This is a genomic window from Faunimonas pinastri, assembly GCF_900110915.1.
Taxonomy (GTDB): Bacteria; Pseudomonadota; Alphaproteobacteria; order Rhizobiales; family Afifellaceae; genus Faunimonas; species Faunimonas pinastri.
Map to the genome: position 1 here is coordinate 1 of NZ_FOFG01000017.1, position 57195 is coordinate 57195.

Annotated in this window: 46 protein-coding genes, 1 pseudogene and 1 riboswitch (1 of these 48 only partly in view); of the genes and pseudogenes, 20 read left to right on the forward strand and 27 right to left on the reverse strand. The window is 66.3% G+C overall.

Features of this window, described 5'->3' with window-relative positions; translation table 11 throughout:
• Positions 1-268 precede the first annotated feature (268 nt).
• A pseudogene (locus BMY25_RS17585) lies at positions 269-1183 on the forward strand (DUF72 domain-containing protein).
• Here the strand turns inward: BMY25_RS17585 and thiE are convergent.
• The 4 genes from thiE to BMY25_RS17605 form a co-directional block, all read right to left on the reverse strand.
• Positions 1141-1806 carry a thiamine phosphate synthase gene (thiE, locus tag BMY25_RS17590; protein ID WP_092499028.1) on the reverse strand — a complete coding sequence of 222 codons (666 nt, stop codon included), beginning with the start codon at positions 1804-1806 and terminating at the stop codon, positions 1141-1143. The pseudogene BMY25_RS17585 and the gene thiE overlap by 43 nt on opposite strands.
• Before the next feature lie 4 nt (positions 1807-1810).
• Positions 1811-2602, reverse strand: a complete 792-nt coding sequence (thiM, locus tag BMY25_RS17595; RefSeq protein WP_092499030.1) for a hydroxyethylthiazole kinase — start codon at positions 2600-2602, stop codon at positions 1811-1813.
• A riboswitch (TPP riboswitch) is annotated at positions 2590-2689 on the reverse strand. (Overlaps the previous gene by 13 nt.)
• Positions 2690-2758: 69 nt before the next feature.
• The gene (locus BMY25_RS17600; RefSeq protein WP_092499032.1) at positions 2759-3745 is read right to left on the reverse strand and encodes an aldo/keto reductase; all 987 of its coding nucleotides are present in this window, start codon (positions 3743-3745) and stop codon (positions 2759-2761) included.
• 176 nt (positions 3746-3921) lie between these two features.
• Positions 3922-6279, reverse strand: coding sequence for an FUSC family protein (locus tag BMY25_RS17605; protein WP_092499035.1), 2358 nt, complete (start codon positions 6277-6279; stop codon positions 3922-3924).
• Positions 6280-6488: 209 nt separating this feature from the next.
• Here BMY25_RS17605 and uvsE point away from each other — a divergent pair, with 209 nt between their 5' ends.
• The 6 genes from uvsE to BMY25_RS17635 all read left to right on the forward strand — a co-directional run bounded on the left by uvsE (position 6489) and on the right by BMY25_RS17635 (position 13367).
• Complete coding sequence (gene uvsE / locus BMY25_RS17610; protein WP_092499038.1) at positions 6489-7535, forward strand: UV DNA damage repair endonuclease UvsE; 1047 nt, start codon at positions 6489-6491, stop codon at positions 7533-7535.
• A gap of 73 nt (positions 7536-7608) precedes the next feature.
• A complete protein-coding gene (locus tag BMY25_RS17615) occupies positions 7609-9273 on the forward strand; it encodes an alpha-amylase family protein (protein WP_092499040.1) in 1665 nt (554 codons plus the stop codon).
• A 167-nt stretch (positions 9274-9440) separates the two neighbouring features.
• Positions 9441-11249, forward strand: coding sequence for an IlvD/Edd family dehydratase (locus tag BMY25_RS17620; RefSeq protein ID WP_238858402.1), 1809 nt, complete (start codon positions 9441-9443; stop codon positions 11247-11249).
• Between the two features lie 114 nt (positions 11250-11363).
• Complete coding sequence (locus tag BMY25_RS17625; protein WP_238858403.1) at positions 11364-12047, forward strand: GNAT family N-acetyltransferase; 684 nt, start codon at positions 11364-11366, stop codon at positions 12045-12047.
• On the forward strand, positions 12047-13060 hold the full coding sequence (locus BMY25_RS17630) for a cation diffusion facilitator family transporter (protein ID WP_238858404.1): 1014 nt from the start codon (positions 12047-12049) through the stop codon (positions 13058-13060). The genes BMY25_RS17625 and BMY25_RS17630 overlap by 1 nt, the downstream gene beginning before the upstream one ends.
• Complete coding sequence (locus BMY25_RS17635) at positions 13038-13367, forward strand: hypothetical protein (protein ID WP_092499055.1); 330 nt, start codon at positions 13038-13040, stop codon at positions 13365-13367. Before BMY25_RS17630 ends, BMY25_RS17635 begins: the two co-directional genes overlap by 23 nt.
• Here BMY25_RS17635 and proA read toward each other — a convergent pair.
• The 4 genes from proA to BMY25_RS17655 all read right to left on the reverse strand — a co-directional run bounded on the left by proA (position 13297) and on the right by BMY25_RS17655 (position 21762).
• On the reverse strand, positions 13297-18144 hold the full coding sequence (gene proA, locus BMY25_RS17640; protein WP_092499210.1) for an anti-phage protein ProA: 4848 nt from the start codon (positions 18142-18144) through the stop codon (positions 13297-13299). The genes BMY25_RS17635 and proA overlap by 71 nt on opposite strands.
• A gap of 107 nt (positions 18145-18251) precedes the next feature.
• A complete protein-coding gene (gene araH, locus BMY25_RS17645) occupies positions 18252-19202 on the reverse strand; it encodes an L-arabinose ABC transporter permease AraH (RefSeq protein ID WP_092499057.1) in 951 nt (316 codons plus the stop codon).
• A gap of 9 nt (positions 19203-19211) precedes the next feature.
• Positions 19212-20711, reverse strand: coding sequence for an L-arabinose ABC transporter ATP-binding protein AraG (araG, locus tag BMY25_RS17650; protein WP_092499211.1), 1500 nt, complete (start codon positions 20709-20711; stop codon positions 19212-19214).
• A gap of 67 nt (positions 20712-20778) precedes the next feature.
• Positions 20779-21762 (reverse strand): arabinose ABC transporter substrate-binding protein, encoded by a 984-nt coding sequence (locus BMY25_RS17655; RefSeq protein WP_092499058.1) that lies wholly within the window; start codon positions 21760-21762, stop codon positions 20779-20781.
• Positions 21763-21987: 225 nt separating this feature from the next.
• Between BMY25_RS17655 and BMY25_RS17660 the strand changes: the two genes are divergently transcribed.
• The 3 genes from BMY25_RS17660 to BMY25_RS17670 are packed head-to-tail and all read left to right on the forward strand — an operon-like array spanning position 21988 to position 24307.
• On the forward strand, positions 21988-22917 hold the full coding sequence (locus BMY25_RS17660; protein WP_177176926.1) for a 2-dehydro-3-deoxygalactonokinase: 930 nt from the start codon (positions 21988-21990) through the stop codon (positions 22915-22917).
• Positions 22914-23552 carry a 2-dehydro-3-deoxy-6-phosphogalactonate aldolase gene (locus BMY25_RS17665; RefSeq protein WP_092499060.1) on the forward strand — a complete coding sequence of 213 codons (639 nt, stop codon included), beginning with the start codon at positions 22914-22916 and terminating at the stop codon, positions 23550-23552. The genes BMY25_RS17660 and BMY25_RS17665 overlap by 4 nt, the downstream gene beginning before the upstream one ends.
• Positions 23552-24307, forward strand: a complete 756-nt coding sequence (locus BMY25_RS17670; RefSeq protein WP_092499062.1) for a FadR/GntR family transcriptional regulator — start codon at positions 23552-23554, stop codon at positions 24305-24307. The genes BMY25_RS17665 and BMY25_RS17670 overlap by 1 nt, the downstream gene beginning before the upstream one ends.
• A 4-nt stretch (positions 24308-24311) precedes the next feature.
• Here BMY25_RS17670 and modC read toward each other — a convergent pair whose 3' ends face one another.
• The 9 genes from modC to ku form a co-directional block, all read right to left on the reverse strand.
• Positions 24312-25394: a molybdenum ABC transporter ATP-binding protein gene (gene modC / locus BMY25_RS17675; RefSeq protein WP_092499069.1), complete on the reverse strand. Its 1083-nt coding sequence runs from the start codon at positions 25392-25394 to the stop codon at positions 24312-24314.
• 10 nt (positions 25395-25404) lie between these two features.
• Positions 25405-26100 (reverse strand): molybdate ABC transporter permease subunit, encoded by a 696-nt coding sequence (gene modB / locus BMY25_RS17680; protein WP_092499071.1) that lies wholly within the window; start codon positions 26098-26100, stop codon positions 25405-25407.
• Positions 26101-26129: 29 nt separating this feature from the next.
• Complete coding sequence (gene modA, locus BMY25_RS17685; RefSeq protein ID WP_346432155.1) at positions 26130-26918, reverse strand: molybdate ABC transporter substrate-binding protein; 789 nt, start codon at positions 26916-26918, stop codon at positions 26130-26132.
• Between the two features lie 50 nt (positions 26919-26968).
• Complete coding sequence (locus BMY25_RS17690; protein WP_092499075.1) at positions 26969-27361, reverse strand: winged helix-turn-helix domain-containing protein; 393 nt, start codon at positions 27359-27361, stop codon at positions 26969-26971.
• Between the two features lie 27 nt (positions 27362-27388).
• Positions 27389-28801: an alpha,alpha-trehalose-phosphate synthase (UDP-forming) gene (locus BMY25_RS17695; RefSeq protein WP_092499083.1), complete on the reverse strand. Its 1413-nt coding sequence runs from the start codon at positions 28799-28801 to the stop codon at positions 27389-27391.
• A gap of 81 nt (positions 28802-28882) precedes the next feature.
• Entirely contained in the window at positions 28883-29623 is a 741-nt protein-coding gene (otsB, locus tag BMY25_RS17700) for a trehalose-phosphatase (protein ID WP_092499084.1), read from the reverse strand.
• A gap of 70 nt (positions 29624-29693) precedes the next feature.
• Positions 29694-30581, reverse strand: coding sequence for a glucosamine kinase nucleotide-binding domain-containing protein (locus BMY25_RS17705; protein WP_092499085.1), 888 nt, complete (start codon positions 30579-30581; stop codon positions 29694-29696).
• Positions 30582-30633: 52 nt separating this feature from the next.
• A complete protein-coding gene (gene ligD, locus BMY25_RS17710) occupies positions 30634-33402 on the reverse strand; it encodes a DNA ligase D (RefSeq protein WP_092499086.1) in 2769 nt (922 codons plus the stop codon).
• Positions 33403-33405: 3 nt separating this feature from the next.
• Positions 33406-34350 (reverse strand): non-homologous end joining protein Ku, encoded by a 945-nt coding sequence (gene ku, locus BMY25_RS17715; protein ID WP_092499087.1) that lies wholly within the window; start codon positions 34348-34350, stop codon positions 33406-33408.
• A 278-nt stretch (positions 34351-34628) separates the two neighbouring features.
• On the opposite strand from ku, the gene BMY25_RS17720 reads away from it, so the two are divergent.
• Positions 34629-35963, forward strand: a complete 1335-nt coding sequence (locus BMY25_RS17720; RefSeq protein ID WP_092499089.1) for a DEAD/DEAH box helicase — start codon at positions 34629-34631, stop codon at positions 35961-35963.
• A 70-nt stretch (positions 35964-36033) separates the two neighbouring features.
• Here the strand turns inward: BMY25_RS17720 and BMY25_RS20545 are convergent, their stop codons facing one another.
• On the reverse strand, positions 36034-36231 hold the full coding sequence (locus BMY25_RS20545) for a DUF1127 domain-containing protein (RefSeq protein WP_143062039.1): 198 nt from the start codon (positions 36229-36231) through the stop codon (positions 36034-36036).
• A gap of 135 nt (positions 36232-36366) precedes the next feature.
• On the opposite strand from BMY25_RS20545, the gene BMY25_RS17725 reads away from it, so the two are divergent.
• Both BMY25_RS17725 and BMY25_RS17730 read left to right on the forward strand, forming a co-directional pair.
• A complete protein-coding gene (locus BMY25_RS17725) occupies positions 36367-37110 on the forward strand; it encodes an ArsR/SmtB family transcription factor (protein WP_092499091.1) in 744 nt (247 codons plus the stop codon).
• 115 nt (positions 37111-37225) lie between these two features.
• Complete coding sequence (locus tag BMY25_RS17730; RefSeq protein WP_092499093.1) at positions 37226-37759, forward strand: hypothetical protein; 534 nt, start codon at positions 37226-37228, stop codon at positions 37757-37759.
• A 69-nt stretch (positions 37760-37828) separates the two neighbouring features.
• Here BMY25_RS17730 and BMY25_RS17735 read toward each other — a convergent pair whose 3' ends face one another.
• From BMY25_RS17735 to BMY25_RS17765, 7 genes are all read right to left on the reverse strand, one after another.
• Complete coding sequence (locus BMY25_RS17735) at positions 37829-38764, reverse strand: NADP-dependent oxidoreductase (RefSeq protein ID WP_238858405.1); 936 nt, start codon at positions 38762-38764, stop codon at positions 37829-37831.
• A 102-nt stretch (positions 38765-38866) separates the two neighbouring features.
• Complete coding sequence (locus BMY25_RS17740) at positions 38867-41404, reverse strand: mechanosensitive ion channel domain-containing protein (protein ID WP_092499095.1); 2538 nt, start codon at positions 41402-41404, stop codon at positions 38867-38869.
• A gap of 102 nt (positions 41405-41506) precedes the next feature.
• Positions 41507-42154 (reverse strand): LutC/YkgG family protein, encoded by a 648-nt coding sequence (locus BMY25_RS17745; RefSeq protein ID WP_092499096.1) that lies wholly within the window; start codon positions 42152-42154, stop codon positions 41507-41509.
• Positions 42151-43620: a LutB/LldF family L-lactate oxidation iron-sulfur protein gene (locus BMY25_RS17750; RefSeq protein WP_092499106.1), complete on the reverse strand. Its 1470-nt coding sequence runs from the start codon at positions 43618-43620 to the stop codon at positions 42151-42153. The genes BMY25_RS17745 and BMY25_RS17750 overlap by 4 nt, the downstream gene beginning before the upstream one ends.
• Positions 43617-44360 (reverse strand): (Fe-S)-binding protein, encoded by a 744-nt coding sequence (locus BMY25_RS17755; protein WP_092499112.1) that lies wholly within the window; start codon positions 44358-44360, stop codon positions 43617-43619. Before BMY25_RS17755 ends, BMY25_RS17750 begins: the two co-directional genes overlap by 4 nt.
• 53 nt (positions 44361-44413) lie before the next feature.
• Positions 44414-45709: an L-rhamnose catabolism isomerase gene (gene rhaI / locus BMY25_RS17760; protein WP_092499114.1), complete on the reverse strand. Its 1296-nt coding sequence runs from the start codon at positions 45707-45709 to the stop codon at positions 44414-44416.
• A gap of 82 nt (positions 45710-45791) precedes the next feature.
• Complete coding sequence (locus BMY25_RS17765; protein ID WP_092499116.1) at positions 45792-47918, reverse strand: bifunctional rhamnulose-1-phosphate aldolase/short-chain dehydrogenase; 2127 nt, start codon at positions 47916-47918, stop codon at positions 45792-45794.
• 225 nt (positions 47919-48143) lie between these two features.
• Between BMY25_RS17765 and BMY25_RS17770 the strand changes: the two genes are divergently transcribed.
• The 7 genes from BMY25_RS17770 (at position 48144) to BMY25_RS17800 (ending at position 55495) form a co-directional block, all read left to right on the forward strand.
• Entirely contained in the window at positions 48144-48956 is an 813-nt protein-coding gene (locus BMY25_RS17770; RefSeq protein WP_092499218.1) for a DeoR/GlpR family DNA-binding transcription regulator, read from the forward strand.
• A gap of 44 nt (positions 48957-49000) precedes the next feature.
• Complete coding sequence (gene rhaS / locus BMY25_RS17775; protein ID WP_092499121.1) at positions 49001-50011, forward strand: rhamnose ABC transporter substrate-binding protein; 1011 nt, start codon at positions 49001-49003, stop codon at positions 50009-50011.
• A 208-nt stretch (positions 50012-50219) separates the two neighbouring features.
• Positions 50220-51704 carry a sugar ABC transporter ATP-binding protein gene (locus BMY25_RS17780; protein ID WP_238858408.1) on the forward strand — a complete coding sequence of 495 codons (1485 nt, stop codon included), beginning with the start codon at positions 50220-50222 and terminating at the stop codon, positions 51702-51704.
• Positions 51701-52684, forward strand: a complete 984-nt coding sequence (locus BMY25_RS17785) for an ABC transporter permease (protein ID WP_092499125.1) — start codon at positions 51701-51703, stop codon at positions 52682-52684. Before BMY25_RS17780 ends, BMY25_RS17785 begins: the two co-directional genes overlap by 4 nt.
• Positions 52681-53745, forward strand: coding sequence for an ABC transporter permease (locus tag BMY25_RS17790; RefSeq protein ID WP_092499127.1), 1065 nt, complete (start codon positions 52681-52683; stop codon positions 53743-53745). The genes BMY25_RS17785 and BMY25_RS17790 overlap by 4 nt, the downstream gene beginning before the upstream one ends.
• The gene (locus BMY25_RS17795; RefSeq protein WP_092499129.1) at positions 53742-54065 is read left to right on the forward strand and encodes an L-rhamnose mutarotase; all 324 of its coding nucleotides are present in this window, start codon (positions 53742-53744) and stop codon (positions 54063-54065) included. The genes BMY25_RS17790 and BMY25_RS17795 overlap by 4 nt, the downstream gene beginning before the upstream one ends.
• A gap of 14 nt (positions 54066-54079) precedes the next feature.
• Positions 54080-55495, forward strand: coding sequence for an FGGY-family carbohydrate kinase (locus tag BMY25_RS17800; RefSeq protein WP_092499135.1), 1416 nt, complete (start codon positions 54080-54082; stop codon positions 55493-55495).
• Positions 55496-55498: 3 nt separating this feature from the next.
• On the opposite strand, the gene BMY25_RS17805 is transcribed toward BMY25_RS17800, so the two are convergent.
• Entirely contained in the window at positions 55499-56308 is an 810-nt protein-coding gene (locus BMY25_RS17805) for a transglutaminase-like domain-containing protein (protein ID WP_092499145.1), read from the reverse strand.
• Positions 56309-56412: 104 nt separating this feature from the next.
• Positions 56413-57195, reverse strand: the 3' portion of a protein-coding gene (locus BMY25_RS17810) for a transglutaminase family protein (protein ID WP_092499147.1). 144 nt of this gene lie beyond the right edge of the window; the window shows 783 of its 927 coding nt (coding positions 145-927); its start codon lies beyond the right edge, outside the window; the stop codon is at positions 56413-56415.

Below are 57195 nucleotides of genomic sequence, written 5' to 3' on the forward strand. Positions count from 1 at the left end.
CATCTCAATCGAGAACAACCAGACCTCAGTGCCGCTAACCGCGCCCCGTCGTCCGGTGTGACGCTGATATAGACAGGGCAGCCGAGGGTGTCAACCGAGCCCCGAAACAGGTTTTTCGTCCTTGTGGATGATTTTCCGAAATCCCCAATTCTTCAATGTCTTAGCCTTGGGAAAACTTTCATAGACCGGAGACCGGCCGCTGGGCGTGTTTTCGGGAAGGAACCGACCTGGTTCTTCGGGGCTCATCCGGAGAGCGGATGGATTGCCTATGGGCGCGGCGGGATCAATTCGGATCGGGATATCGGGGTGGACTTACAAGCCCTGGCGCGGGGTCTTCTATCCCCCTGCCCTGCCGCAAAAGCGCGAGCTCGCTTTCGCGGCAGGGTCCTTCCCGAGCGTTGAAATCAACGGAGCCTTCTATTCCCTGCCGCGGCTGGAAAGCTTCAGGCGCTGACATGACGACACCCCGGACGGCTTCGTCTTCGCGGTGAAGGGTCCGCGCTTCATCACGCACGCCAAGAAGCTGCGGGACGTTGAAGTGCTCCTCGCCAACTTCCTGGCCTCTGGCCTTCTGCGCCTCGGGCCCAAGCTCGGTCCGATCCTGTGGCAGTTCCCGCCGAAACTCGGCTTCTCCAGAGAGCGTTTCGAAAGCTTCTTCCGGCTGCTGCCGCGAACGATGGCTGATGCCGCGAACGATGGCTGATGCCGCAGCACTTGCAACGCACCACGATCGTCGGCTGGAAGGACGAAGCTGGATCTCGACCGGGCAGGACGGCGTCTTGCGCCGCGCCGTCGAGGTACGCCATCCGAGCCTCGTCGCGCCGGAGTTCGTGGAGTTACTGCGCGCCGAGGGCATCGGGCTCGTGTGCGCGGCCACGGTTGCCTGGCCGCGGATGATGGATGTGACGGCGGGCTTCGTCTATTGCCGGCTGCACGGCGCCACCGAGCTCTACGCCAGCGGCTATGACGCGCCGGAAATCGACTTCTGGGCGGAGAAGATCGTGGGCTGAGCGCGCGGCGAGGATCCCGGCGGCGACGAGCGGGTGCACCCCCCCCTCCTCCGCGTGCTTCGGCGCGCGACGTCTACGTGTATTTCGACAACGACATGAAGGTTCGCGCGCCCTTCGACGCGCTCAGCCTTCAGAAGCGCGTAGCGGAACTGCTCGGCTCGGCCTCGACCTGAGCTTTGAAGGCACGCCGGATTTCGGCGGCGGCTTCAGCCGGGTCGTCGGCGCCGGCGATAGCGGAGACGATCGCAAGCCCGTTCGCGCCGGCCTGCCACAGCAGGGTGGCATTGCTGACGCCCACTCCGCCGATCGCCATGACCGGAACCCGGATCCGGGGCCGGATGGCGGCGAAGCCTTCCAGGCCCATCGGCAAGGCATGATCTTTCTTGCTTGCCGTCTCGAGCACCGGGCCGAGGCCGACGTAATCCACGAGGGCGGGATCGACCGTCCCGACTTGGGCGGCATTCTCCACCGATAATCCGAGGATGACGTCCGGCCCCAGCAGCCGGCGCACATTCTCCGGCTTCATGTCGCCCTGCCCGACATGAACGCCATCCGCGCCAAGCACCATCGCGACCTCGACGCGGTCGTTGATGAGCATGGGCACTCCGGCTTCCCGGGTGAGCGCGATCAGTCGCCGCGCCAGATCCTTCAGCGGTTCGGCCGGGGCGAGCTTCCAGCGGAGCTGCACACAGGTGACGCCGCCCGCGATCGCGGCCGAGACCACGTCGAGCACGTCGCGTCCCCGCGTATCGTCGGGCCCAAGGACGAGGCAGAGAGTTGGATCGAATGGCCGCATCCGCTCAATCCAGCCGGAGGCGGCTTTGCAGCGCCTGCCGGTCAAGCGCGTACAGCGTATCGTAAAGACGAAGCTGCAGCGTGCCGGGCCCGGGAGCGTTTTCTGCCGCGATTTCACCCGCCACGCCGAAGACCGCCAGCGCCGCCGTCGTCGCCAGCAGCGGATCGGGTTCGACCGCGAGGAACGCGCCGACCAGCGCGCTGGCGGAGCAGCCGAGACCCGTGACGCGGCCCATCATGGCGTCACCGTTGCGAAGTGCGTGAACATCACGACCGTCCGTGACGTAATCCGTCGCGCCCGTCACCGCGACGACGCCGCCAGTCACCGCGGCGATCCGGCGGGCAGCTTCGAGGCTCAGATCGGAGGAAACGGTGGAGTCGACGCCCCTGGTCGCCTCCGTCGCGGCATCGGCGAGCGCCAGGATCTCGGATGCGTTGCCGCGCACGACCGTGGGGCCGATCTCCACGAGTACGGCGGCGGTGGCGCTGCGGAAGGCCGTCGCGCCGACGCCGACGGGATCCAGCACCCAGGGCTTGCCAGCCGCTCCCGCTTTCAGCGCGGCCAGCCGCATGGCGGCGATCCAGTCGGAGGAGAGCGTGCCGATATTCACGACCAGCGCGCCGGAGATAGCGACGAAGTCCTCGACCTCTTCCGGTGCATGGGCCATCACCGGCGAGGCGCCGGCGGCCAGCAGCGCGTTCGCCGTGTTGTTCATCACCACGAAATTCGTGATGTTGTGCACCAGCGGCGCGGCCTCGCGGACGCGACGCAGGCAATTCCAGATATCGTCGATCACGGCAGTCCTTTCGCTGGCATTACCCAGATCAAGTCGCGGGTCTGATCTCAGCCCGCCGCGAACCGGCGAGCACCCCGTGCCATTCGAGCCACTAAGAACACGGCCATCCGCTGTCAATCAGGATTGAAAAGTGACAGCGGATGGCTTCGTCCCGGCTCAGATATCGACCGTCTTCATGCCGGCTTCGGGATAGCGTTCGCCGGCCGTGGCCCCCTTGGGGAAGGCCGCATCGATCGCCCGGAGGTCGGCCTCGGTCAGCTTCACCGCCGCCGCGCCGACATTCTCCTCCAGGTACTTCACATGCTTCGTGCCGGGGATAGGAACGATATCCTCGCCCTGCGCCAGCACCCAGGCGAGCGCCACCTGGCCGGGGGTCGCGCCCTTGTCGCGTGCGATCTCTTCCACCTTGGCGACCAGATCCAGATTGCGCCCGAAGTTTTCGCCGGAGAAACGGGGCGAGCCCCGGCGGAAATCGCCTTCCGGCAGATCCGCCTCGCTCTTGAAGCGGCCAGTCAGGAAACCGCGACCGAGCGGGCTGTAGGGCACGAAGCCGATGCCGAGCTCGCGAACCGTCGGCAGGATCTCGCCTTCGGGATCCCGGCTCCAGAGGGAATATTCAGTCTGCAGCGCCGCGATCGGATGCACGGCATGGGCCTTGCGGATCGTCGCGGGTGCGGCTTCGGAAAGGCCGAGAAAGCGGACCTTCCCCTCCTTCACGAGTTCCGCCATGGCGCCGATCGTGTCCTCGATCGGCGTCTGCGGGTCGACGCGGTGCTGATAATAGAGGTCGATGTGATCGATGCCGAGGCGCTTGAGGCTCGCCTCGCAGGCGCTCCTTACGTAGTCCGGCTTGCCGGAAATTCCGAGGCGCTCGCCGTTCGGACCACGGACATTGCCGAACTTGGTGGCGAGCACCACCTGGTCGCGCCGGTCCTTGAGGGCGCGGCCCACGAGTTCCTCGTTGCGGCCGACGCCATACATGTCGGCGGTATCGAGGAAGCTGACGCCGAGTTCCAGCGCCCGATGGATCGTGCGGACGGATTCCGCCTCATCGCCTTGCCCGTAGAATTCCGACATGCCCATGCAGCCGAGACCGAGGGCCGAAACGGCCAGCCCATTCTTGCCCAGAGTACGCTTGTCCATCTGGTTCTCCTGTGATGTGGGGGAGGGGTCGGGGACCCGAATTAGCAGAGAAAGCGACCGGTCGCGCACCAGGGGCATGGGCAGGAGGGAGGGGAAACCAGCTCATGCCCGGGCAGCGACCGGTCTGAGGTCAACATAACGTCGGGAGACTCCGCATCAAGTCCATGCGGAAAGGATCAGGCGGCTTTCCCCGCTTCTTGCGCCTCGGGCGTCGAGGCGACCGCAGGAATGCCCCCGACTTCGCCCAATCCGAGCGGCACGCGATGCCGCCGCAGCGCGACGGAAATGGCGCGCAGGCTGGCCGCCGCCCGCAGGCGTGCGATGCCTTGCTGGGCATCTCCCCCGGTCGCGCGCTCAAGTCGTCGCTCCGCGGCCCGGATGGAGCGGATCGCGCGTTCCGGCTCGCTCCCGAGGTGGCCCAATCGTTCCAGCGCCGTTTCCACCGCCAGCCGCTCGCGCGCGCCGAGCAGGTCTCTCGCCGCCAGCGTCCGGAGGCGGGCGATCTCCACGCCGACAGACAAGGCCGCAAGCAAGGCGGCAAGGTCCGCCTCCCCCTCCCCGGACGAAACGAGGCGGGCGGTGGACATCAGCCGCACGACCCGGTCCCCCATGCGGCTATGCCAGCGCGTGAGCCCGCCGTGCCACGCCCCTTTCGCGAGGAACTGCAGATCCTGAATGCTCGCCGTCTTCAGCCGGAGGCGGGCGGCGCGGGGATTGGGCGGCAGCACCACGGCGAAAACGACGGCCGCTGCCGCGATGCCGAGAAGCAGGGTCAGCGCGCCGTTGAAGAAGGTGGACGCATCGGCCCGGCCATCGTTGGTCGGGCTGACGAGATCGAGAATGAAGATCGTGAAAGACGACGCCGGAGCCGCCGTCGCGGGATTGCGCATCGCCAGCCCGCCGAGAACGAGGAAAGGCACGAAGACGACGACCAGCATGGGAAAGTCGGTGACCCTCGGCAGGACGGCGAAATTCAGGAAGATCGCGGCGAGCGCGGCAAAGGCGGTTCCCTTGAAGAAGTTCATGCTGCCGGACGACGGGTTGTCGCGCGTGGAAAAAAGCGCGCAGACCACCCCCACGATAGTGACGAGTCCCGAACCGGTGGACCACGCGGTCGCGATCCAGAACGCGCTTGCCAGACCGACGGCGGCCGTGGCGCGGACGGCGTTTCTCAGCACCACCGCGGGATCGGCATGAAAGGAGAATTGCACCCGATCAGGTGCCGGCCGCCCTTTCGCGAAGCCTTCGTAGCGGCTGACCGTTTCCAGTCCCGATGAGAGGATCGCTTCCAGCCGCTCCAGCAGGAAGCTTTCGTCCACGGCGATACCAATGTCATCCGACGCCTTGGCAGCGCCGCTGCCGTCCGACGCCTTGGCAGCGCCGCTGCCGTCCGACGCCTTGGCATTGGGTCTGCTATTGTCGCGCGCCATGCGCACCCGATGGAGAAGCCCGGCCATCTGGTCCCGCAGCGTTTCCGCCTCGCCTGACATCAGCCGGGCCGAAGCGTCGCGGAGAAAGAGAGCGACATCCGTGAAAAGCGGATCGAGGCGAGGCGGCACGGATCGGTCGGGGCGGGAACCGAGATACTCGCTGAGCGCCTGCGCCTCGGCCGCCTGCGCCAGTACGGCGCCCAGCGCCCCGCGCACATGGGCGAGGTGGCGGCGCACGGCGGTGGACTGGGCGGCGGCATATTCTGCGGCGGTCTCGATCGCCAGCGCGTCGGTAAAGAGCTTGCGCAGGGCGGCGGGAAAGCCGGCTTCGCCCGCCAGCGCCGCACGGCTCGCCGCCGCGGAGTCCGCCACAGTCCGCCGCAGCCGGGCCATGAGGGCGGTGGCGGGATCGCCGGTTGCGAAGATCGTGCCGAGTACCGCCTCGCACAGGATGCCGAGCAGGATATAGGTTGTTCTCGACACCGCGATATCGAAGACCTGATCGGGCGCCGATATGGAGTCGAGCGCGATGATCGCCGCCGTATAGCCCGCCAGCACGGCGCCGTAGGAGCGGAAGTTCCGAAGCCGGGTGGAGATTGCAGTGCAGAGGCCGATCCACAGCGCGAGAATGCCAAGGAAAAGCTCGCCGGACTGGCTGAACCGGGCCGTCAACGCCACGGCGACGACGCAGCCGATCAACGTGCCGAGCGCCCGGTAGAGGCCCTTCGAAAGCGACATGCCACGCTGGGGCTGGGCTACGACCCACACCGTCATCGCCGCCCATTTCGGGTCATCCATCCCGATCAGGAAGGCGATGTAGAGGGCGATCAGCGAGGCCGCCGTGTTGCGGAGCGCGAAGGCCAGAGCGGACCTGGACGGGGTCAGGAAGGGGGCAAGCGCCTTGGGCACAAGCGAGAAAGGCTCGTTTGCCCGGGCCGCCGTCGCGGGTTTGGAAGCGGGCGGGCTCTCCGGGCCGGCTGGCCGTGCCTCTGCTTCGACAGGCTTCGGCGGAATGCCGGCGTCACCCTTTTCCGTCGCGGGCGCGACGGTAAGACCGCCGGCCCCCTGCTCCTGTAATCGCTCCGCTGCGGCGGCTACCGGCATGATAGTTCTCGGAATTCGTGACGTTCAACGCGCGGCCGCGGGAATGGCTGCGGCGAGCGGGCGACCGCCCGCCCATCGGCCCGGAGACAGCCATATAATTATTATAAGGCGACCGAACAATCGCCGATGGATCGCTGCGAGGGAACTGCGACGATGCGCGGCGGTTCGAAGCTCCATGCTTGGTTTCCTGTCGAAAGATCGCGTCGGACATGTCTGAAAAACCGTTGAGGCTGGGCTTTCCCGTCAAGGTGATGGGAAACCCGGACCTGAAGAGCAACGACACCCGTCGCTCCGACAAGAATCCGCATCTCAAGGTCTCGCTGGAATATCTCGACGCGATTTTCGATCACCTCGCGAAGCACCGGATCAGCATGTACCGGATGGCCTCCGACCTCGCGCCCTACGCGACGCATCCGGACATGCCGCAGTTTCACGACATGGTGCGGGAAGCCGACAGCGAACTTCGCGCCGCCGGGCGCAAGGCGCGCGAGCTGGATCTCCGCCTTTCCTTCCACCCCTCCCAATATATCGTGATGAACAGTCCCGATCCGAAGCTCGTGGCCAAGAGCGTCTGGGATCTCGCCTCGCAAGCCGAGATGCTGGACCGGATGGAACTCGGCCCCGAGGCCGTGCTCGTCATCCATGTCGGCGGCACCTATGGCGACCGGCCGGCGAGCCTCGCCCGCTGGGTGGAAACGTGGAAAACCCTGCCCGAGCACGTGCAGCGGCGGCTGGTGCTGGAGCACGACGATATCAGGTTTTCCGCCGCCGACGTGCTCTGGGTCCACGAGCATACCGGCGTGCGGCTGATCTTCGATCACCAGCATTTCTGGTGCCTGAACCCCGAGCGTCTCGACATGCACGATGCGCTGCGGCGCATCCTGGCCACATGGCCGGACGGCGTGCGGCCGAAGATCCACTTTTCCTCGCCGCGCACGGAACTGCGCGAGCTCAAGCGTAAGAACCGCAAGACCGGCAAGGCGGAAACCGCCTATGTCGCGCCGGTCTGGACCGGCCACGCGGATTTCGTCCACCCGTTCGAATTCGTCGGCTTCATGCGCTCCGTGCCGGACCTCGAGTTCGACGTGATGCTGGAAAGCAAGGCCAAGGACCTGGCGCTGATCCGCCTGCGCCCCGACCTTCTCCGCTTCGACGAGACGGTCGCGCGCCGCTTCGGCCTCGAACCCCCGGAAGAGGCGTCGCTGGAGGCGGAAGAAGACGCGCTGATGGAAGAGGTGCCCGACCGGGGCGCCTGACCGCCTGACGTTTCCGGCTGGCGAAGCCGGTGCCCTGCACTAGTTAGCCAAGTGAACATCCTGGAAGGCCCGCATGATCAACGACCTCTGGTACAAGAACGCCGTCTTCTACTGCCTGAATGTCGGCACGTTCCTCGACACCAATGGCGACGGCACCGGTGACTTCCAGGGTCTCATGCGCCGCCTCGATTATCTCCACGGCATAGGCGTGGATGCGGTCTGGCTGATGCCGTTCCAGACCTCGCCGCAGCGCGACGACGGCTATGACGTGGCCGATTACTACAATGTCGACCCCCGTTACGGCACGCTGGGCGACTTCGTGGAATTCACCCACGCCGCCCACTCGCGCGGCATGCGGGTGATCATCGACCTCGTGGTCAACCATACCTCCGACCAGCATCCATGGTTCAAGGACGCGCGATCCAGCCCGGATTCGCCGTACCGCGACTGGTATGTCTGGTCCAAGACCAAGCCGGCCAATGCCGACCAGGGCATGGTCTTCCCCGGCGTGCAGGACACGACCTGGACCTATGACGAGCAGGCGAAGGAATATTACTTCCACCGCTTCTACGACTTCCAGCCGGACCTCAACACAGCCAATCCGAAGGTTCAGGCCGAGATCCTGAAGATCATGGGCTTCTGGATTCAGCTCGGCGTCTCCGGTTTCCGCATGGACGCGGTGCCCTTCGTCATCGCCACGAAGGGGGCAGACGTCACCAAGCCCGTGGAGCAGTTCGACATGCTCCGCATGTTCCGCGAGTTTCTGCAATGGCGGAAGGGCGATTCCATCATCCTCGCCGAGGCTAACGTCCTGCCGGACACGGATATGGATTATTTCGGCAGCGACGGCGACCGCATGCAGATGATGTTCAATTTCCAGGTGAACCAGCATCTCTTCTATGCGCTCGCCGCCTCGGACGGTCGTCCTCTCGCCAAGGCTCTGAGGCAGACGAAATCAAGACCGGAGACGGCGCAATGGGCCATATTCCTGCGCAATCACGACGAACTCGATCTCGGACGCCTGACCGACGAGCAGCGCGAGAAGGTCTTCGAGGAATTCGGCCCTGAAAAGGGCATGCAGCTTTACGATCGCGGCATCCGCCGGCGGCTCGCGCCGATGCTGGACGGCGACCGCCGCCGCATGGAGCTTGCCTACAGCCTGATGTTCACGCTGCCGGGAACTCCGGTGCTCCGCTATGGCGACGAGATCGCGATGGGCGACGACCTGTCGTTGCCGGAACGCAACTGCGCGCGCACGCCCATGCAATGGTCCAACGAGCCGCAGGGCGGCTTCACGCTGGGCTCAAAGCCGGTCTTGCCGGTGATTTCCGGCGGCCCGTACGGCTATGAGACGATAAATGTCGCCCACCAGCGCCGCGAGCCGGAATCGTTCCTGAACTGGATGGAGCGCATCATCCGCATGCGGAAGGAAGTGCCGGAGATCGGTGTCGGCGACTTCACCGTGCTGAACATGCGCGATCCATCGATCTTCGCCATTCGCTACGACTGGCGCAACAATTCCGCGCTGTTCATCCATAATCTGAGCGGCAGTCCGAAGGAGATCGTCTTCGAGGCGGGCGTGGAGGGCGAGGAAGGAAACGTACTCGTCGACGTTCTGGATTCGGGCCACAGCAAGGCGGACGACAAGGGCAAGCACCGTGTGGTCATCGAAGGCTACGGCTATCGCTGGTACCGGGTCGGCGGTTTGAACTACCTCCTGAAACGCACGGATATCTGAGCATCGGGGGCCGCCGAAAACCTCGATTTCGTTCTCGCCTTCAGCGCTGCGGACCGACCGGAAAAATTCCACCTCAATGCGCGGCGTCAATCATCTGATGAATTGATTTCCGGCCGGCTTTGGAGTCATGTCTCAGGCAACGAACGCAAAAATTGAGGAACGCGCCCATGGCATTCGACGGCAAGCACGGCACCATGCTGAAGCTCCGCTCGCAATTGTGGTTCGACAACCCCGACGACCGTGACATGACGGCGCTCTATATCGAGCGCTACATGAACTGGGGCATCAGCCGCGAGGAGCTGCAGTCCGGCAAGCCGATCATCGGCATCGCGCAGTCGGGTTCGGACCTTTCGCCTTGCAACCGGCAGCACATCATCCTGGCCGAGCGCATCCGCGAGGGCATTCGCGAAGCCGGCGGCATCGCCTTCGAGTTCCCGGTCCACCCGATCCAGGAGACCGGCAAGCGGCCCGGCGCCGGTCTCGACCGCAACCTTGCCTATCTCGGACTGGTGGAAACCCTGTTCGGCTATCCGCTGGACGGCGTCGTGCTGACGACCGGCTGCGACAAGACCACGCCGTCGCAGCTGATGGCCGCCGCCACCGTCAACATCCCGGCCATTGCGCTCTCCGTCGGCCCGATGCTGAACGGCTGGTACAAGGGCATGCGCACCGGCTCCGGCACCATCAAGTGGGCGGCCAAGAAGCTGAAGACCACCGGCGAGATCACCGAGGAACAGTATATCGACCTCGTGGCGTCGTCCGCTCCCTCCCCGGGCTTCTGCAACACCATGGGCACGGCCACGACCATGAACTCGCTGGCCGAGGCGCTGGGCATGATGCTGCCCGGCTCCGCCGTGATCCCCGCGCCGCACAAGGACCGTGCGGCCATGGCCTATTTCACGGGCAAGCGCATCGTGGAAATGGTGTGGGAGGACCTGAAGCCTTCCGACATCATGACGCGCGAGGCATTCGAGAACGCCATCGTGGTGAACTCCGCCATCGGCGGCTCCACCAACGCGCCGATCCACCTCAACGCCATTGCCCGCCATCTCGGTATCGAGCTCAATAACGACGACTGGGAGAAGATCGGCCACCACATTCCCCTGCTCGTCGACATGCAGCCGGCCGGCCGCTTCCTCGGCGAGGAATTCCACCGCGCCGGCGGCGTCCCGGCTGTCGTGGCGGAGCTGATGGCGCATGGCGAACTGCCGCATCCGCAGGCCCTGACGGTCAACGGCAAGAGCATGGGCGAGAACTGCGAAAGCAAGTTCGCCGAGGACCGCGAGGTCATCCGGACCTACGACGAGCCGATGCTGACCGAGGCGGGCTTCCTCAACATGAAGGGCAACCTCTTCGGGTCCGCCATCATGAAGACCAGCGTGATCTCCGCGCAGTTCCGCCAGCTCTTCCTCTCCAATCCCGAGGATCCCGAGGCGTTCGAGGGCAAGGCCTTCGTCTTCAACGGGCGCGAGGACTACCACAATCGCATCGACGATCCGTCGCTCGGCATCGACGAGCACACGATCCTGGTGATCCGCGGCGAGGGCATGATCGGCCATCCCGGCGCGGCGGAGGTGGTCAACATGGACCCGCCGAAGTACCTGCTGGAGAAGGGCATCAACGAGCTTCCCTGCATCGGCGACGGCCGGCAGTCCGGCACGTCCGGCTCGCCTTCCATCCTGAACGCCTCTCCCGAGGCGGCGGCCGGCGGCGGGCTCGCGTTGCTGAAGACGGGCGACCGCATCCGCGTCGACCTCAACAAGCGCAGCGTCGACGTGCTGATCTCCGACGAGGAACTGGCCTCCCGACGGGCCGAACTCGACGGCAAGATGCCGGATTACATTCCGGCTTCGCAAACGCCGTGGCAGGAGATCCAGCGCTCCATCGTCGGCCAGATGGACGAGGGCATGGTGCTGAAGCCGGCGGTCAAGTACCGCGACGTCGCGCACAAGTTCCGCCCGGCCGACAATCACTGAGCGCACCTGCGGCAGCCTGCTGCCGCTCCATGCGAAGCGAACGAAGCCCGGCTAATGCCGGGCTTCTCGGTTTCAGCCCACTCCATCCCGTCCTCGCATTGGCAAGGAATTCCCATGAGTCAGCCTGACCTCGTCCACTGGTCTTCCCGCCCGCTGCCCGATCTCTCGCCCATGCAGGGGCGCACCGTGCGCCTCGAAGCCCTCGATGGGGAACGCCACGGAGCCGATCTCTGGCAGGCGTTCGGACAGACAGCGAATGCGACCTTCTGGGATTATCTTCCCGAGGGGCCCTTTGCCGACGAAGAGAGCTTCCGGGCCGCCCTGCTCACAGTGGAGCGGCGGCCGGACTGGATCACCTTCGCCATCCTCGACGCGGCCTCCGGACGTGCGCTGGGATCTGCCAGCTACATGCGGATGGATCCGGCGAACGGCGTCGGCGAGGTCGGCTTCGTCACCTTCGGCGAAGGTCTCTCGCGCCGCTCGGGCGCTACGGAAGCCATGTACCTGATGGCGCGTCGGCTTTTCGACGAACTCGGCTATCGCCGCTACGAGTGGAAGTGCAACGCGCTGAACGAGCCCTCGAAGCGCGCGGCGGCCCGGCTCGGCTTCACCTACGAGGGCACGTTCCGCCAGCACATGGTCGTGAAAGGCCGCAATCGCGACACGGGGTGGTTCTCCATTCTCGACAGCGAGTGGCCCATCGTCCGCGCGGGCTTGGAACGCTGGCTGGATGCGGCTAACTTCGATGGAGAAGGACGGCAGGTACAAAGCCTGACCGAGTGCCGCGAGAACGTTTAATGGCGTCGGACAGTCACATGCATGCCGGGCACGACCACGATCATGCCGGTCACGATCACAGCGGGCATTCCCATGCCGGGCACTCCCATGATCACGGGCACAGCCACACGCCCGAGGTGGAATCCGGCAACAAGAACCGCGTCCTCCTGGCCGCCGCCTTCACCACGCTCTTCATGGTGGTGGAAGCATTGGGGGGCATATTCTCCGGCTCGCTGGCGCTGCTGGCCGATGCCGGCCACATGCTGACGGACGCGGTCGCCCTGAGCTTCGCCTACATCGCGTATCGCGCCAGCGAGCGGCCCGGCACGCGCCACATGACCTACGGCTTCGACCGGATGAAGATCCTCGTCGCCTACACCAACGGTCTGGCGATCCTCGCCATCGCGTTGTGGATCGTGGTGGAAGCGGTCCATCGCGTCCTCAGCCCGCAGCCGGTGCTGGGCGGCTCGATGATGGTGATCGCCGTCGTCGGCCTCATCGTGAATATCGGCTGCTTCGCGATCCTGCATGGCGGCGACCGCGAGTCGCTCAACATGCGCGGAGCCCTGCTGCATGTGATGGGCGACCTGCTGGGCTCGGTCGGCGCCATCCTTGCCGCGGGCATCATCCTGCTCACCGGCTGGACGCTGGCCGACCCGATCCTGTCGGTCGTCGTCTCCGTGATCCTCATCAGGAGCGCTTGGTCGCTCCTGAAAGAATCCGGCGTGATCCTGATGGAAGGCGCGCCCAGCGAGACGGACCGCGACGCGATCGAAGCCGATCTTTCCGCCCATGTCGGCGAGGCCGCCGACATCCACCACATGCATGTCTGGAGCCTCGACGACCGCCAGAAGATGGCGACCCTTCACGCGCGGATGAAAGAAGGCACGGGTCCCGACGCACTGACGATGGCCATCAAGAAGCGGCTCCGCGACTTCCACGGCATCAATCACGCCACCATCCAGGTGGAGGAGAGCCCGCTCTGCCTCGATGGCCGGGAACAGGACGGCCATGCTCACGAACACGCGGCCTGATCCCGTGGTTGATCCCGTGGTTGATCCCGCATCTGATACGGGGGCCGATCCTGAAGCCCGTCCCGGGGCCGATCCACGCACGAAGCCACGACCGCATGCCCTGAAGCGCTACGAACCCTTCATCGCCGCCGCGATCCTGATGCTGGTGATCTTCTTCGGCATGCTCTTCATGCCAAGGATCATGCTGGCGATCAGCGGCGCCGGTCCTTTCGTGGCGACCGGCGTCGCCGTCGCCTTCATGCTGATCCTGTTCGTGGCCCTGTGGCTTCGTTCGCTGCAGCAGCGCCGGAACGCGGCGCGGGACTGACCCCGACGGCAGGCTTCGGCCGCGCCCTGACGATACGGCCGCCACGTTCGGCCAGCATCTTTTCGGCAAGCAGGCTTTCAAGGCGCTGTTCCATGGCCGTGCGGAGGGGCGCGCTGGTCGCCCGGAAGCCCATCCGGCGGCCGGCCGCGATGGCGAGATCCTTGCGCGGCGCCCCGAAATTGCGGTCGATTTCGGCCATCAGCGCGGCATCCACTTCGGCGGGAGGTAGCATGTCCGGCTTGCGAAGCGATGGCGACCGCGTCGCGGAGCGGTCGCGCACGACGACGTCTTTGCCGGGCACGGCGTAAAACGGACCGCCTTCGATCCGGCCGTCGTCACACGCCTGTGCGAGCCCTGCCAGGACGGCCTCGCGGATGCGGCTACCGGCGCGGGCAAGGCCCCACGCGGTTCGCACACGCACGATGATCTCGTCGGAATGAACGGGACCTTCGATCTCCACGATGCCTGCGACCACGTCCGCCATCTCGGCAACCGAGAGTTCCGGCGGTTCGCGCTCGCGATCCACCGCGGGGGCTGCTTCCTCGTAGGGCGTCGGTGGCGGCTCCGGCTCGCGTTCCACGGCGGCGCTTTCGGTGGGAATGGCGGCGAACTCCTCGCCGTCGAACCCGTCGGCCGCTTGCCGCGCGCTCTCGCCGTCGCGCGTCCGCCAGGTTGTCACCGCCTGTTCGATGGCGGCTTCCACCTTCCTCAGCTCCTCCTCCGGGCGCAGATACCAGTCGGTGCTCCAGATGCGGTGGATCACCCAGCCATGTGCCTCCAGAACCTGCTGGCGAAGCCGGTCGCGATCGCGCGCGGAGCGGGAGGAATGATACTGCGCGCCGTCGCATTCGATACCGAGGAGGAAGCGGCCCGGCTTTTCCGCGTCAGCGATCGCAAGATCCACGAAGAAACCGGCGGAACCGATCTGCAACCGCACGTCGTGGCCACGGGCGCGCAGCCTTGAGGCGACCTCCTCCTCGAAGGGGGAGTCCGGGCCCCGCCCGCTTTCCTCGGTGCCGGCGAACTGGCCGCTCTCGGCGAAAGCGAGGAAGGTCTTCAGCGCCGCCACGCCGCGCGACTTCGTGCGCTCCAGGTCGATATCGTCGCCCTGCATGTTGGTGAACACCTCGCAGCGCAGCTTGGCGCGCGAGATCAGCACGTTGAGACGGCGCTCGCCCCCCTCCCCGTTCAGCGGACCGAAGCTCATGGACGCATAGCCCTGCGCATCCTTGCCGTAGCCGACGGAGATAAAGATCACGTCGCGCTCGTCACCCTGGATATTCTCCAGGTTCTTGACGAAGAACGGCTCGATCTTCGGCCCGAAGAAACTTTCCAGCTCCGGGTTCTCGCGACGCAGGAGTTCCAGCCGGTTCAGGATCGCCTCGCGCTGCGCGGTGGAGAAGGTCGCGACGCCCAGGCTCTCTTCGGGATGCTCGCGAGCGTGCCGGATCACCGCGGCCGCGACCGCATCCGCCTCGCGGGGATTGGTGCGCGAGCCGCCCCGCTCATAGGCGGTGTCGGGCAGATAGCGGAACTTCAGCCCGATGCCGGGCACCCCGTCATAGGGGCTCGGCACGATGAAGAGACGGTTCTCGTAGAACTCGCGATTGGAGACGGCGATCAGCGACTGGTGCTTCGACCGGTAGTGCCAGTTCAGCATCCGCGTCGGCGCGCCCTTGGCGAGGCAGAGATCGAGGATGCTTTCCGCATCGCGCGCGCGGAAGGTGTCCTCGTCGTCCTCGTCCGGCTCGTCGGCCTCGCTGGTGAGCTTGGCGAAGAAGCGCGTGGGAGGCAGCTGCTTCTCGTCGCCCACCACGACGATCTGATTGGCACGCGCGACGGCGCCCAGCGCATCCACCGGTTCGATCTGCGAGGCTTCGTCGATCACCAGCAGATCGAACGACACCGCTCCGGGCTTCAGGAACTGCGCCACGGAAAGCGGGCTCATCATGAAGACCGGCTTCAGCCGCTGGATGACCGGTCCGGCTTTTTCCAGCAATTGCCGGATCGGCAGATGCCTCTGCTTCTTGGCGAACTCGCCGGCGAGCACCGCCAGCGCCGAACCGGCCGATCCCGCCCCACGCGGCAGGTCGAAGCCGTGCCGGTGGGCGATCTCCTGCCGGGCCAGCGCGATGCGCCGACGGTCCAGTTCGGCGAACTGGGTGATCAACCGGTTCTGGCTGTCCCCGTCGAACCCTCGCAGGGCCGGATAGCGCGCGAAAAGGTGCCGGCGCATGGCGTCGTGGAACGCGGCATCGAAGGTCGGCAGCAGCGTCTTGTCGTCGAGGCCGCCGTCGAGCACCCCTTCCACGAAGCCACCGAGCCCGAGCGCGTCCGCCTTGCGGCCGCCTTCGAGGAAGGAGATCCAGCGGGAAAGCTGTTCCGGCGCGGCGAGCCAGCCGTCGATCCTCTCGGAGAGGTCCTGAGGAGCCACGTCCCCCAGGTTCGCCGCCCCGAAGGCACGGCCGAGATCGAGATCCAGCCGGTCGACGATAGCCCGGAACCCGGAGAGCAGATCCGGCAGCACGACGGTCAGGAGCGACTGCGCGGCCGCAACCGGGGCGATGTCCGCGAGCCTCGGGAAAGCGGACCAGAACTCGTCCGGCAGATTGCCGTTCGCCTCGCGCCAGGAAAGCACGGCCCGCAGCCGATCCCAGTCGGAGTTCTCTCCTTGCCAGAGCGGACCGAAGGCAGCCCCAAGCGACTGCTCCGTCTCGGATATGCGGCGGGCTTTCTGCGCCTCCATCATGCGGTCGAGAAGAGCGAGCTGCTCGGAAGCCGATTTCGGCGGCTCCTCGCGCAGGCAGGAGCGGAAGAGCCGCATCTGCGCCCGGTAGCCGCCATCCACGAAGCGGAAGAGACTGTCGCCCTTCAGCGCGATCGCCGTGCGGATCGGCAGGAGGTCCATATCCCACGCCGCCGGAACGAAGACGGCTTCCAGCGCGGCCTTGATGCCGCTGACCTGCCGCCCCGCCGCAACCAGCGCGGCGAGCTTGCCGCGCTCGCCCTGCCAGGCCGGATGCGCCAGGATCGCCCGCTCGCTTTCCGGGAAGGTAACGGCCGCGTCGAGCACGCGCAGCGAATGGACGAGGGTGTCGAGGGTGCCCGGCTCCGGAATGCCGAGGGCCGGCATGATGGCGGCTGCGACGCGCGCCTCCTCCAGATGCCGCCGGAGCTTGCCGATCCTGTCCTGTATTTCCGACACCTCGGCGGGATCGAGCGGGCCGGAGCGCACGCCACGCCAGACATGCTGGGCAGGACTGCCGACAGTTCGGATGCGAGCGACGAGTTCGTCCAGGGCGTCGCGTCGCGCCTGTCGTTGTGCCGGCGTCCAGCTGGCTGCCGGCTGCAAGGGATACCCGGGCAAGCCGGGCCCGTCCTGCAGCCGGATCAATTCGCCAAAAATCTGGTAGGGCGTGAGGCGCGAGGGCTCCAGCGGCGTATGCAGCAGTTCTGCGTGCGCGTTCAGGGTGTCGCGAGCGGCGGTCAGGCGCTCAAGCGTCGTGTCGTCGCCGTCGAGCCGGCCGGGGTCGATGTCGCGGGTACGCTTGAGTTCGTCCAGCAGCGTGCGCTTGGTCGCCTTGTGCGAATGCAGCTCCAGTGCCAGCGCGCCGAGGCCCACGGAGCGCAGCCGGCGATGCACGACGTCCAGCGCCGCCATCTTCTCCGCCACGAAGAGCACGGTTTTTCCCCGCGCCGCCGCTGCCGCGATGATATTGGCGATGGTCTGCGACTTGCCGGTGCCGGGCGGTCCCTTGACGACCAGCGTGCGGCCCCGCGCCGCTTCCTCGATCACCACGGCCTGCGAACTGTCGGCATCCAGAACATGCTGCATGGCGACCGGCGGGATGACGGCATCGATCCGCGCCTCGTCGCCCGGGATCAGCGGTTCGCTGGCGGGGAAACCGTCCCGCAGAAGCGCGCGGACCATCAGGTGATCGTCGATCGCCAGCCCGTCCGGCCAGTTTTCCGGATCGAGATCGCGGTACATCAGGAATTTGGCGAAGGAGAAGAAGCCGAGCACCATGGCATCCGGCAGCACGTCCCATTTCGGCTTGGACGCGACGGCCTGCGTCACGCCGGCGATATAGGCGGCGACGTCGAGTTCGTCCTCGTCGGCGAAATCTTCCAGCAGGATGCCGAATTCGTTGCGGAGCTTGGCCTGCAGCGTCAGGTTCGGCGAGGCCGGTTCCCCGCGCGTCTTCAGCTTGAATTTTTCGGCGGCCGTGGTGCGCTCCAGCTGCACCGGCAACAGCACCAAAGGCGCCTGACGCACGGTTTCGGAGCTGTCGCTCTCCGTCCAGCGAAGCAGGCCGAGCGCGAGGTAAAGGACGTTGACGCCCTGCTCCTCCTCAAGCGTGCGGGAATTGTACCAGATGTCGAGGAGCCGCTTCTGCAGCCCTTCGGAGCTGAGCCTGGTCTGCAGCTTGAGATCGGAGTGCCGCTTGAGGACGCCGCGCTCGTCGACCTCGTCCTCGCCCTTGTCGCCGTTCTCCGGCTGTGGCAGCGCCAGGTATTCGGCGCCCTCTTCGGCGAGCCCCTCGGCTTCGTCGGCTTCCGTCTCGGGCTCGTTGCCGGCGAGAAACGCGAACCTGCGCCCCTCGCCGAGCAGGCGATGCACCTCGGCGGTCTTCTCGCCGACGATCTCGATGGCGCGGTTGTTCTTCGTCCTGAGCGGGACGTTCAGCAGCCGGTTGCGCGTGGACAGGTCCAGCAGCGCCAATCGATCCCGCATCAGGCGGTCGCGCAGGGAGGCCGCTGCAGGAGCCTCGCTCATGGTGAAATCCTTCTCCGACATTGCCGGAGATTAGCCGAGCGGAGGGGCTAGGCAAACCCGTCCGTGCCGCGCCGTGGGGTAGTCAGGCGCGGCACGGGGATAAGTCTTCAGACGCGACGGCCGAGGGCGCGCGAGCGCAGGCTGTCGAGAAGCACGGCGAGCAGCAGGATCACGCCTCGAACGAGGTACTGGTAGAAGGCCTGGATATTGAGGAGGTTCATCGCGTTTTCCGCAATGCCCAGCACCAGCACGCCGACGATGACGCCCGACATGGTCGCCCGGCCACCCGCCAGCGACACGCCACCAAGCACACAGGCGGAGATGACGGAAAGCTCCAGGCCGATCGCCGAATTCGGCTGGCCCGAGGTGATGCGGGCGGAAAGCAGGATGCCGGCGACCGCACAGGCAAGGCCCTGCAGGGCGAAGCACCAGATGCGGGTCCAGTCGACGTTCACGCCGGCGAGGCGAGCCGCATCGGGATTACCGCCGATGGCCAGCGTATTGCGACCGAAAACGGTCCGGTTCAGCACGAAGCCAAAGATCAGGAAGAAGATCACCATCACGTAGATCGGCACGGGGATGGTGAAGAAGGAGCGCAGCGCGAGATCGAAGAAGTTCTCGTTATCGATGCCGACGGCGCGGCCGTCCGACGAAATCAGCGCAAGGCCGCGCACGATCTGCATGGTGGCGAGCGTGGCGATCAGGGCGTTGATCTTCAGCTTGGCGATGACGATGCCGTTGACCAGCCCGACGATCAGCCCCGCAACCAGCGCGGCTAGAATGCCGAGGATGACGCTGCCGGTCATGTTCGTCGCCATTACGGCCACCATGCCGGCGAAGGCCACGATGGACCCGACCGACAGGTCGACGTCACGCAGTGCGAGGCAGAGCATCATGGTGCAGGAGACCAGCGCGATCGTCACCACCGCCTGCAGCAGGCCGAGCATGTTGCGCTCGCTCAGGAAGTTCGGGACGAACACGGAGACCAGCACGAAGGCCACCACGAAGATGACGACCAGTCCCTGATCGCCGAGAAGAAGACGCTTCAAACGTTGCATAGATGCCTCTCAGGCCGCTTCGCGATCGGGCAGAGCCGCGGCAAGGATCGATTCCTCGGTGAATTCGGAGCGCTGGAACTCGGCGGAGATCCGGCCGCTCTGCATGACGATGACGCGGTCGCTGATGCCCATCACTTCCGGCAGTTCGCTGGAAACCACGACGATGGCCATGCCCTCTTCGGCCAGTCCGTAGAGGATCTCGTAGATCTCGGCCTTGGCGCCGACGTCGATGCCGCGCGTCGGCTCGTCGATGATCAGGACCTTGACGCCCTTTTCCGCCAACCAGCGCGACAGGATCACCTTCTGCTGGTTGCCGCCGGAAAGATTGACGATGTCCTGCCGCCGCGACGGGGTGCGTACGCGGAGCTTCTTGATGAACTCCTCCGCGATATCGGCCTCGCGACGCTTGTTCAGAACTCCGAAAGGGGAGAAATGGCGCCGCGTGGAAATCGCGACGTTCTCCTCCACGGAGCGCCCCTGCAGGATGCCGTCGGCCTTGCGATCCTCCGGGCAGAGCACCAGCCCGGCGCGGATGGAGCGGCGGGGATCGCTGGCCTGCACCTGCTGCCCGGCGATGCGGACCTCGCCGGAATGGCGGTTGTCGGCCCCGTAGACCAGACGCATCAGCTCGCTGCGGCCGGCGCCGACCAGCCCGAAGAAGCCGAGGATCTCGCCGGCACGCGCCTCGAAGCTGGCGGGCACGGGCAGCTTGGTGCCGGAAACGTTGGTGACGCTCAGGCGGGGCTCGCCCACGGTGCGGCCGCGCCAGCCCCAGATGTCCTGGATCTCGCGGCCCACCATTTCGCGAACGAGCTGGTGGCGCGTCAGGCCTTCCATCGTCTCGTGATGGACGATGAGCTTGCCGTCGCGCAGCACCACGCAGCTGTCGCAAAGGCGGAAGATCTCGTCCAGCCTGTGCGAGACGTAGAGGATGACCTTGCCTTCCCGACGGAAGCGGTCGACCAGGCGGAACAGCACCTCGCTCTCGGTGGAGGACAGCGACGAGGTCGGCTCGTCCAGCGCGATGACCTTGGCGTCGAAGACGGCGGCCTTGGCGATTTCCACCATCTGGCGCGTGCCGATGGAGAGATCGATGATCTTGCTGCGCGGATCGACGTCGATGCCGACATCGTTCAGGATCGCGCGCACACGGGAAAAGAGATTGCCGAACTCCACCACGCCGGCGCGCGAGGGAAAGCGGCCCAGCATGAGGTTTTCGGCGACGGTCAGCTCGGGAACGAGCTGCAGCTCCTGGTGAACGACCGAGATGCCGGCCAGGATGGAATCGCGCGTGGCGGTGAAATGTTGCGGTTCGCCGGCAAGGACGACCTCGCCGGAATCCGGCACGATGTCGCCGCCCAGCGTCTTGATCAGCGTCGACTTGCCCGCGCCGTTTTCGCCGAGCAATCCGATCACGCTGCCGGCCGGCACCGCGAAGCTGACATCCGTGAGCGCTTTGACGCCGGGATAGGTCTTGGTGATGTTGCGGAATTCAAGGAAGGCGGCCATGCGCGTGCGCTTGCCTTTCAATAAGGAACGGGCGCGGCGAAACCGCCGCGCCCGTCGAAGGAAAGGATTATTCCAGGCCGAGCTGCTGGCGAACCTGATGATAAGTGTCGCGCGTGGCGAGCTGGCCGGAGGTCAGGGTCAGCATCGGCGGCTCCTTGTCGTTGGCCACCCAGTTGAACATGTTGACCGAGGTCTCGTAGCCATGACGCTTCGGCGAAATGATCACCGAGCCGTAGAAGCCGGTCGGGCTGCCCTTCTTGAACTCGTTGATGGCGGAGTCCGAACCGCCGATGCCGACGGCGATCATGCTGTCGGCATTGATGCCGACCGTCTCGGCCGCGCGGACGGCGCCGAGGGCGGCTTCGTCGTTGAGGCCGAAGGCGACCCACTTCTTGATGCTGGCATTCTTGTTGAGCACCGTGGTCGAGGCGTTCAACGCCGCTTCCGTGTCGGTCTTGGCCTGCGGCGCGTCGAAGATGTGGTCCTTCGGGAAGCCGGCTTCGGTCAGCACCTTGATCGCGCCGTCGACGCGGTCCTTGGCGGTCGGAAGCTGGTCGTAGGAGACGCGGATCGCGCCGACATCGGCCATGTTCCAGCCGCGCGCCTTGATCTGGTCGACGATGGCGTGACCGACATCCTCACCGATCTTGGAAGCGGAGATGCCCATATGCGGGACACTCTCGATCGGCTCGCCCTTGGAGTTCACCAGGCGGTCGTCGACGGTCATCAGCTTGAGCTGGTCGGCCTTGGCGCGAGCGACGAGGCCCGGCCCGAGCTTCACGTCGGGCGTGCAGATAATCACGCCCTGTGCGCCCTGCGCGCCGAGGTTGTCGAGGGCCGCGAGCGCCTTCTCGCCGTCTTCCGCGCCGATCTTGACGAGCGTGAAGCCCTTTTCCTTGGCGGCCACGTCGGCAAAGCGCCACTCGTCCTGGAACCACGGCTCCTCGGGTTGCTTCACGACGAAGCCGATCTTGGTTTCAGCGGCCGAACCGTTCGACACCGCGACAACGGCAAGCGCGCCTGCCAGAAGCAGGTTCTTGAACAAACTCATGAATTCCTCCCTCAGACCGCCAGCCGACGGCCTCAGTCCGGGATCGGCTTCTACCGATCTTGGCGCAGACCATAATTCTGCTAAATCGTATTCGTCAAACGCTTTCATCAGATCTAAAATCGTGCTTCACAAGCTCCACGGGAGGAAGTCGGCCGGCATGCGTTTATTGCGACGCAACAAATCCTCCAAACACTTTTGTGCAGCGCAACAAGAAGAAGGTGCGGCGTGACAAATACCAGCCTGATCGCAGTAGACTGGGGCACCACCAGCCTGCGAGCCTGGAGATTATCTGTCTCCGGCGAGATTCTCGACCGGAAGCGCGGTCATCTCGGCATTCTGCAGGTGGAAGGCGGGGACTTCCCCCGCGCGCTGGAAGAGACGCTGGGCGACTGGATGCGCGAGGCGCCCGAGGCGCCGGTGCTGATGTCCGGCATGATCGGCTCGCGGCAGGGCTGGGCGGAAGCCGCCTATGCGGAATGCCCGGCGGGGCTGGCCGATGTGGCGCGGCAGATCCTGACCGTGCCTGGCCATCCGCGCGTGCGCATCGTCCCCGGCCTGTCCTTCCGCCCGGCGGGCGCCGCTCCCGACGTGATGCGCGGCGAGGAAACGCAGATCTTCGGTCTCGGCATCGAGGACGGGCTGGCCATCCTGCCCGGCACGCATTCCAAGTGGTGCCGCCTGATCGACGATCGCGTGGAATGGTTCGCGACCTTCATGACCGGCGAAGTCTATTCCGTCCTGAAGACGCACAGTATTCTCGGACGGCTGATGGAAGGAAACGGCGGCGCTCCCGGCCCGGGCTTCGGGGCAGGCCTGTCCTATGCGCTTTCCGACGGGGCGCCGGGCCTCCTGCAATCCCTGTTCTCCGCCCGCACGCGCGGGCTCTTCGGAGAGGTCGCGGCCGACGAACTGCCGGGCTACCTCTCCGGTCTTCTCATCGGCAACGAGGTTCGCGAAGGCCTCGCCGCCTTGCGCTCCGTCGGTCCTTCCCCCACCTCCGTGACACTGGTGGGCGCGGACGCGCTTGTCTCCTTCTATTCGGAAGCTTTCGCCGCCGCCGGCCTGCCCTGCAAGCTCGCCGGCGAGGACAGCGGCGCTTCCGGTCTTTATCGCATCGCCCGCGCGGCCGGGCTCATCCAGGAGCAGCAATCATGAACGAACGCCTGAGCGCAGCCATGTCGGTGCTGCCGCTGGTGGCCATCCTTCGCGGCCTCAAGCCGACCGAGGCGGAGGGTATCGCGGCGTCGCTGGTGGAAGCGGGCTTCTCCATCATCGAAGTCCCGATGAACTCGCCGGAGCCGCTGAAGAGCATCGAGATCATCCGCAAGTCCGTCCCCGCCGAGGTGGTCGTGGGCGCGGGCACGGTGCTGGAGCCGGCCTGGGTGGACGACATCGCCAATGCCGGCGGTGAGATCATCATCATGCCGCATGCCGATACGAAGGTGATCTCCACCGCGCACAACAAGGGCATGGCCTGCGTGCCCGGCGTTTCCACGCCGACGGAAGCCTTTGCCGCGCTGGCGGCGGGCGCCGATGCGCTGAAGGCATTCCCGGCCGAACTGATCCCCCCGGCCGGCATCAAGGCATGGCGTGCGATCCTGCCGAAAGGCACCGAGCTGCTGCCCGTCGGCGGCATCACGCCCGACAACATGACGCCCTATGTCGATGCCGGCGTCGCGGGCTTCGGCCTGGGTTCGGCGCTCTACAAGCCCGGCATGAACGCGGCCGACGTGGCCCGCACCGCCGGCGCCTTCGTCGCGTCCTGGCGCTCGCTGAAGAACGCCGCCTGATGAGCGACCTCGCCGTGACGGACTCCATCCCGCCCCGGCGCAAGCCGCGCGTCAAGCGCGAGGTGACCATGGCCCTGGCGCGGCGCATCCTGGCGGGCGAGATCCAGCCCGGCGAGAACCTGCCGCGCGAGGCCGAGCTCTGCTCCGAATACGGCGTCAGCCGCACCGTCATCCGCGAAGCGACCAAGGTGCTGGAGGCCAAGGGCCTGCTCCGCAGTCGCTCCCGCGCTGGCACGCTGGTGCTGGACGCGGGCGACTGGAACATGCTGGACCCGGATCTCCTGAGCTGGGCCGGGCCGGGCTTCCACAATCCGCGCTTCGTGGAATCGTTGATGGAAGCGCGTCACATCATCGAGCCGGCGGGGGCGGAGCTCGCCGCGCAGCGCGCCACCGCGCAGGATCTCGCGGATCTCGAAAACGCCTACGATCGCATGGCTCGCTCGCTTCCGCACGATATCGAGGCCTGCTCGCTGGCCGATCTCGATTTCCATACGGCGCTGCTGACGGCGAGCCATAATCAGGTGCTCGTCCGCCTGGCCGTCGTGATCGAGGCTTCCATGCGCGCGCTCTTCGAGATCACCAACAGCGTCGGCTCCTCCCACGAGGAAGCGCTGCATCACCATGCGGAGATCGTGGAGGCGGTTCGCCTGCGCCAGCCCGCCGCGGCGCGCGCTGCCATTTCCGCCATCCTGTCGTCGGCAAGCGTAGACCTGAAGCTGAGCCGCGACTCGGGCGGCCACGCCTCCGGCGACTGACGCTTCAGCTTTCGCCGCCGCCGCGCCGGATCGCCACGCTCTTGATCAGCGCGAAGACCGGCTTGCCCGCGACGAGCCCGAGTTCCGCGACGGACTGGCGCGTCAACCGCGAGCGGAGGCGCTGCGGCCCGATCGCCAGCAGCACGTCGGCATGCGCGCCGGTTCCATGCGCAACCTCGGTCACCTCGGCGGCCAGGACGTTGCGGATCGACAGCGCTTTCGGCCGCTCCAGCGCGATCGCGACATCGTCGGCCAGCACGCGAAGGCGGATGCGCTCCCCCGTCGCGGCCGCAATTTCCGGCACAAGCAGTTCCTGCTCACCCAGCGCCAGACGCGTCAGGGCGTAGTCCGTCACCTGCCCGGCCACCTCCGTCATCAGCACCGAACCGGCCTCGGCCAGCCCCGAAATGGCGCCGAGATCGATCCGGTTCAGCACGTCTTCCAGCGGGCCGGCGGCGGCGACCATCCCCTTGTCGAGGATCACAAGCTGGTCGGCGAGGCGGATCACCTCGTCCATGGCATGGCTGACATAGAGGATCGGGATACCGCTCTCGGTCGCGAGGCGCTCAAGGAACGGCAGGATCTCGGCCCGGCGAGCGCCGTCGAGATGGGAAAGCGGCTCGTCCATCATCAGGAGTTCCGGGCCGGAGAGGAGAGCTCGGCCGATGGCCACGCGCTGCGCCTCGCCGCCGGAAAGGCGGCCGGGCTTTCGGTCGAGCAACGCCTCGATCCCGAGTAACCCCACCACGTCGTCGAACGAGGACCCACCCGACCGTCGCCCCGCCCATCGGCCGTAAAGCAGGTTGCGGCGCACGGAGAGATGGGGAAAGAGCCGGGATTCCTGAAAGACCACCGCGACGCGTCGGCGCCGGACCGGCAGGTCGATGCCGTGGGCGGAGTCGAAAAGCACGCGGTCGCCCAGCGCGATGCGACCCGCATTCGGGCGGACGAGCCCGGCGATGGCGGCGACCAGCGTCGACTTGCCGGCGCCGGACCGGCCGAAGATGGCCGTCGCGCCCACGCCCGCCCGGAAGCTTGCCTGAAGCGCGAACTCGCCCCGGCTGAGGTCGATGAAAACGTCCAGCATCAGCCTTGCCTCAAACCGAGGCCCAGCGCCGGCCGGTCTGCCGCGCCAACATCTCCGACAGCATGAGGGCGACGAAACTGATCGCGACGGAAACCAGCGCCAGCCGCAGCACCTCGCCCTCCGCGCCAGGGGTCTGGATGAGCGAGTAGATGGCGGATGGAATGGTCTGTGTTTCCCCGGGGATGTTGGAAACGAAGGTGATGGTCGCGCCGAACTCGCCCAGCGACTTGGCGAAAGCGAGAACCGCGCCGGCGAAGATGCCGGGCAGGATCAGCGGCAGCGTCACGGTCGTGAAGATGATCGGCGCGGAGGCGCCGAGCGTTGCCGCCGCCTGCTCCAGTTTCCGGTCTACGGCTTCGACCGAGAGTCTCATGGCGCGCACCTGGAAGGGAAAGCCCATGACGGCGGCGGCGAGCGCGGCTCCCGTCCAGCGGAAGGCCAGCACGATACCGAAATTCGCCTGCAGGAAATGCCCGACCGGCCCCATGCGGCCGAAGGTCAGCAGCAGGACGTAGCCGGTCACGACCGGCGGCAGCACGAGCGGCAGGTGCACGATCCCGTTGAGCAGGCTCTTGCCGGGGAAGCGCCCGCGCGCCAGCAGCATGGCAACCGCCAGCGCGACCGGAAGGCTCGCCAGCGTCGCCACGCTCGCCACCCGGATACTCAACCGGATGGCCGTCATTTCCTCAGGACTGGGAGACCACATTCCCGCTGCCGGACCTCAACAGGTGGAGGTCAATAAGCCGGCAGGAAGGTAAAGCCCTGCTCCTTGAAGAAGTGGCTCGCCGCATCCGACTCGATGAAATCGAGCGCCGCCTTGGCGTCCAGCCCCGCGTTCTTCACCAGCGCGGCCGGGTAGACGATGGGCGGATGCGTGTCGGCCGGGAAGGTGGCGACCATCTTGACCTTGGGATCGGCCTTGGCGTCCGTGGCGTAGACGATGCCGAGCGGCGCCTCGCCGCGCGAGACCAGGGCCAGCGCGGCGCGCACGTCCGCCGCCTGCGCGATCTTGCCCTGCACGCTCTCCCACTGGCCAAGCTTCGTCAGCGCTTGCTTGCCATAGAGGCCGGCCGGCACAGCATTGGTGTCGGCCATGGCGAGCTTGTCGCTGCCCAGGAGATCGGCGAGCTTCATGTCGGGGCCGATGGCCACGCTCTTCGTGCTGTCCTTGGGCGCGACCATGACCAGCGCGTTGCCGAAGACGTCCTTGCGGGTGGCCTTGTCGATCAGACCCTTGCCATCGACATAATCCATCCATTGCGTATCGGCGGAGATGAAGATGTCGGCCGGGGCGCCCTGCTCGATCTGCTTGGCGAGCGTGGAACTGCCGGCATAGCTGATCTTCACGTCCTTGCCCGTGTTCTTCTTGTAATCGGCCATGGCGGCGTCGAGCGCATTGCGCATGCTGGCGGCGGCGAAGATCACCGTGGACTTGCCCTGAGCCATGGCAGTGCCGGCGGGCAGGCCGCCGCAGATCAGGGCGATGCCGGCCACGAGCTTCAGGGTCGAAATCAAACGCTTCACGATCACCTCCGGAAAGTAGACGTTATTCCCACCCGGAAATAACGGGCGTGTCAAGGCGGCGACTCACGCTTCAGCCTGCCCGTGAGTCGTTCGACGTCATCGGCCGCCGCCGCACGGGCCGCCGCCTCGATCGACCGGAACCGCTCCATGACGAAGCGGCCCGTCTCCGTCAGCTTCGCGCCGCCGCCGCCACGGCCGCCGGCCCCGGCGGAAACCAGCGGCTCATCGAACATGGCGTTCAGTTCAGAGACCAACGTCCAGGCCCGCCGATAGCTCATGGCGAAGCGCGCGCCCGCCGCACGGATGGAGCCGGTCTCGTCGATGGCCGCGAGCAGCGCCGCCTTTCCCGGGCCGATGAAGATCCCGGGTGCGAAGGCGACCCGGACCTTCAGAACGGGAAACGCTTCAGCGATCTTCGCCGCGCTGTCGTCTTCCTCATCCATCACGACCTCATCCGGCAGGCACCGCGATCAGCCGCCCGCGCGGGCAGCGCGGCGGGCGGTGTTCTCGTCCCGGTGAATCTGATCGAGCACATCGAGGAAGTTGGCGGCCCAGCTTTCAGCCGTCGTCTTGCGCACCTTCGCGTTCAGGGCGTTCCAGCGTTCCTGACGCTCGCCCAGTGGCATGTGGAACGCCTTCTGGATCGCGCCGGAGACATCCTCGTCGTCGTGCGGATTGACGATCAGCGCCTCTGTCAACTCCGCCGCCGCGCCGGCGAAGCGCGACAGGATCAGCACGCCCGGGTCGTCCGGGTTCTGCGCGGCGACATATTCCTTGGCGACCAGATTCATGCCGTCGCGGAGCGGCGTCACCAGCGCCATCCTGCTGCTGCGATAGATACCGGCCAGCGATTTGCGGGCAAAGCCACGCGTCAGGATACGGATCGGCGCCCAGTCGAGGCCGCCATGCTCGCCATTGATGCGGCCGGCCAGCGATTCCATCTCGCTGCGAAGGTCGGAATAGGCATCCACGTTACCGCGCGAGACGGGCGCGACCTGCAGCAGGAAGATGCGCCCCCGGCTTTCCGGATGCTGCTCCAGAAAGCGCTCGAAGCCGTGGAAACGCTCGGGGATCCCCTTGGTATAATCGAGCCGGTCCACGCCGATGATCTGCTGGCATTCGCGGATGAGATTGCGGACCTGCCGCTCGCGGCGCTGCGCCTCGCTGCTGACGGCGAACTCGGCAAAACGCTCCGCGTCGATGCCGATGGGGAAGACGCCGGTGCGGACGTGATTGCCGTCCACGTCGAGGAGTTCGCCGTCTTCGGTCGTGCCGCCGAGTTCATCCAGCACGAAGCGCCGGAAGTTGCGGCGGTCGCGCTCGGTCTGAAAGCCGATGACGTTGTATTCCAGCATCGACCGCCCGAGCCGGCGGGCATTGGGAAGCGCGGCGAAGATCTCCGGCGCGGGAAACGGCGTGTGGAGAAAGAAGCCGATCGGCCCTTCGAAGCCGCCCTGTCGGATCGCCTGCCCCAGAGTCAGGTAATGATAGTCGTGGATCCAGACCGTGTCGCCCGACTCCAGCATGGGCATGAGCTTGGCGGCCATCCGCTTGTTGACGCGGTCATAGCCGGTCTCGAACCGCCGCTCGAAATTGGCGAGGTTCACCCGGTAATGCAGGATCGGCCAGAGCGTCTGGTTGGCAAAGCCGCTGTAGAACTCGTCCGCGTCTTCTTCGGAAAAATCCACGGTGACGAGCTTCACCGGCCCATCCTCGACATGGGCCGGGCCGTCGATCCCCTCCGGGGTCTGCTCGCCCGACCAGCCGAACCAGATGCCGCCGCGCTTGCGGAGCGCGTCCGCCAGGCCGACGGCCAATCCCCCGGCCTTGCCCTCGTCGCTGAGCGGTCCCACCCTGTTGGATACGATGACGATGCGGGTCAACCTGTTATCCTTCCATTGGGAACACCACCCTGTTCCTAACGGAAGCGAACCGGTAGCAGAAGCGCTTCGTTCCCCGTTCTTTCATCCGGCCACGATGCTGCGCAGCCAGGCATGGACGGCGGAGGGGTCGGCCAGGCGGTACTTCGCCGCCGTTGCCCCCTCGCCCACTTTCACGCCGAAGCCGCCATTCAGCGCCGCGCCGCGGAAGCCGTCCTCATCGGTGCGGTCATCGCCGACAAAGACCGGAATACGGCCGGCGAAGGGTTCCTGCAGGCCGAGCGCGACCACAGCCTCCGCCTTGCTGATGCCGCGCTGGCGGATCTCGCTGATGAAGTGGCCGGGGACGGAATGCAGTTCGCCGAGATCCTTCGTGACGCTTTCGGCGATCTCTTCGACCCGCTCCTTCTGGTCCGGCACGAGGCGGTAATGCAGCACGATGGCCGCGCCCTTGTCCTCCACCATCACCGGGTCGTTCTCGCCGATCAATTCGCCGATGCGCCGGCGCGCCGTTTCCATCTGGTCGGAGAGCGGCAGCATCTGGGCCGGGCCGCCGAATGAACGCATGACCTGCCCGTGCAGGGCCGCGACAGGAAGTTCCAGAGGGGCCAGAAACGCGTCGATGTCCTGCAGGCGCCGGCCGGTCACGATGGCCAGCGCTCCGTCGAGATGATCGCGCAGCGCTGTGAGCAGCTTGAGACTGCCGGGAAAGAGCTTCACCAGATGCGGCTCGGGTGCGAACTCGACGAAGGTGCCGTCGAAATCCAGATACAGCGCGTGCTCCCCGGACGAAAGGACGGGCGGGGCGGCGAGTTCGGCTGTCATGGATTGTCTCCCGGTTTCGGCTTGAACCTAACGAACGCATGTGCGGCGGCAGGGTTCAAGACGAAAAGGACTAGCGCCGGACCTCGCGCGGGGCGGCACCCGTGGCAACCAGGAAGCAGCCATGCATGGCGTCGCCCTCGCTCCCCGCGAAGTTGCGGCCGTAGCGCCGTACGAGGCGGTCATGCAGGAACTCGGCAACGCCGCCGCGCAGGAACACCGGCTCGTCTTCCTCCAGCGCGAGGCTGCGAAGAAGATCCGCGCCATGATCGGCGGCATGATCGAGAATGCCGGTCGCGGTCGCGTTCCCGGCCTCGGCGGCATCGCCCACCAGCGGCGCGATTCCCGCGAAACGGGCCTGACGGGCGTCGCGCAGCCAGCTGCGAACCGCATCGGGCTCGCCGCCCATGTCGTTCCACACGGCGGCGCTGAGGTCGTCCGGCGCCACCACTTCGTCGCGGGCGGCGAGCGCATGTTCCACCGCCTTGCGGCCGATCCAGGCGGCGGAGCCCCGGTCGCCGGCGACCCAGCCCCAGCCGTCGCGCTGGATCGAGATGCCGTCGGCGAAGAGCCGATGCGCCACCGTGCCCGTGCCCATGACCAGGAGGCCCGCTGGCTCACCGCCGCTGGCGCCGACCAGCGCGGCATAGCCGTCGGTCATCACGTGGCGCTCGGCGAAGACCGGGAGGCCGGAAAGAAACGCGTTGCGAATTTCCGGATGCAGGGCGCCGGCCGTGCCGATGGACAGCCGGCAGCGAGAGGGCGCCTGCGGATCGAAACCGGCGGCGACCGCGATGTCGGCCCATAGCTGGGTGATGCTGCTGACGGCGAGCGACAGGTCGGAACTCGGATTGCACGGCCCCGCCACGGCCTCGGCGAGGGTTTCCCCGGACGCAAGCACGATCCGGCCGCGCGACCGTGTGCCGCCGCCGTCAACGCAGAATATGGGTGCCTCGCTCATGAGTCCTCTGGAGAGACCAGAAGACGCAGTTACAAGATGATGTTTAATAAACTCATTCCGCCTTGACGGCCTTCATCATCGCCTTCGTGATCGACTGCTCCGTGGATGCATAATCCGGCCAGGGATCGCCGACCTCTTTTACCCGCGTCGGCATGTTGGCGACGTTGAAGATATTGGCGCCTTCCACCCGCTCCAGCTCTTCCCAGGTGACCGGCGCGGAAACCGGCGCCCCTTCCCGCGAGCGCGTGGAATACGGCGCGATCGCGGTCGAGCCGCGCTCGTTGCGGAGGTAATCCACGAAGATCCGCCCCTTGCGGCGCGCCTTCGACATGTTGGCGACATAGCGGTCCGGCCGTTCCTCACCAAGCAGCACGGCGAAGGCCTTGCAGAAGGTCTTCGCTTCCGGCCACGCGACCTTCGGCACCAGCGGCGCGATCACGTGGACGCCCTTGCCACCCGACAGCATCGGATAGGTCTTGAGGCCGATCTCGGCCAGCCGGTCGCGCAGATCGACGCTCGCCGTGCGCACCGCCTCGAAGCCCAGCCCCTCGTCGGGGTCGAGATCGAAGACGAGGCGGTCGGGCTTCTCGATGTCGGCCGTGCGCGATCCCCAGACGTGCCACTCCATGACCCCCATCTGCACGCCGGCCATAATGCCCGGCAGATCGTCAACGTAGAAGTAATCGCCGGAGGCACCGGTGCCCTCGACGATTTCCATGTGGTGAATGGCCTCGTTGAAGCCACCGGTATCGTGCTTCTGGAAGAAGCAGTGCTTGCCGCGCCCCTGCGGACAGCGGACGAGGCTGAGCGGGCGGACGCCCACATGCGGCAGCATGAGCTCGCTGACGGCCTCGTAGTAATCGGCAAGGTTGCCCTTGCTGACGCCCTGGCCCGGGAAGAGCACCTTCCCGGCGCTGGACAGCTTGATGCCGGCGCGCTCGATGCCTTCGTTTTCGCCATAGGTCTTCAGCGGCGCGGAAGGCGGCGGCAGGGCCGAAGCGGGCTTGCTCCCGGCCTTGGCGGCCTTCTTCGCCGGAGCCTTCTTCAGAGCAGGTTTCGGGGCCGCCTCCGGCTCCTCCTCCATGGGGGCAGGCGTCTCGATATGGACTTCCCTCGCCGTCTTGTCCTCGCGCAGGCCGAGGAAGGAGGGATGGCGCAGCACGCCGTCGGCGGTAAATTCGGTAAAGGCGATCTCGGCGACGAGCTTCGGCTCCACCCATTTCGCGCCGCGCCTGGCGTCACGCGGCACCTCGGCGAAGGGGGACGTTTTCGCGGCGATCGCCTCGAATTTTTCGCCGAGTTCCTGAAGGTCGCGATCGTTGAAGCCGGTGCCGACGCGACCGGCATAGACGAGCTTGCCGGGCTGGCCCTCCTCGCCCTCGTTCCACGTGCCGACCAGCAGCGAACGGAACCCGTGACGCTTCTCCGACGGGCTCCAGCCGCCGATGACGAATTCCTGCCGTTTGATGCACTTGATCTTGTACCAGACCTTGGTGCGCGCGCCGCGATAGGGCGCCGAGGCCTTCTTGGAGATGATGCCCTCGTGCCCGGCGGCGCAGATCTGGTTCAGCACCTTTTCGCCCTGCCCCTGCACATGATCGCTGAAATGGACAGGGCTGCCCTTCGGCAGCCGGTCCGTGATCGCCTTCAGCCGGGCCTTGCGCTCCAGCAACGTTTCGCCGGTGACGTCCTCGTTGTCCTTCGTCAGGAGGTCGAAGGCGAAGAAGGCGAGTTCGCCGCCCTCCTTCAGCGTTTTCTGGAGGGTGGAGAAATCCGTCCGGCCATCCGGCGCAAAAGCGACGATCTCCCCGTCGATCATCGTGCCGGAAAGGCCCAGCTCCGCGATCGCCTTGACCACCGGGCCGAACTTCGCCGTCCAGTCCAGCCCGTTGCGGGTGTAGCAGCGGACGGCATCGCCATTCGCGGCGATCAGCGTGCGGTAGCCGTCATATTTCAGCTCGTGCACCCAGTCGCGCCCTTCAGGCGGCACATCGACGAGGGTCGCCAGCTGCGGCGAGCGGAATTCTGGCACCTCGCCGGACGCGGTCTTCGCAGCGGCCGCTTTCTTGCGGGCAGGCTTGGAAGCAGGCGGTTTGCCCAGCGCCTCCGGCGATTGTTCGGCCACGGGCTTGGTCGAATCCCACACGGGCGACTCTCCGGTGGCGATCTCTTCCATCGTCCGGCCCGTGGTCACGCTGACCATGTTTGCGGCAAGGATCGGATCGGCCTCGTCCGCCTCCCCGTCTCGCTCCTTGATCAGGAGCCAGTTCTCGTGCTTGCCGCTGTCGCGCCCGCGCGGCGGCATGCGGACCATCGCCCATCCGCCTCTCATCCGCTCGCCATGCAGAATGAAGTGGAGCATCCCCTTTTCGAGCCCTTCGCGCGGATCGTGCAGCGGCTCCCAGGTGCCGAAATCCCAAAGCATGACGGTGCCGCCGCCATATTGGCCCTTGGGGATCGTTCCCTCGAACTTGCCATAGGGCAGCGGATGATCCTCCGTGTGAACGGCCAGCCGCTTCTGCTGCGGATCGAGGCTGGGCCCTTTCGTCACCGCCCAGCTCTTCAGCACGCCGTCGAGTTCCAGCCGGAAATCGTAGTGCAGCCGCGTCGCGTCGTGCTTCTGCACCACGAAGGAATGGCCGGACCCCGCCGCCACCTCGCCGGCCGGTTCGGCGGTAATGCCGAAGTCGCGGCGGTTGTTGTATTCGTCGAGGCTTGAAGCGGAAGCGGGCCTGGCCGAGGCCTTGTAGGCCTTCAGCCCCTCTTCCTTGTCTTTCAGCTGGGTCTTGCCCTTGCGGGTCTTCGTGCTGCCTTCCGCCATGTGTTACGCCGTCTTGCGCGTCTTGGCCTTGGGAGCCGGCTTCGGGTCCGGCTTGTTCTGGTTCGCGGGCTCCGGCTCGGCCTTCTTGGCGGTGCGGGTTTTCGGCTTCGTCGCCTTGGGCTTCTCGTCGACAGGCTTGCCGGCATTCCCGCCGGACGCTTCGAGGCTCTGCTTCAGCGCCGCCATCAGGTCGATGACGTTGCCGCCGCCCGCGCCCTTTCCCGCCGGCTCCTCGGTATCGGTGACCCGGCCGCCCTTGGCCTTCAGCTTCTCGTTGATCAGCTGACGCAGCGCCGCGGTGTAATGATCCTTGAAGGCCGCCGCGTCGAAGGGCGCGGTCTTGCGGTTGATCAGTTCCTTGGCGACCGCCAGCAGGTCGTCATCCGCCGTCTTGCCGCTGATCTGGTTGAAATAAGCGTCGGACTTCCGGATCTCCTCCTCGTAATGGAGTGTCTCCAGCAGGATGCCCGTGCCGCAGGGGCGCACGGCGCAGAGGTATTCCTTGCCGCGCAGCGCCAGCTGGCCGATGCCGACCTTTCCCGCATCGCGCAGCGCATCGCGGACCACGCGGAAGGCGTCTTCCGCGAGTTCGTCCTGCGGCACGACGAAATAGGGCGTGTCGTAGTAGATCGGGGCGATTTCGGAAGAGTCGACGAACTGGGTGAGATCCAGCGTTCGCTTGGTCTCCAGCTTCACCGCGTCGAGATCCTCGTCGTCGAGGAGGACGTAATTGCCCTTCTCGTACTCGAAGCCGCGCATGATCTCGTCCTTGTCGACCGGCCCCACGCCCGTCACCACCTTCTCGTAGTGGATGGGCTTGCCCGTCGGTTCGTGGATCTGCCGGAAGCTCACCTTCGCCTTGCTTTCGGTGGCGGCGTAGAGCTCCACCGGGATGGAGACGAGCGAAAGCCTGATATGGCCTTTCCAGATGGCGCGGGCGGCAGGCATTCGGACTTCTCCATAAAAACGCGGAAAAAGAGTCCGGGAGACAACGTCGACGAGGCTCCGCCGTTCCGAATCCGGCTAAATGAGTCAGAGCTTGACGTTTGCTCGGCGAAATGCCATCTGAGCAGCGTCTGATTTCTCGCGATAGCGCGATTGCGGCCCTCATCCTGGCCGAGTTTCCCGAGCAGTCTCACGAAACCTTCCGCCCTGCGATCGCGCGTGGGCAGCGGACATCGGCGTCGCAGGCAGCAAAGCTTCGCGCGACGCGAACTGGATGCAAATTGACCACTGAAAACTTCCGGGATCTCGGTCTGGCCGAGCCCATTCTCCGTGCGCTCGAAGCACAGAACTTCACGACTCCTACCCCGATCCAGGCCAAGGCCATCCCGATCATCCTGCAGGGACGTGACCTGCTGGGCATCGCGCAGACCGGCACCGGCAAAACGGCGGCTTTCGGCCTTCCCGTCCTCCACCAGCTGGGCGAGGAAAAGGTCACGCTCGGCCGTGGCGGCTGCCGCGTCCTGATCCTTGCTCCGACCCGTGAGCTGGCGATCCAGATCGAGCAGAACCTTCGCTCCTTCGCCAAGGAGATGCGCCTGCGCATCGTCGCCATTCTCGGCGGCGTGTCGCGCAAGGGCCAGGTGGACAAGCTTTCCCGCGGCGCCGACATCGTGATCGGCACGCCGGGCCGCGTCGTCGATCTCATGTCGACCCGCGACCTCGTGCTGAACCAGGTCACGCATTTCGTCCTCGACGAGGCCGATCGCATGCTCGATCTCGGCTTCATCAAGGATATCCGCCGGGTGGTTTCCGCCCTGCCGCAGCAGCGCCAGTCGCTACTCTTCTCCGCCACCATGCCGGACGACGTGTCCGGTCTGGCGCACAGCATCCTGAACGAGCCGCAGCGCGTCGAGATCGCCCGCCAGGGCGCGACGCCGGCGGAGATCGACCAGCGCGTCTACTTCCTCGGCGCCGCCGAGAAGCGCACGATGCTGGTGGACCTGCTGCAGGATCCCTCGATCACCCGCGCCATCGTCTTCACCCGCACCAAGCATGGCGCGAACAAGGTGACGGAGTTCCTGAACAAGGCCGGCTACGACGCCGACGCCCTGCACGGCAACAAGAGCCAGGCCGCCCGTCAGAAGGCGCTGGACCGGTTCCGCTCGGGCGATTCCCGCCTCCTCGTGGCGACCGATATCGCCGCGCGCGGCATTGACGTCAGCGAAATCTCGCATGTCTTCAACTTCGAGATGCCGAACCTGGCGGAGACCTATGTCCACCGCATCGGCCGCACCGCGCGTGCCGGCGCAAGCGGCATCGCGATCGCCTTCTGCGAGCCCAACGAGACCTCCTATCTTCGCGACATCGAGCGGCTGATCGGACGGGAACTGGATCTCGCCGGCGGCACGCGCCCCAGCGTCATGAACGGCAAGCTGCCGGTCCCGGCCAAGATGGGCCGTGGCGGCGGTGGCGGTCGCCCGAGCGCCAACAAGAGCGGCGGCGGCCAGCATGCCGGCGCCAACAAGCGCCCGGGTGCGGGCGCCGGCGCGGGCAAGCCTTCCACGAAGGCGACCCGTGGCCGCGAGCGGCGCCGCTACGGCGAAGCCGCAGCCTGAACGAACTGAAGAAAAGGGCGGCCGGTTGGCCGCCCTTTTCGCATGCGCCCGTCGGCCGCGCGGACGGTGCTCAGGAACCGCGAGCGCCACGCCCGAGCAACGACCACGGGCAGCCCCTTTCGGCGTCAGCGATCGTGCGCCGGTCGAGGCCGAGATCGCGAAGCTGCCAGTCCTCCATGGCGGCCAGGCATTCGAAGTCCAGCTTTCGCCGCCACCATCGGCGTGGCGTTCCCGCCGCCTTGAGGCAGCGCTGCCCCGTTCGTCTCATCAGTCCCATGCCGTCCTCGGAGTTTGTCTCCGGAGGGACTAGCCGTCGCCGCGCTTGTGCTCACGCCGGAACGCTTCGACCGAGACCGAAGCGTCGGGACTGTCCCGGCCCGCGTCGCTCCGCTAGTCTGTCGTCATGATCGGCAGCATCGACATTGCGGAAATCGGCTTTCTCCTGGGCGATCCGGCGCGGGCGGCGATCCTCGCCGCACTGATGGACGGACGGGCGCAGACGGCGAAGGAACTCGCCTTCGCGGCCGGGATCACCGCCCCGACCGCCAGCGCGCACCTCGCCCGACTGACGGCGGCCAACCTGCTGGAGGTCGCCGCGCAGGGACGCCACCGGTATTTCCGGATCGTCTCGCCGCTGGTGGCAAGCATGGTGGAATCGGTGATGGCCATGGCCGCCGTGCAGACGCCGCCACGCCGGCGCACACCCACGATCCGCGACCGGGCTTTAGCGGATGCGCGCTTCTGCTACGACCATCTGGCCGGGCGCCTCGGCGTGACGCTCCTGGAGCGCCTGCGAGCGGCGGAACACGTGCTGGTGGAGGGCGACGGCGCCGAACTGACGGAGGACGGGGCTCGCCTCCTCGGCGAGGTCGGCCTGGAGATCGAGCCGCTTCGCCGCAGTCGCCGGATCTTCTGCCGCTGCTGTCTCGACTGGAGCGAGCGCCTCCCCCACCTCGGCGGCGCCGTCGGCGCGGCTCTGGCGACGCATTTCCTGGAGCATCGCTGGATCGAGCGGCAGCCGACCGGCCGCGCCGTAACGCTGACGCCGATCGGCTCGGCGGCGCTGAACCGGCATTTCGCCATCGATTTCACGCCGGTCGAAACGAGCCGCCCCGCTTCCCTTCCCCGAGTGGCCGTCCACGCCTGAAGCAACGTTCCTTGTCGGAGCCGCCGGGTCCACTCGTCGCGGCTGGACGGGGACCCTTTCCCCGCGATCTGCATTATGGTGGGCGCATGGGCAGGGTTCGCAGAAGGAACGACTTATGAGCCGCATCAAGACACTGGCACCGGCATTCGTCGCGGCAGGCATGCTGCTGGGAGCGACGGCTCCGGTCATGGCCGGGCCGGAGGACACAGCATTCTTTCAAAGATTCGCGGGCTCGTTCTCCGGTTCCGGCGAAGTGCTGCGCAACGCCCAGGCTTCGCCCAACAATGTGAACTGCACCTTCAAGGGACAGCCCGGGCAGGACCGGATCACGTTCAACGGCACCTGCCGCGCCTATGTCCTGTTCTCGCGCGACGTCGGCATCAGCCTGATGGTCGATCCCAAGACCGACCGTTACGTCGGCACCTATACCGGCTCCAGCATCGGCGTGGCGACGCTTTCCGGCACCCGCAAGGGGACCGGCGCGACCTTCACGATCACCTGGCCGAAGCCGGTGAATGGCGACCGGGTCGCGACCCTTTCCATTCAGTTCCAGAGCGACAACACGCTCCGGGTAGTCACCACCGACAAGGCGAGCGTCAACGGCCCGGTTATCACCACCAGCGACATCCGGCTGAAGCGCGCAGGCTGAAGCCCAGAAGCTGAAGCCTAGCCGCACGGCGCACATGAAGGGCAGCCCGCACCGGCTGCCCTTTTTCCGTCAGGCCGTATCGAGAACGATCTTGCCCTGCGTGTGCTCCTCTTCCGCGACGCGCTGCGCCTCGGCGGCTTGCGCCAGCGGGAAGACCTTCTGCACCTGCACGCGCACGAGGCCGCCGTCGATCAGCTTCGCGATCTCGGCCAGCTGCCCAGCATCAGGTTGCGCCATGTAGCGCGCGCCTCGCGCCTTGTACGCCGCCGCCTTGTCCTTGTCCGGCTCATGCAGCGTGGAGACGAGGATGCCGCCTTCCTTCAGCACGGCCCAGGAGCGATCTTCCGTCTCGCCCGAGATCAGGTCGTAGACGAGATCCACCGGCTCCACCGCATCCTCGAACTTCTGCGCCTTGTGGTCGATGACCTGATCGGCGCCGAGCTCCTTCACGAACTTCACGTCCTGGCTGGACGCCGTCGCGGCCACCCACGCGCCCTTGGCGCGCGCGAACTGCACGGCGAGATGGCCGACACCGCCGCCGGCGCCATGGATCAGCACCCGCTGCCCCTGCTTCAGGCCGCCATGGTCGAAGAGGCCCTGCCACGCGGTCAGGGCCGCCAGCGGCACCGCCCCCGCCTCGGTCGCGTTCAGCGTTTCCGGCTTGGCCGCCGCTTCCTCCGGTTTCAGGATCACGTACTGGGCATAGCCGCCGCGATCGCGCCCCAGCATGGCATAAAGCGCCTCGCCCACCCGGAAGCCCGAGACGCCCTCGCCCAGCCTTTCGACCGTGCCGGCAACGTCCCGCCCCATCGTCACCGGCAGATCCTCCGCCTTCAGCAGCGGATATTTGCCGGAGCGGATCTTGTAGTCGACCGGATTGACGCTTGCCGCCTGAACCCTGAGCAGGATCTCGCCCGCTTTCGGCTCCGGCACCGGCACGTCCTCGACCCGAAGGACCTCCGGGCCGCCGAAGAAGTGAATGCGGACCGCTTTCATGCTGGCCATGGCCTACCTCATCTGGGCTCCTGTCGGCGGTAAACGCGTCAGCTCCGGCGAGGCTCCCTGCTCAAGCGGATTGAGGATGACCCGATCAGCTTGGCGGCGACATCAGCTTGGGGGCGACAGCGGCGTCGTTGCCGGCGTCGACGTATCCTGCTCGGCCGGCTGGCTGGCGACTTTGGCTTCCTCGTCCGCCGCCTTGTGCACGACGACGGACTGCGTCGGATTGGCGAGCACGATCCCCATTTCCTGGAAACGCTTCTTCATGCGGCGGTTGAATTCGCGGAACACGCCCCAGCGTCCGGCCGTCGTGCACGGGAAGCGACCGACGATGGTGACGACGGATCCCTCCACGCTGTTGACGCCCCAGAGCGCGAAATCCTGCAGGATCATCGGCGCGAAGTCCGGATCCTGCCGCATCTCCGCGGCGATGTCCTTCAGCGCCTGGCTGACCCTGTCGGTATCCTCGGAATAGGCGACGCTGACTGAAATGTCGGCGTTGCCCTGTCCCTTGTTGGTGTTGTTGACGCTGGTCACCGACGAGAAGGGAATGATGTGCACCGAACCGTCGCCGGCGCGCAGCCGCACCGTGCGGATCGAAAGATCCTCAACCACACCCGACACGCCCGCGACCGTCACCCAGTCGCCCACCTGCATCGCGTTTTCCAGGAGCAGGAAGATGCCGGTGATGAAATCCTGCACCAGCTTCTGCGAGCCGAAGGAAAGGCCGACGCCGATGATGCCCGCGCCCGCGAGCAGCGGCGCGATGTTGACGCCGATTTCGCTGAGAGCGGTCAGCCCGACGAAGACGATGATTACGATCGCCAGGATGGTGCGCATGATCGGCTGAAGCGTCCGCCAGCGGGCCGACTTGACGATCTGGTCCTGACGGCTCAGCCGCAGGATATGCCGCTCCATCGCGGCGTTGGTGAGATCCCAGACAGCGAAAGCCGCAAGGAAGATGAACCCGATCGTCAGCAGCGCGGAAAGCACGCGTCCGCCCGTGGCCCCCGTCCGGAACCAGGATGTGACGTGGAAGCCCCAGACCTGCAGGAGGACGAGCAGAACGGCCAGGGCCACCAGAACGGAAATCACCTTGCGAACCAGCGGATGCAGCCGGCTCGCATGCGTTCCCGCGCCATGCCGGGCGCCGCCATGGGGACTGGCCTGCAGGAGGCGATCCGTCAGCCCGAGCAGGACGATCCACACCACCCGCCCGGCGATCAGCACCGCGATGGACAAAATGGCGAGAGTGAAGAAGCGCCCGTAATCCGGTTCGGAGCCGAGGGCCACACCGAACCAGAGCGCCACGATGACGATGATGGCGAGAGTGGGCCAGGCTTCCGCCAGCCGGTTGCGCAGCACGCCCCAGAATCCCGGATCCGCCCTGTCGGAACGGATCGCGGCGGAAAGCGGCTTGCGGAACTTCAAGACCATCGCGATCAGCAGGGCATGGACGACCAGCGCCAGCAGCTTGCCCAAGGTGTCGTGCCCGGCGCGGCTGAGGCCCAGGAGCTGCGCGGCGTCTATCAGCGTGACGCCGAAGATCGCGAGCCCGACCACCCGCCGCAACCAGCTTTCAAGAAGCCTGGCGTTGTCCTGGCCGATCGGGATCAAACGAAGCCTCGGCGCACCCGGCGAGACCAGCATGCGCACGACACACATCACCACCCGACACGCGACATAGGCGTTGACGATGGCCAGCACGACCAGACGCGTGGTGCGGATGCTGCCGAGGCCCGTGCTCAGCAGGAAGTTGCCGAGAATGGCGAAGGCAATCACCGGGACGAGATCCAGCACGAAGCGCAGAAGCACCAGCGGCAGGCGACGAAGCAGGCGCCAGGAGGACTTTATGCGGCTGCGTTTGCGGGCGCCATTCGATGGCTCAAGCGGTTCGGCCACGACATGGTCGGCCGGATCCCGGTCCATCTGGGCGGAACGTTCGCCGGCCGCCCGGTACCATCGGATGCTGAAGCGCTGCACCAGCCATTCCAGCGCCAGGGCCGCGATCATGACGATCGCCAGGCTGATGACCGCGTTGATCGTACGGTCGCGCGAGCCCGGATCCTCCGTGGTCAGAAGAAAGAAACGGCCAACGTCCGGCAAGCCCCGCGCGATGCCGACCAGTCCTCCTGCGTTGAGGGACAGGTGACCCAGCCAGTTCGAGCTCTGATCCAGCACCTGCACGACGAGGCTGTCGGAGGTGAAGGGCGAGTTCTCCTCAGCCGCCGGAGCGGCGGCGGAAGCGCCTGCGGCCAGCGCGGTTCCAGCGGCAGCCGGGGCATGCGTCGCGCCCTCGGCGGGGGCCGATGCGGTCTGATTTGCCGGGGCCGTCGCCGGCGTCGTGACCGGTGTGGCCGCCGGCGCGTTCTGCGGCAGAGCCGTGATCAGGGACTGGAGCGTTGCCGTGAACTGCGCGCGCTTCGCGTCGTCGTTCAACACGTCGAGGATCTGCTGCGCCTGCGCCTTGTCCAGAGTTCCCGGTTGTGCCGGCAAAGCGGCGGCAGGCGCGGCCGGGGCTGCCTGGGTCGTCGTCTGAGTCGCTGGCTGAGCGCTCTTGTGGATAAAGGCCGAAAAAGGCGACTGCGCCTCCGCCGGGACGATGAGCAGCAGGGCGAAGGTTAGAAAGGCGGCGATTTGCTTCATGACGTGTCGGACGGATCCCGGTTTGCCGAGCGTTCGACGCAACTTAAGGCCCTTGTGTGGCGCGTCCAGCGATTGATCCCGCCGGACCGGGGACAATCGGCGTCAGGATCGCACGATCAGCACGTCCAGCGTGCGCGGCCCGTGCACGCCCTCCACGCGGTTGAGCTCGATATCGGAGGTCGCCGACGGCCCGGAAATGAAGGTCAGAGGGCGGCCGGCTTTGACCGACGGCTCCATGCGCGCCACCGCTTCGGGCACCAGCGACACCACCCTGTCCGTCTCCACGATGCAGAGGTGATAATCCGGCAGCAGGGTCAACGCCCGTCGTCCCTGCCCTTCGCCGTGATCCAGCACGATGGTGCCGGTCTCCGCGATGGCCGTCGCGCAGGTGGTCAGCACGCCATCCGCCGCCGCGATCTCCGCGAAGGTCAGGCCATGATCCACGATCACGTCGCAGCCATGCGGCACGAAGGCCTGCGGCAGGTCCTCCGCCGTGACCATGCGGCGATGGCCGCGCCGTTCCAGGATCTCGTGGATCGCGGCACCGGCGCCGGCGCTGTCGCACTCGGAAACGCTGACCTTGTAGGCCGCAGCGCGTTCGGCGAAGCGGGCCACCGTTTCCGGCGTGCCCGGCTCGCCCCGGCGGTGAAACGCACGCTCCACCCCATCGGTCGAGGCATCCTCGCCCGGCGGCACGTCGCGGAGCGCGGAACGGATGCGCTCCAGGATCGCCGTTCTCGCCTCGCTCATGCGGAGCCTCCCGGCTTGGCGGAAGACTCGGCGCCGCGCTCGGCGCGCCACCATTGGCGGAACGATTGCTTCGGAACGGGCGTGACGTCGCGCATCGCCGTCCATCCCGCCATCGGGCCGGGCAGGCTCGGAATGACATTGCCGCGCACGAAGGGCTTCTGGCCGATGACGGCACTTTTCTGCGCCAACTCGAAAAGCCGCGCGCTGCCGAAGATGCGGGCCATCGCCGCCATCGCGATCGCCTCGCCGGAGAACTTGCCCGCCAGCGTTTCCTTCTTGCGCCCGACGATCTTGCCCCGGAGATGCACGAGGATGCGGGGGATATCGATCTTGACCGGGCAGGCCTCGAAGCAGGCGCCGCAGAGCGACGAGGCATAAGGCAATGTTTCCGCCGGACCCGGTTGATTCAGCTGCGGGGTCAGGATCGCGCCGATCGGTCCGGGATAGGTCGAGCCATAGGCATGGCCGCCCGTCCGCTCATAGACGGGACAGACATTGAGGCAGGCGCTGCACCGGATGCAGGCCAGAGTCTCGCGCGCCGGCTCGTCCGCGAGAACGTCGGTGCGGCCATTGTCGAGGAGGACGAGGTGGAACTCCTCCGGCCCCTCGCCAGCCCGCGTGCCGGACCAGACGGAATTATAGGGGTTCATCCGCTCCGCCGTGGACGAGCGCGGCAGCGTCTGGAGAAAGACTTCCATGTCGCGCCAGGACGGGATCACCTTCTCGATGCCCATCAGCGAGATCAGCACCTTCGGGAGCGTCAGGCACATCCGCCCGTTGCCCTCGGATTCGAAGATCGCCACCGAGCCGGTTTCCGCCACCGCGAAGTTCGCGCCGGAAATGGCGAACGGCACGGTCAGGAACTTCTCGCGCAGGTAACGCCGCGCCGCGCCGGCAAGCTCCGCCGGCTCGTCGGAAAGGTTCTCCGTTCCAGCCAGCTTGCGCTTGAAGATCTCGCGGATCTCGGCGCGGTTGCGATGGATCGCCGGGACGAGAATATGCGACGACCGGTCCTCGCCAAGCTGCACGATGACCTCCGCCAGGTCGGTTTCTATCGCGGAGATGCCGCGCTGCGCCAAGGCCGAGTTGAGGCCCGTCTCGTCCGTCGTCAGCGACTTGATCTTCAGCACTTCCCGCGCGCCATGGCGCGCCAGGATTTCGCCGATGATGCGGTTCGCCTCCTCGCCGTCACGCGCCCAATGGACGCGACCGCCAGCCGCGGTGACGGCTTCTTCCAGCTTCAGGAGGTGCGTGTCGAGATGGCGGGCGACCTGCGCCTTGATCTGGCGTCCCGCCTCGCGGAGCTCCTGCCAGTCGGGCATCTCGCCGACCACCTTCAGCCGCTTGGCGCGGATCGTGTTGGTGGCCTTGCCAATGTTCCGGCGAAGCTGCGTGTTGGCGAGCGCATCGCGCGCAGCGTCGGGAAAGTCGCGCTCGACGACGATGCCGGGGGCGAAATCCGTCATTGCCGCATTCCCTCCTCGGTGGAGGCGAGGATCTCGGCCAGATGCAGCGCCCGGCGACCCGAGCGCTCGCGGGAAAGCCCGCCGGCAATATGCATCAGGCAGGAATTGTCGACGGCCGTGCAGACTTCCGCCTGCGTGGAACGGATATTTGCGAGCTTGTCGGTCAGCATCGCGATCGAGGTATCGGCGTTCTTCACCGCGAACGTGCCGCCGAAGCCGCAGCATTCCTCGCTTTTCGGGAGCTCGATCAGCTCCAGCCCGCGCACATTTCTCAAGAGCGCGAGCGCCGCGTCGGTGATCTTCAGCGCGCGCAGCGAATTGCAGGTAGGGTGATAGGTGACGCGGTGCGGATAATAGGCCCCGACATCCTCGACCCCGAGCTTGCGGACGAGAAATTCAGAGAATTCGAAGACCTTGCCGGCCAGTGCGTCGGTGCGCCGGATCAGCTCAGCGTCGCCCATCTCGCGCGCGAGCCGGGGATAGCTGGTGCGAACCGTGCTGACGCAGGACGAGGACGGGCAGACGATCACATCGCACGGCTCGAACACATCGAGGAAGCGCCGCATCAGCCCCACGGTTTCGTCGCGGTAGCCGCTGTTCAGGTGCATCTGCCCGCAACAGGTCTGTTCCATCGGGAAATCGACGCTGTGGCCGAGGCGTTCCAGCACGGACACCACGGCCTGCCCCGTCTGCGGGAAAAGAGTATCGTTGAAGCAACTGATGAAAAGCGAAACCTGCACGCGCGTTTCCTGTCCTTGAACGCTCTTCGGCGCCTGGCCCCACTATGACAGGATCAGCCGACCAGACCACCCCCGCCAGCACCGGAAAGGGGCCTGTCCGACGCGACTTTCGCCCGGTAGCCGGAAGACCGATAGGCGGCGACGGGATGGATGGCGCCGCCCTTTTCCAGCCGTGCGGTGGCGAGGATCGGCTCCACGTCGGTGCGGTACGCCGCCTTCAGCGTCTCGCTCGCCATCAGCGCGTCGTTCTCGTCCTGATACCCCTCCAGCGCGGCCCGGTCGATCAGCAGCGCCTGAAGGTAGGCCCGTTCGATCTCCGTTGCGCTCACCATCAGGCTTTCGATGGGATCGGTGACGTTGTGCGACTGGTCGATCATGTGGGCGGGGTGGAAGTCCGGCACCCGCGCTTCCGCGTCGACCAGTTCGTTGAAGACGAGGAACAACTGATACGGGTTGATGGAGCCGGCATCGAGATCGTCGTCGCCATATTTGGAATCGTTGAAGTGGAAGCCGCCGAGCTTCTTGAACTGGATCAGGCGGGCGACGATCATCTCGATATTGGTGTTCGGCGCGTGGTGGCCGAGATCGACGAGGCAGAAGGCCTTCGGCCCGAGCTCCGTCGCGGCGAGGTAGCTGGAACCCCAGTCCTGGATCACCGTGGAATAGAAGGCCGGCTCGTACATCTTGTGCTCGGTGAAGAGCCGCCAATCGTCGGGAAGCTCGGCGTAGATCGCCTTGCAGCTATCGATGTAGCGCTCGAAGGCGCGCGTGAAGTGGCTCTGGCCGGGGAAGTTGGAGCCGTCGCCGATCCAGATCGAGATCGCCTTGGAGCCGACCGCCTTGCCGATCTCGATGCATTCGAGATTGTGCTCGACCGCCTGCCGGCGCACCGCCGGATCGGTGTGGCTGAGGCTGCCGAACTTGTAGGTGTGCTGCTGCGTCGCCGCGTCGGAGAAGGTGTTGGAGTTCATCGCGTCGAAGCCGAGGCCGCGCTCCTCGGCATAGCTCTTCAGCGCCGCAGGATCCTGGGGCTTGTCCCATGGAATATGAAGCGCCACGCGCGGCGTCGCACGGGTGAACTGGTTGATGGCCGCGCAGTCATCCAGCTTGTGGAAGATATCGCGCGGCTCGCCCGTGCCGGGGAAGCGGGCGAAGCGCGTGCCGCCCGTGCCGGTACCCCAGGAGGGAACGGCGACGGCGAACTCGGCGGCTTTCCTTTTCATCGCATCGATGTCGATGCCGCGCCGGGCGAGGCTGGCGCCCAGCGCCTCGTAGCTTTCGCGCAGCGCCGCTTCCGCTTTCTCGTTGCTGCGCGCGATTCCGTCCGCCCCGGTGACGAAGCTGTCCATCTCATCTCTCCCTGAATTCCGCCCCTTCGCGGGGTCTGATCTTCGTCTCTCGTCGCTCGCCGGCCCTGGCGCGTGAAAGCCCCTAGCGCGTAAAGGAGTGCGCGTTACCGGCATCCACGTTGATGATGTTGCCGGTCGACTTGGCCGAAAGATCCGACAGCAGGAAGTAGATCGCCTCGGCGATATCCTCGGGGAACACCGAGCGCTTCAGCATCGACCGCTGGCGGTAATGCTCCTCCAGCTCCTCCGGCTTCATCTTGTAGGCGGCCGCGCGCTGCTCGCGCCATTCGCCCGTCCAGATCTTGGAGCCGCGCAGCACCGCGTCCGGGTTCACGACGTTGACGCGGATCTGCTCGCCCGCCCCTTCCAGCGCCAGGCAGCGCGCGAGATGGATCTCGGCGGCCTTGGCCGTGCAATAGGCGGATGCGTTGGGCGAGGCGGCAAGGCCGTTCTTGGAGGCGACGAAGACGATGGAGCCGCCGAGTTTCTGCTTCTTCAGGAGCCGGAACGCCTCGCGCGACACCAGGAAATACCCCTTGGCGAGGATATCCATGTTGCGGTCCCACATCTCGATGGGCGTGTCCTCGATCGGCGCGGAGGACGAGATACCGGCATTGGAGACCAGCAAATCGAGCCCGCCATATTCCACGCAGGCATCCACGAAGGACTTCGCGACCCCATCCTCGTCGGTGACGTCGAGCACCACGCCGCGCACGGCATCCTCGCCGTGGCTCTTGCGGAAAGTGTCCAGCGTCGCGTCGAGATTGCCCTTGTCGATATCGGCCAGCACCACGACGGCGCCCTCGGAGATCAGCTTGGCGACGGTCGCGCGGCCGATTCCGCCGGCCCCGCCGGTGACGAAGGCAATGCGACCGGCGAGGCTCTTCGGCTTCGGCATGCGCTGCAGCTTGGCCTCTTCCAGGAGCCAGTACTCGATGTCGAAGGCTTCCTGCTCGGGCAGGCCGACATAGGTGGAGACCGACGAGGCCCCGCGCATCACGTTGATGGCGTTGACGTAGAACTCGCCGGCGATGCGGGCGGTCGCCTTGTCCTTGGCGAAGGTGATCATGCCGACGCCCGGCACCAGATAGACCACGGCGTTGGGATCGCGCATGCCGGGGCTGTTGCCGCGTTTGGAGCGCTCGTAATAGCCGGAATAATCCCCCCGGTAGCTCTCCAGCGCCGCGTCGAGGCCGGACAGGACCGCGTCCACGTCGCCGCTGGCCGGATCGAAGTCCACGATCAGCGGGCGGATCTTCGTGCGCAGGAAATGGTCGGGGCAGGACGTGCCGAGCGCCGCCAGCTCGCGCAGATTATTCGACGTGACGAATTCCAGCACGGCGGCTGAATCGTCGAAATGACCGATCTTGGGTTCGTCGGCGCTGATGCGGCCGCGGATCTGCGGCATCAGCCTCGCCGCGATCTCGCGCCGCTTCTCCGCCGGCAGCGCCTCGACGGCCTTGCCGCCGAAAGCCGGCTTGCCCCGGGTCTTCCCATCGAACCACGAGATGGCGCGGTTGATCGCCCAGAGCGTCGTCTCGTAGCAATCCCTTGCATTGTCGGCCCAGGTGAAGAGGCCGTGGCTTTCCAGCACGCAGCCCTTGGCCTCCGGGTTCTCGCGGACGAACTTCTCCAGCCAGAGGCCGAGCTCGAAGCCCGGTCGCTTCCACGGCAGCCAGCCGATCGCATCGCCATAGATCTCGCGCGTCAGCTCGCGGGAATTGGCCGAGGCCGCGATGGCGATCACCGCGTCGGGGTGCACGTGATCGACATGGCGGAACGGCACGTAGGCGTGCAGCGGCGTGTCGATGGAGGAAGCGCGCGGGTTGAGGTTGAACGTGCAGTGCGAGAGGTAGCCCACCATCTCGTCTTCATGCTCGGGGCCGCGATAAAGGCCCTTCAGCGACTGCAGCTTGTCCATGTAGAGGGTGGAGAAGCCGTCGAGCTTCATGGTGCCGATGTCGCCGCCGGAGCCCTTGACCCAGAGGACATCGACCTCCGCGCCGGTCAGCGGATCCTTCTGGCGCACCTTGGCCGAGGTATTGCCGCCGCCGTAATTCGTCACGCGCTTGTCGGAGCCCAGCAGGTTCGACCGGTAAAGCAGCCGCTCCGGCTCGCTCATGGCGGTTGCCTTGGCATCGTCCCAGCGATTGACGATCGCCGCCGGAGCGGCACTGGCGGCTTCGCGTGGGGTCAGGACTTCGGACATGAGGCATCTCCCTGAGGCGGCGGACGCCGTGGCGCTCTGCCTGCTCACTTCTTTTGCCGAAATCTGGTCAATCAATCGGCAGCCTGTCAATCACAAACGGTCATTCACAGTCACAAACATTCATGCTGCACTGCATCATGACGGTTTTTGATCAGAGCTGATTGACAAGCGGCTTTTCCACGCCGAATGATCGAGAAAGAAGAAACCCGACATCGCACGGGACCGATGCACGAACGAGAACGCCACAAGCTCATCATGAGCGCAGTCCAGGAGCGGCCGGTCGCCACCGTGCCCGAGCTCGTGGATCTGACGGGCGCCTCGGAAGCGACGATCCGGCGCGACATCGCCGCGCTGCACGTGCAGAACCGGCTGCGACGCGTTCGCGGCGGGGCGGAGGCGCTGCATCCGCCGCAATTCGTCGGCCTTGCGGGGCGGCCGTTCAAGGTCAATGAAGGCGTCAACGCCGAGGCCAAGCGCGCCATCGCCAAGGCGGCCGTGGACCTCTGCGGCGACGGCGATCCCATCATCATCAATGGTGGCACCACGACGTTCCAGATGGTGCCCTTCCTCTGCGAGCGGCGGCTGCAGATCTTCACCAACTCGTTCCCCATCGCGGAGCATCTGGTGAAGCATTCCAAGAACAACGTCGTGGTGCCGGGCGGCGCGGTCTACCGTGAGCATGGCATCATCCTCAGCCCCTTCGAGAACGACGTGACGCGGAATTTCTACGCCAAGCGCGCCTTCATGAGCGCGCAGGGCGTCGGCCCGCTCGGCATCATGGAGGGCGACCCGCTCATCATCCAGGCCGAGCAGAAGCTGATCAACCAGGCGGAAGAGCTGATCGTACTGGTCGATTCCGCGAAATTCGCGCAGCGCTCCAGCCTGATCCTGTGTCCGCTGGAGCGCGCGACAACGATCATCACGGACAGCGGCATCGACGAGCGCGTCGTCCAGATGGTGGAGAAAGCGGGCGTCCAGCTCGTCGTCGTGGACGTGAAACCGACGAGGGAGACCCTCAGGGTTTCGACACCGGCCTAAGGCGAAAACGCCAGCCGACAAACATAACGCCAAGGGAGGAAATCATGGCGAATTGGAAGAAACTGCTTTCAGGAACAGTGCTGGCGGTGGGGCTGCTGTCGTCCCAGATGTCGACCGCCGCGCATGCCGCCGACAAGGTGCGCATCGCGCTGCTCGTCAAGTCGCTCGGCAACGGCTTCTTCGACGCCGCGCACAAGGGCGCCGACGAGGCGGCCAAGGAACTCGGCAATGTCGAGGTCATCTATACCGGCCCGACCTCCACCACCGCCTCCGGCCAGATCGACATCATCAACTCGCTGATCGCGCAGAAGGTGAACGCGATCGCCGTTTCCGCCAATGACGGCGACGCGCTGGTGCCTTCGCTGAAGAAGGCGATGCAGCGCGGCATCACGGTCATTTCGTGGGATTCCGCCGTCGCCAAGCCCGGCCGGGAGATGCATCTCGCCCCCTCCTCCGACGCGCTGATCGGCAATATGTGCGACAAGCTCGCCGCAGACGCGCTGCCCGGCGGCAAGGGCGACGTGGCGATCCTGTCGGCCACCGCCACCTCGACCAACCAGAACACCTGGATCGCCGAGATGAAGAAGGCGCTGCCGAAATATCCCGGCGTCAACGTCGTCACCACGGTCTATGGCGACGACCTCGCCGACAAGAGCTACCGCGAGACGGAAGGCATCCTGAAGACCTATCCGAACGTGAAGGTCATCGTGGCCCCGACCTCCGTCGGCATCGTCGCCGCCGCGCAGGCGGTGGAGGACGCGGGCAAGGTCGGCCAGGTCTTCGTCACGGGCCTCGGCCTTCCCTCCGAGCTCGCCGGCCATGTCGACAAGGGCTCGGTGAAGAGCTTCGCCATCTGGAACCCGATCGATCTCGGTTACGCCGCCACGACCATCGCCTACGAGCTGGCGACCAAGAAGGCGGAAGCCAAGCCCGGCGCGGAAATCCCGATCGGCCGCATGGGCAAGACCAAGCTGGACGAGAACGACCAGGCGGCCATGGCCGACCCCTTCGTCTACGACAAGTCCAACGTGCACGAGTTCGCGAAGATCTTCTGATCCGCGAGGGAGGGAGCCCGCGGTTCTGCGGGCTCCCTCCCTTCTGCCTTGCCTCAGCATGCCCGACCGCCCCCGCGCGGTCCGAACAGGTGCAGGCCCCATGTCCCATTCCGCCTTTACCCTTGTCAGGCCGGATGCCCGGCCGACGACTTCGCCGACGCTGGCGCCTGAGCCATCAACCGAACCCGGCAAGCGCCCGCTCCTCACCATGACGGGCATCTCCAAGTCGTTCCCGGGCGTGCGCGCGCTGAACGGCGTCACGCTCGACCTTTATTCCGGCGAGGTCACCGCGCTGATCGGCGAGAACGGCGCGGGCAAGTCGACGCTGGTGAAGATCCTGACCGGCATCTACCAGCCCGACGAGGGCGAGATCGTCATCGAGGGCCGGCCGACGCTGCTGCCCGGCGCCCAGGCGGCGACGGAAGCCGGCATCGCCGCCATCCACCAGGAAACCGTGCTCTTCGACGAACTGACGGTGGCGGAGAACATCTATATCGGCCATCAGCCGCGCACGCGCCTCGGCCTGATCGACTGGGCGATCATGAACCGCAACGCCGCGCGCGTGCTGGACGAGCTTGAGGCCAGGATCGATCCGACGATGCGGCTGAAGGATCTCGGCATCGCGCAGCGCCATCTCGTCGCCATCGGCCGCGCGCTCTCCGTCCACTCGCGCATCGTCATCATGGACGAGCCGACGGCCGCGCTGTCGCACAAGGAAGTGGAGGAACTCTACCACGTCGTGGAGCGGCTGAAGGCCGGCGACCGGGCGATCCTCTTCATCAGCCACAAGTTCGAGGAAGTATTCCGCCTCGCCGACCGCTACACCGTCTTCCGCGACGGCAGCGTCGTCGGCGCCGGCGAAATGGCGGATGTGAAGAGCGCCGATCTCGTCCGCATGATGGTCGGCCGCTCCGTCGACCAGGTCTTCCCAAAGACGGACGTGGCCATCGGCCCGACCGTGATGCAGGTGCGGGGTTTTTCCCACCCGACCGAGTTCGCCGACATTTCCTTCGATCTGCATCGCGGCGAGATCCTCGGCATTTACGGCCTTGTCGGCGCGGGACGCAGCGAGTTCGCGCAGGCGCTTTTCGGCATCACCCGCCCATCCGCCGGCACGGTGACCATCGAGGGCAAGCCAGTCACGATCCGCCGCCCGTCCGACGCGATCGGCGCGGGCCTCGTCTATGTCCCGGAAGAGCGCGGCCGCCACGGCGCGGTGCTGCCCATGTCGATTGCCGCCAATATCGGCATGGCCTCGCTCGGCCGCACGTCGAAGGCGGGCTTTCTCGATCTCGCCCGCGAGTGCCAGCTGGCCCGGACCTATGCCGAGCGGCTGGAACTCCGCGCCTCCGCGCTGAACCAGCCGGTGGGTACGCTCTCCGGCGGCAACCAGCAGAAGGTCGTGATCGGCAAGTGGCTGGCGACGGAGCCCCGCATCATCGTGCTGGACGAGCCCACGAAAGGCATCGACATCGGTTCCAAGGCCGCCGTCCACGCCTTCATGAGCGAACTCGCCGGCGCCGGGCTCAGCGTGGTCATGATCTCGTCGGAGCTGCCGGAGGTGCTGGGCATGGCCGACCGCATCCTCGTCATGCGCGAGGGCCGCATGGCCGGCATCCTCGCCCGCACGAACGCGACGCCGGAAAAGCTCGTCAACCTGGCGACGGGCAACGAGACAGGGGCGGCGGCATGATCGGCTTCCTCCTGAAACGGCGCGAGCCGCAGATCTTCGCCGCGATCCTCGTCCTGATCGCGCTGATCTCCACCCGCTTCCCCGGCTTTGCCGCGCCCGCCAACCTCGCGGAAGTCTTCAACGATACGGCGATCCTGATCGTGCTGGCGCTCGGCCAGATGGCGGTGATCCTGACGCGCTGCATCGACCTTTCCGTCGCGGCCAACCTCGCGCTCTCCGGCATGATCGTGGCGCTCCTGAACGCCGCGCATCCCGACCTGCCGCTGGCCGTCCTGATCCTCGTGGCGCTGGTTTCCGGCCTGCTGCTCGGCGCCATCAACGGGCTGCTCGTCTGGAAGGTCGGCATTCCCTCCATCGTGGTGACGCTGGGCACGCTGGCGGTCTATCGCGGCGTGATCTTTCTGCTCGCCGGGGGCGCCTGGGTGAATGCGCACCAGATGAGCGCGGTCTTTCTCAACATGCCGCGCAGCGTGATCCTCGGCCTGCCCGTGCTCGCCTGGACCGGCGTCCTGATCGTCGCGCTGGGCGTGCTGGTGATCCGCTATACCGGCTTCGGCCGCGCGCTCTACGCCGTCGGCGGCAATCCGGTCGCGGCTGTCTATGCCGGGCTGGATGTCGGGCGCACGCAGTTCCTCGCCTTCTGCCTTTCCGGCCTGCTCTCCGGCCTCTGCGGCTATTTCTGGGTGTCGCGCTATGCCGTCGCCTATGTCGATGTCGCCAACGGCTTCGAACTCGACGTCATCGCCGCCTGCGTGATCGGCGGCGTCTCCATCGGCGGCGGCATCGGCTCGGTCGCCGGCACGGTGCTCGGCGCGATATTCCTCGGCGTGATCAAGAACGCGCTGCCGGTCGTGAACATCTCGCCCTTCTGGCAGATGGCGATCTCCGGCTCCGTCATCATCATCGCCGTCGTCTTCAACGCCCGCGCGGAAAAGAAGCGCGGCCGCCTGATCCTCAAGCAAGCGAGGACCGCATCATGACCGTCCTGGATACCGGCCCCCTTCCCGCCGAGCCGGCGCCCCGCTCCGCTCGCGCGTCCGGCGGCTCTATCCCAGACCGGCTGGAAGGCCGCGCCAGCCGCATCTTCCTGCGCTGGGAAGTGCTTCTCCTCGTGCTGGCCGCGATCGTCTTCGCGATCAACTCCTTCGCCTCGCCTTACTTCCTCGATCCGTGGAACCTGTCGGACGCGACCTACAACTTCACCGAAAAGGCGATGATCGGCCTGGCCATGGCGCTGTTGATCGTCTCCGGCGAGATCGACCTTTCGGTGGCTTCCATCATCGCGCTCGCCTCCGTCGCCATGGGTGCCGCGGCCGCGGCCGGCGCGTCGGTCTGGATGCTGGTCCTGATCGGCCTCGGTGTGGGTCTGGTCGCCGGTGCCTTCAACGGCTTCCTCGTCACGATGGTCGGGCTGCCTTCCATCGTCGTCACCATCGGCACGATGAGCCTCTTTCGCGGCATCGCCTTCATCGTGCTGGGCGATCAGGTCTACAATTCCTATCCCGCAGGCTTCGAGTGGTTCGGGCAGGGCTACGTCGTCTGGGCCTTCACCGTGGAACTCGTGATGTTTCTCGTGCTGGCGGTCATCTTCGGGCTGGTCCTGCAGAAATCGACCTTCGGCCGCCGGGTCTACGCGATCGGCAACAACCCGATGGCGGCGCGCTTTTCCGGCATCCGGGTGGAGCGGATCAAGTTCATCCTGTTCCTGCTCACCGGCGTGATGAGCGGCCTCGCCTCCATCTGCCTGACCTCGCGGCTGGGCTCCACGCGCCCCTCCATCGCGACGGGCTGGGAACTGGAAGTCGTGACGATGGTCGTGCTGGGCGGCGTCGCCATCAATGGCGGTTCCGGCACGATCCTCGGCGTGGTCATCGCCGCCTTTGTCATGGGCCTCGTGACCTTCGGCTTCGGGCTCCTCAACGTGCCCGGCATCGTGATGTCGATCTTCATCGGCCTGCTGCTGATCGCCGTCATCGCCCTGCCGATCCTGTTTCGCCGGGTGATGGCCGCCCGCCGGAGCACGCGACGGGTGGCGGCATGAGCAACGTCGAGCGCACCGCCTTCCGCATGAAGCTCAATCCCGGCATGGCGGAGGAATATCGCCGCCGCCATGACGCGATCTGGCCGGATCTGGTCGACCTCCTGCACGAAGCGGGCGTTTCCGATTACGCGATCTATCTGGACGAGGAGACGAACGCCCTCTTCGGCGTGCTGACGCGGACGAAAGATCACGGCATGGACGAGCTGCCCGCGCATCCCGTGATGCAGCGCTGGTGGGCGCACATGGCCGATCTCATGGCGGTGAAGCCGGACAACGAGCCGGTCGCCGCGCCGCTCGTGCCCATGTTCTTCATGGCCTGAGGGTGAGCCTGACAATGCAGCGCGCGGAGACGATTGCCGTCCTCGACATCGGCAAGACCAACGCCAAGCTGGTGCTGGTCGACGGCGGGACCGGCGCGGAAATCGCGCTCCGCACGATGGCGAACCGCATACACACCGACGGTCCCTATCCGCACTTCGACGTGGACGGCATCTGGGCCTTCTTCCGTGACGCCCTGCACGAACTCCACCGCGAGCATCCGATCGGCGCGATCTCGATCACCACGCATGGCGCGGCCGCCGCGCTGCTCGGCTCGGAAGACGGCGACGGGCTGGCCATGCCGATCCTCGATTACGAGCATGCCGGCCCGGACGAACTCGCGGCGGAATACGCGGCCGTGCGCCCAGCCTTCGCAGAGACCCGGTCAGCCCGCCTGCCCGGTGGTCTCAATCTTGGCGCGCAGCTCTTCTGGCAACAACATCGGTTTCCCCGCGAGTTCGGAAACGTCCGCTCTTTCCTCACCTACCCGCAGTACTGGGCATGGCGGCTGACCGGCCGCGCGGCGACCGAATGCACGTCGCTGGGTTGCCATACGGATCTCTGGAATGTGCAGACCGGCGATTGGTCGAGCCTTGTCCGGCGGATGGGCTGGGGGGACCTGATGGCGCCGCTCCGCTCCGCCTTCGACGCGATGGGGCCGCTGCGGCCGGAGCTTGCCCGCGAGCTCGGCCTGTCCCGCGACTTGCCGGTTGCCTGCGGTATCCACGATTCCAACGCCTCGCTGCTGCCGCATCTCATCCGCCACGAGAAGCCCTTCAGCGTGATCTCCACCGGCACCTGGGTGGTGATCTTCGCGCCCGGCGGCGGCATGGAGCATCTCGACGAGCACCGCGACGGTCTGGCGAATGTGGATGCCTTCGGGACGCCGGTGCCCTGCGCCCGCTTCATGGGCGGCCGCGAATTCGAGCAGCTCACCGGCAACAAGGCCATGGCCGCCGAACCCGGTGCGCTCGAAGCGGTCGTCTCCCGCGGGATCATGGCCCTCCCCTCCTTCTGCCGGGGAACCGGACCCTTTCCCGGGCAGAGCGGGACGTGGTCGCTCGATCCCGGCCAGCTCACGCCCGACGAGCGCGTCGCGGCGGCGAGCCTCTACGCGGCGCTGGTGACAGAGGAGGCGATGCGCATCGCCGATGCGTCCGGTCCGATCATCGTCGAAGGGCCTTTCGCCGCCAACGCCACCTATTGCGGCGCGCTCGCGGCCCTGACCCGGCGCCCGGTCATCCGCTCGGCAGGCCAGACCGGCACCTGCTTCGGCGCCGCCCTGTTGATCGACAGGAGCATTCTGGAGCGCCACGCGGCCGCAAGCACGGAAAAGCCTGTGCCGCCCCTGGAGATCGCAGGCCTCAACGCCTATGCGCGGGACTGGCGAGCGCGGATTGCCGCGCGCCGCCCGATCGCCGTCACCGCCTGAGACTCAGCCCTTCACCTCGTCGGTGACGACCTTGAAGCCCGTCAGCGAGCATGGCCCGAACGTCGTCGTGATCGCGACATCGGTAGCGTCGCGGCCCCGCGCCATGAGGATACGGGCGACGCGCGGCGTGTTGTGGCGGGCGTCGAACGTGTACCAGCGATGACCGAGATAGACCTCGAACCAGGCGCTGAAATCCATCGGCGCATCCACTGGCGGCACACTGATGTCGCCGAGATAACCCGTGCAGTACCGCGCCGGGATGTTCATGCAGCGGCAGAGCGTGACGGCGAGATGCGCGAAATCGCGGCAGACGCCGAGTTGCTCATGGAAGGCGTCGAAGCCCGTCTTGGTGGAGCGCGCATGCTCGTAGCCGAAGGTGATGCGCTCATGGACGAACTCCACGATCGCCTGCACCCGCGCCCAGCCCTTGGGCGTGTCGCCAAAAAGCGACCACGCGGTGTCAGACAGGCGGTCGGTTTCGCAGTAGCGACTGCCCAGCAGGAAGACGAGCACGTCGTCCGGAAGATCCTCGACCGGATGCTGCTCCGCATCGGGCACCACGATATCGGGCTCGCCCGTGTCGCCGACGAGGAAGTCGGCGCTGATCCTGAGCGTGCCTTGCGGGGCGACGATCCGGGTGCAGATATTGCCGAAGCCGTCCTCGTAATTATGGGAGGGGATCGGCGGATCGAAGATGATCTGGTGCGGGCTCTGCAGATCCGGAAAGCGCTCCGGGAGAATACTCAGCATCAGCAGCATCGGCGTGGGCTGCGGACAGTCATAGGTGATCTCGTAGCCGGCACGCACTTGCATCAAGATGATCTCCCCCGATCAATCAACCAAGAATTCTGGCGATATCTTTGTTCCGGTCAATGTGTCGATGAAAGTCGACCGAACGGAGCGGCGTCGGCGACACGTCACGCGCGCAGGTCCGCGATCCGCTGGCCGATCGGCCCTGACCCCGCATTCGCCTCGTCCGACGAGACATGGACGCTGACGTCCATATCGAGGAAGTCGCCGGGAAAACCTGTCCAGGAGCCGCCGAGCGGCAGGATCTGGCGCGGATCGCGGGCGACGGCGACGCGGATCAGGTCGCGATTGCCGATGATGGCATTGGTCGGATCGAAATCCATCCAGCCGATGCCGGGCACATAGACCTGCAACCAGGCATGCGTCGATCCACCGCCGAGATGGCCGCGCCCCTCGCGCGACGGCACGTAGATGTAGCCGGACACGAAGCGGGCGGCGAGGCCCAGCGAACGCACCGCTTCCATCATCAGCACCGCGAAATCGCGGCAGGTCCCGGCTTCCAGCCGCAGCGTTTCGACGGGCGACTGGATGCCCTTTTCCATGCGACGGTTGTAGCTGAACTCACGCCGGATCGCCTGCGTCATGGCGGAAAGCAGGTCCAGCGTCGCCGTCCGGCCTTCCGGGCGCAAAAAACGCCGCGCCCAGTTGTCGACGCGCTGGTCGGGATCGGAATATTGCCGCTCCACCGAGCGGACCAGGTCCGGCATTTCTTCCGAACCGTATGAGAACGGCCACGTCTGGGCATAGGGCGCGGGCTGGAAATCGTTCCAGGAGCGCACGGTGTGCTCGATGCTGCCAATGCTCTCGAAGCGCAGCTCGGCAGAGCGCGTCGCGAACCGGGCAACCGCGACGGAATTGCCGAACACGTCCTGATACCAGCGCAGGCTCGC

What these genes read in the sequence shown, in the direction of transcription:
- BMY25_RS17615 (WP_092499040.1), top strand. Translation starts at nt 7,609, where the DNA reads ATGATCAACGACCTCTGGTACAAGAACGCCGTCTTCTACTGCCTGAAT.
- BMY25_RS17780 (WP_238858408.1), top strand. Translation starts at nt 50,220, where the DNA reads ATGACGGGCATCTCCAAGTCGTTCCCGGGCGTGCGCGCGCTGAACGGC.
- BMY25_RS17745 (WP_092499096.1), bottom strand. Translation starts at nt 42,154, where the DNA reads ATGAGCGAGGCGAGAACGGCGATCCTGGAGCGCATCCGTTCCGCGCTC.
- BMY25_RS17705 (WP_092499085.1), bottom strand. Translation starts at nt 30,581, where the DNA reads ATGAGCGAGGCACCCATATTCTGCGTTGACGGCGGCGGCACACGGTCG.
- BMY25_RS17730 (WP_092499093.1), top strand. Translation starts at nt 37,226, where the DNA reads ATGAGCCGCATCAAGACACTGGCACCGGCATTCGTCGCGGCAGGCATG.
- BMY25_RS17655 (WP_092499058.1), bottom strand. Translation starts at nt 21,762, where the DNA reads ATGAGTTTGTTCAAGAACCTGCTTCTGGCAGGCGCGCTTGCCGTTGTC.
- BMY25_RS17800 (WP_092499135.1), top strand. Translation starts at nt 54,080, where the DNA reads ATGCAGCGCGCGGAGACGATTGCCGTCCTCGACATCGGCAAGACCAAC.
- BMY25_RS17750 (WP_092499106.1), bottom strand. Translation starts at nt 43,620, where the DNA reads ATGACGGATTTCGCCCCCGGCATCGTCGTCGAGCGCGACTTTCCCGAC.
- BMY25_RS17690 (WP_092499075.1), bottom strand. Translation starts at nt 27,361, where the DNA reads ATGGATGAGGAAGACGACAGCGCGGCGAAGATCGCTGAAGCGTTTCCC.
- otsB (WP_092499084.1), bottom strand. Translation starts at nt 29,623, where the DNA reads ATGACAGCCGAACTCGCCGCCCCGCCCGTCCTTTCGTCCGGGGAGCAC.
- BMY25_RS17600 (WP_092499032.1), bottom strand. Translation starts at nt 3,745, where the DNA reads ATGGACAAGCGTACTCTGGGCAAGAATGGGCTGGCCGTTTCGGCCCTC.
- uvsE (WP_092499038.1), top strand. Translation starts at nt 6,489, where the DNA reads ATGTCTGAAAAACCGTTGAGGCTGGGCTTTCCCGTCAAGGTGATGGGA.
- ligD (WP_092499086.1), bottom strand. Translation starts at nt 33,402, where the DNA reads ATGGCGGAAGGCAGCACGAAGACCCGCAAGGGCAAGACCCAGCTGAAA.
- BMY25_RS17620 (WP_238858402.1), top strand. Translation starts at nt 9,441, where the DNA reads ATGGCATTCGACGGCAAGCACGGCACCATGCTGAAGCTCCGCTCGCAA.
- ku (WP_092499087.1), bottom strand. Translation starts at nt 34,350, where the DNA reads ATGCCTGCCGCCCGCGCCATCTGGAAAGGCCATATCAGGCTTTCGCTC.
- BMY25_RS17770 (WP_092499218.1), top strand. Translation starts at nt 48,144, where the DNA reads ATGCACGAACGAGAACGCCACAAGCTCATCATGAGCGCAGTCCAGGAG.
- BMY25_RS17790 (WP_092499127.1), top strand. Translation starts at nt 52,681, where the DNA reads ATGACCGTCCTGGATACCGGCCCCCTTCCCGCCGAGCCGGCGCCCCGC.
- BMY25_RS17670 (WP_092499062.1), top strand. Translation starts at nt 23,552, where the DNA reads ATGAGCGACCTCGCCGTGACGGACTCCATCCCGCCCCGGCGCAAGCCG.
- BMY25_RS17665 (WP_092499060.1), top strand. Translation starts at nt 22,914, where the DNA reads ATGAACGAACGCCTGAGCGCAGCCATGTCGGTGCTGCCGCTGGTGGCC.
- BMY25_RS17635 (WP_092499055.1), top strand. Translation starts at nt 13,038, where the DNA reads ATGCTCACGAACACGCGGCCTGATCCCGTGGTTGATCCCGTGGTTGAT.
- BMY25_RS17765 (WP_092499116.1), bottom strand. Translation starts at nt 47,918, where the DNA reads ATGTCCGAAGTCCTGACCCCACGCGAAGCCGCCAGTGCCGCTCCGGCG.
- thiE (WP_092499028.1), bottom strand. Translation starts at nt 1,806, where the DNA reads ATGCGGCCATTCGATCCAACTCTCTGCCTCGTCCTTGGGCCCGACGAT.
- BMY25_RS17805 (WP_092499145.1), bottom strand. Translation starts at nt 56,308, where the DNA reads ATGCAAGTGCGTGCCGGCTACGAGATCACCTATGACTGTCCGCAGCCC.
- modB (WP_092499071.1), bottom strand. Translation starts at nt 26,100, where the DNA reads ATGTGGTCTCCCAGTCCTGAGGAAATGACGGCCATCCGGTTGAGTATC.
- BMY25_RS17725 (WP_092499091.1), top strand. Translation starts at nt 36,367, where the DNA reads ATGATCGGCAGCATCGACATTGCGGAAATCGGCTTTCTCCTGGGCGAT.
- BMY25_RS17625 (WP_238858403.1), top strand. Translation starts at nt 11,364, where the DNA reads ATGAGTCAGCCTGACCTCGTCCACTGGTCTTCCCGCCCGCTGCCCGAT.
- BMY25_RS17605 (WP_092499035.1), bottom strand. Translation starts at nt 6,279, where the DNA reads ATGCCGGTAGCCGCCGCAGCGGAGCGATTACAGGAGCAGGGGGCCGGC.
- araG (WP_092499211.1), bottom strand. Translation starts at nt 20,711, where the DNA reads ATGGCCGCCTTCCTTGAATTCCGCAACATCACCAAGACCTATCCCGGC.
- BMY25_RS17795 (WP_092499129.1), top strand. Translation starts at nt 53,742, where the DNA reads ATGAGCAACGTCGAGCGCACCGCCTTCCGCATGAAGCTCAATCCCGGC.
- modC (WP_092499069.1), bottom strand. Translation starts at nt 25,394, where the DNA reads ATGCTGGACGTTTTCATCGACCTCAGCCGGGGCGAGTTCGCGCTTCAG.
- proA (WP_092499210.1), bottom strand. Translation starts at nt 18,144, where the DNA reads ATGAGCGAGGCTCCTGCAGCGGCCTCCCTGCGCGACCGCCTGATGCGG.
- BMY25_RS17740 (WP_092499095.1), bottom strand. Translation starts at nt 41,404, where the DNA reads ATGAAGCAAATCGCCGCCTTTCTAACCTTCGCCCTGCTGCTCATCGTC.
- BMY25_RS17630 (WP_238858404.1), top strand. Translation starts at nt 12,047, where the DNA reads ATGGCGTCGGACAGTCACATGCATGCCGGGCACGACCACGATCATGCC.
- rhaS (WP_092499121.1), top strand. Translation starts at nt 49,001, where the DNA reads ATGGCGAATTGGAAGAAACTGCTTTCAGGAACAGTGCTGGCGGTGGGG.
- rhaI (WP_092499114.1), bottom strand. Translation starts at nt 45,709, where the DNA reads ATGGACAGCTTCGTCACCGGGGCGGACGGAATCGCGCGCAGCAACGAG.
- araH (WP_092499057.1), bottom strand. Translation starts at nt 19,202, where the DNA reads ATGCAACGTTTGAAGCGTCTTCTTCTCGGCGATCAGGGACTGGTCGTC.
- BMY25_RS20545 (WP_143062039.1), bottom strand. Translation starts at nt 36,231, where the DNA reads ATGAGACGAACGGGGCAGCGCTGCCTCAAGGCGGCGGGAACGCCACGC.
- BMY25_RS17735 (WP_238858405.1), bottom strand. Translation starts at nt 38,764, where the DNA reads ATGGCCAGCATGAAAGCGGTCCGCATTCACTTCTTCGGCGGCCCGGAG.
- BMY25_RS17785 (WP_092499125.1), top strand. Translation starts at nt 51,701, where the DNA reads ATGATCGGCTTCCTCCTGAAACGGCGCGAGCCGCAGATCTTCGCCGCG.